Raw genomic sequence first — 56,687 nt, 5'->3', positions numbered from 1 at the left:
CATCGCCGAAGCTGCGCTCGACCGCGACATCGACCGCGCCTGCGATCTCGTGGAGCGCCATTTCGAGGCGACGGCGCGCTTTCTCGAGCCGGAGCTTCGCCAGCGCGACCTCGCCTGAGCGCGCCGGAGCGAAGTCAGGGCGAAGTCTGGGGCGCCGGCGTGAAGTCCGCGTCGATCTCGAAAGCGGGCGCGGCCCCTGCGAGCGCCGCGGCGATGTCGTCTCCCTTGAGACCCTCCGGCGCCGTCAGGCGAACGCGCAGCACGCCATGCCGGTCCGGATCGGCGAGGCGGGCGTCGAGCGCGTCGCGCAGGGCGGCCCGCGGGTCGCCCGGCGCGGCGTCGGCGAAGATCTGCGCGAGGATCGTCCGCAGGCCCTCGACATGGGCCGCGGGCTCCTCGCCGGCGGCGCGCGCCTGCGCGGCGATCATCGCGCCAAAGAAGCCCGCGTCGTCGAATGTGAACTCCAGCGCCTGCATCGAGGCTTCGAGCGGGTCGGACGGGCCGTCGCTCTCGGGCAGATCGGCCGTCATCGACAGGGCGAGCCGCATCTTGCCCGGCACGTCCACGCTCGCGCGCACAAGCCGCCCGCGCGCGCCTCCCTCCGCCGTTGCGAGCGCCGCGCTCATCGAGATGGTCTCGACGCCGTCGAGGCGCGGCAGGCCTGGCCCGCCGTCGCGGGAGGCGACCCGGACCAGCGCGGCGTAGTCGACGCCCTCGAGGCTGATCGCGAAACTGGCCGGGCCGGCGTCGGTGGACAGCCCGGCGAGATCGACGTCCGAGACGACGATCCGTTCGATGGCGAGCAGCCCGGCGCCCTGGTCCACGTCCGCCAGCCCCGGGTCGGCCAGCCGGACGCCCGACAGGATGAAGCCGGTCGGGCCCGTCTCCTCGATGCCCTCGAAGGCGAGCGCGTCGCCAAGATCGCTCTCGGTCATCAGGATTTCGAGCGCCTCGGCGGCGCTGGCGACATCCCGCCCCGCGAAGACGTTCGGCGCGGCGGCGGGCGCGATCTCGCCGGGGTCGAACGCGACGGCGAGCGTCGCCGGGGCGGGAGCGTCGCTCCACAGGCCGACCCAGACGCGCCATTCGCCCGCCGCCGCGGGCGCCGCGACGATGCGCGGGTTCACGCCGTCCGCATCGTCGTTGCAGAGCGTCGCGCCGTCGGGGCCGACGACGAGCAGCGTCGCGTCGCCTCCGCTCTCGACCGCGAAGGCGAGCGCCGGCGCGTCGGCGTCCAGCGCGATCACGACCTGGGGCCGCGCGGCGTCGATGGCGCCCGAGCAGGACGGATCGACGGAGGAGGCCGGCGCGTCGCCGCCGGCCGTGACGGCGACGCGCAGCGTTCCCTCCAGCGGCGGCGTGAAGCGGCCCGCGGCCGGCGGCGCGTCGAGGCCGAGCGCCAGCGGCGCCTCGGGCGCGGGCGGCTCGCGCGACACAGTGACGACGGCCGGCGCCCGCGCGTCTCCCCACGCGCCCGCCCAGATGCGCCAAGGCCCGGCCGGCGCCGGTGCGGCGACCACGGCGGGGTCGACGCCGTCCGCGTCGTCGTTGCAGAGCGCCTCGCCGTCGGGCGTCACGACCAGCAGCGTCGCTTCGACCGACGAGGACGCGGCGATCCGCAGGAAGTCCGCCGGCGCGGCGAGGTCGACCACCAGCTGCGGCTGCGCCGCGTCGATGGCGCCCGAACAGAAGCCGTCGAATCGTGCGGCCGGGACGTCGCCGCCCGCCGTCGTCGCGACAACGAGCGCGCCTTCCGTCGGCAGGTCGTGGCGGCCGCTGAGCGGCGGCGCGTCGAGCGGCAGCGCACCCACCCCGAGCGCGTCGGCGATGGCGGGCCCCGACAGGGCGAAATCCAACTCGGAGATCTGGACCGTCGCCGTCACGGCGTCCTCCCGCGACGCGGCCGCGAGCCAGAGCAGATGCTCGCCGTCCGACGGTCGGTCGAGGCGCGTGACGGCCTCGCCGTCGTCCGACGCCGCCGCGCAGCGGTGCAGGCCGCCGGGTTCGGCGATGACGAGCGCGGCGAGCCCCTCTCCGCTGGCGCGCAGCCGCAGCGGGTAGAGAGCGCCGGAGATCGTGACCGCGCCGTCGGGGGCCTCGCCGAGATAGCCCGGGCAGCCGCGGACCAGCGTATCGGCCGCGACGCCTCCGGCGCCCGGCGCCTCGGCGGCCAGCGGCAGCGACTGGGGATCGGGGGAGAAGCCGCCGGGCAGCGCGAGGGTCTGCGCGGGGGCGGCTGATGCGCCGAGCGCGCCGCAGACCGCGGCGGAGAGGGCATGTTTCAGCGAGGGCATGGCGGCGACTCCGCGACCGCCGGAGCGGCGGCGCCTCAACCGTGACACGGGGGCCCCGTCGCGCGCGAGGCGCATGAAGTCGCGGCGGTGCGGGACCCTGCGTCAGCGCCCGGTCCCGCGTCGGCCCGCCAGCCAGGCCTCGATCAACGCGCGCAGCCTGTCGCCCGAGAAGCTGGGGAAGTGCCCGCCATGGACCACCCGCACGCGATACCCGAGCAGCCGCTCCATCGATCGGCGATAGTCCGCGGCGTCCGAATGATACATGTCCTCGATCAGCGGGCCGTCATAGACGATGTCGCCGGAGAACAGGATCTCCGTCGCCTTCTCGTAAAGCGCGATTCCGCCCGGCGAGTGGCCCGGCGTGTGGATAACCTCGAAGACGCGCCCGCCGGCGGCGATCTCGTCGCCGTCCTCCAGCAGTCGCGTCGCAGGGGCGGGCGTCACGGCGTAGCGCGCGCTGTCGTAGGGCTCCGGCGGCAGGTCTTCGAAGATGTCGTCGGTCACATAGGGGTCGGCGAGGGTCTCGCGACGGCCCGGTGCGGCGAGCAGCGCCGCTTCGGCGCGGTGGACGGCGCGGCGCTCAAACTCGTGGTGGCAGCCGATATGGTCGAAATGGGTGTGGCTCGCGACGGCGGCGATCGGCCGCTCGGTCGTCAGCGCCACCCAGTCGCGCAGCGGCACGACACCCATGCCGCTGTCGATCAGCAGATTCTCGCCTGCGCCGCGGACATGCCAGCAGTTGCAGCGGTAGAATTCGCGGACATGGGGCTCGTCGATCAGCGTGACGTCGTCGCCGACGCGCCTGACGCGCCACCAGTCCTCCGGCTTCACGCGCATCGGGGATCCTCCTTCAGCAGTGTTACGGCGCACGGGTCGAGCGCAAGCTCCAGCACGTCGCCGGGAGCGGCGTCCATCCCCGCCGGCAGCAGGGCGAGCAGGTCGAGCGCCGGCGCCGAAGGCGGCCGCGCGCGCACCCGCCGATGGACGCCCTGAAACACGGTCTCGACCACCTGCGCCGCGCCGATCGGCAGGCCGCTGCCGGGCCCGACATGCTCTGGCCGGGCGCAGAGGACGACGCGGGCGCCCTCCGGCGCGGCGCAGGGCAGGACGAGGGGGCCGAGCGCCGTCTCGAAGGCCCCGCCGCGCCGCGTAGCCTCGATGAAGTTCATCTCGCCGAGAAAGCCTGCGGCGAAGCGGCTGCGCGGCTGGCGGTGGACCCGCTCCGGCGGCCCCTCGTCCTCGATGCGGCCAGCGTTCATCACCACGACGCGGTCGGCGACGGCCATCGCCTACTCCTGGTCGTGGGTGACGTGGACGAAGGTGGCGCCGACGCGGCGCAGGATCGCCTTCAGCTCCGCCTGCATCTGGCGGCGCAGGTTGAGGTCGAGCGCGCCGAGCGGTTCGTCGAGCAGCAGCACGTCCGGCGCCACCGCCAGCGCCCTGGCGAGCGCGACGCGCTGGCGGCGCCCCCCCGAGAGGCCGGCCGGCGCGCGCCCGCGTCGGACAGACCCACCAGCGCCAGCATCGCACCCATCCGCATCCACCGCGCGCAGGCGAGATAGGCCGGCGTCAAGCAGAGCGTAAGCGCCATCGACAGCGCCGCGGCCATCGGCAGGTCGGCGCGGCGGCCGATCTGGAGCATGACGAGCTGCGGCAGAACCAGCTCGTTGCCGCCGCCGAGGATCTCGGGCGTGACATAGTCCCCCAGACAGAGCGCAAAGGTCAGGAACGCGCCAACGGCGACGCCGGGCAGCGTCAGCGGCGGCACGACATGGCGGAAGGTCGCGAACGGCCCGGCGCCGAGGTCGGCCGCAGCGCGGCGCAGGTTGGGCGGCGACTTCGACAGGCTGGCGAAGATCGTAAGGGTCAGCAGCATCACGAAGAAGTGGGTGAAGCCGATCACCACCGCCGCGCGCGAATTGGCGAGGTCGAGCAGCGGCAGCCCGACCCCCCCAGCCAATCGTTCAGCACGCCCTTGCGCGCCAGCACCACCGACCACCCATAGGAGCGTACGACATAGGACGCCCAGAACGGGATCACCGCCAGCGCCAGCGCCAGCCTGCGCAAGCGCGACGGAACCTGCTCGGCGATGATCCACGCCAGCGGATAGGCCAGCAGCGTCGAGAGCGCGGTGACGACGAGGGCGATCTCCAGCGAGTTCAGCAGCGCCTCGGCGAAACCCGGCCGCTCCCAGAAGGCGCGGTAGTTGTCGAGCGTCCAGCCCTGCGCCGCCGCGCCCGCCGGCTAGCGGAAGGAGAGCGCGAGCATCGCGGCGAAGGGAAGGATGAAGAAGGCGAGCGTCCAGAGCGCTGCAGGCCCGACGAGGCATAGTGCGCGGCGGCGTTCGCGCGCCTCGATGCTCATCCCGGCCCGCCCGACGCCGGCGCCGCCGCTCGGGGCCTGGCTGGGCGCGGCCCGCTCACCGCGCGAGGAACTCCGTCCAGACGTCCTGCATCGCCGCATCGAGCTCGGCGTCCGGGGCCGGACAGAGCCGGGCGCGCCGGAGATGGTCGGGCTGCTGGTCCCGGCGCAGGGCGCGCTTCTGCGCATCTTCGAGAACATCGCCGGCGGCGCTGTTGGCCGGCATCGCCCAGCAGCACGACGATGTGGCGAGCGCCGCCTGGCCCTCGGGGCTGAGGACGTGCTTGACGAACGCCACGGCGAGCTCCTTGCGTTAGCTGTCGGCGAAGACGCCGATGGACTGCGACCAGCGCACCGCGCCCTGTTCGGGAGTCGTCCAGTCCAGCTCCGGCAGCTCGCCGGTCAGCCCCGCAGTCACCCATTCGCCGCCGCCGAAGAGCACGTCCGCCTCGCCGGTGGCGATGGCGGTCTGCGAGGCGACGACGCCGCCCACGCTTTCCGAGGCGTCCTTCAGGCCGAAGAGCGCCTCGCGGATCGCCGGCAGGTCGTCGGCGGCGAGCTCCGCGGTCGGCGCGCCCAGACCTGCCGCCACAAGCCCCATCGCCGGCAAGCAGTGGTCGTGGACCGCCATCGGCGCGCTCGCCCCGCCGGTCCAGAAGCCGCGCATGTCCGCCAGCGCCTCCGCGGAGACGGCGGAGGAATTGAACGAGACGGTATTGTAGCCGAGCTTCTCCGAGATGGCGCAGGTCTCGCCGTCGACGACGTGGTTCGCCGCCATCACCGGCTCTGGAAACAGGGCGCCATGGGGCGGTTCGTCCACCGGCAGGGGCGCGAGAATTCCCACCGCCACCGCCCGGGGCGCGTCCACACCGTCGATCACCAGAACGTCCCAGTCGCCGGGCCGCGACTGCTCGATGATCGAGAGCGCGGCGCCGGCGCCTTCGTATTCCTTGAGATTGACGGTGACGCCATGCGCCTCCTCGAAGGGGCGGATCGGCGCGTCGTCGGTGTGGTCGCGCCAGACGAGCGCGTTAAGCTCCTGCGTCGAGACCCGCGCTGCTGGGCGGCGCGGCCATGACGGCGGCGCACGGCGCAAGGCGGGCGCCGAGCTTGGTCGTGGTCGGTCTCCCTGTCCTGTTGCGGGGCCTGTCAGTCGTCGCGGGTGAGCGGCATGGTCATGCAGTGCGCGCCGCCGCCGCCGCTGGCGAACAGGCGCAGATCGGGTTCGAGCACGCCGAGGCCCTCCCTCCGCGCGCAGTGCCTCGTTGACGCGCGCGCAGTGGCGCGGCGACAGCACGCGGCCCGCCCCGAGCGCCAGCACGTTGCAGGCCATGTCGCCCATCGCCTCAAGATAGCCCGCATCGATCGTGCGTATCCGGCGCTCGCGAAGCCAGCTCAGGAAGCTCTCCGGCAGCGCATCCGGGCAGACCAGCGCGAGGCCATCGGCGGCCATGGAGAAAATCACGTCAAGATGGAGGAAGTCGTCGTCGAACGGGACCAGCGCGACCTCCCAGCCCTCCGCCCTCCAGCGAACTGCTCGGCGCCGGGGAGCGCGTGCGCCCGCCGGAATGGCCGATGGCCGCCAGAACGGGGCGGATGAGGTGGATGTCGCCGCCCTCGACGCTGCCGGCGGTGGCGCAGCGCCAGAACCCTGCGCCGTGGAACGCCATGACGGCCGCGTATTCGCCGCGCCGCTGGGGCATGGCGAGCAGCGTCATCGCCGGGCCGCCGGGCGCCGTCTGGCTGCTGTCGCGGGTGTAGACCTGGCAGGGCGGCGCGGGGTCTGGAGCGAGGTGATGGCGCGCGATGCCCGCCTCATCGAGCGCCGCCTCGAACTCGGCGTATTCGGCCAGCAGCTGTGCGCGGTCGAGCGGGGTCGATGCCGCCAGCGTCGCGCGCGCGATCGCGTTGCTGGGAATCCGGGCATAATGGTCCGGCCGGCAAAGCAGCATGTCGGTCAGCCGGCCGGGCTCGGTACTCAGCCGCCAGCGCGGCGCCATGGGGTCATGCGTCATGCCGGCGATCGTGGCGCGGGTTTCGCATCGATAAAGATCAAAGCAACCACAGTTCACTTTGAGGTCTGTCAAACCGAATGGCCGCGCCCGCCCTCGATGCGGTGGACCTGCGTCTGCTGCGCGTCTTTCTCGCGGTTGTCGAGGCCGGCGGCTTCGCGCCCGCCGCCGCGCGTCTCGACCTGTCGCTCTCCACCGTGTCGAGCCATGTCAAGGCGCTGGAGGACCGGCTCGGCTTCCGCCTGTGCCGTCGGGGCCGCTCCGGCTTCGGCCTGACGGAACCCGGCGAGAGCGTCGACGCGGAGGCGCGGCGGCTGCTGGCGGCGGTGGACGGCTTCTCCTCGCGCGTCGCCGCCCTCAGGAACCGCCTCGCCGGGCCTGCGGCGGTGGGGATGCTCGACGCGACGCTCGGCGACCCGCGCGCGCGGATGCCGGCGGCGCCGCGCCGGAGGCCGGGATCCGCCTCGCCTGCAAGCCGCCCGACGCGCTGCTGCGCGACGTCTCGGCCGCCGCGCTCGACGTCGCCGTGGGCAGCTTCCCGCGGGTCGCGCTGGGGCTGGAGTATCGCCATCTCTACGAGGAGCGGCAGCTCTTCTACCGCGGCGCCGGCCATCCGCTGTTCACCGCGTGCGACGACGCGATCGACTTCGACGAGCTGCGCAGCCGGCGCATCGTCGGGCGCCGCTACTGGGGCGCCCGCGACGTCAAGGGCTTCGCCAGCCACCGCGTGGGCGCGGAGGTGAGCGACATGGAGAGCGCGGCTGCGCTGATACTCTCCGGCGCCTTCCTCGGCTGCCTGCCGAAACATTGCGCGCGGCCCTGGGTCAAGGCCGGGGCGCTGCGCGCCATCGCGCCGGCGAGGCTCGGCTATCGCGCGCCTTTCCAGATGGTCTGGCGACGCGACCGGGCCGAACTGCCGCGGGTGCGCATGATGATCGACGCCATCGCCCGGAGCCACGGCGCCGCCGCGCCGAAGCCATGAGCTCGGCGCGCGCTCTGCGCCGCCTTGCGGGGCCGCCCTGCGCGAAGCACCATCGTTCCGGCATCGCCTGAGAGGGAGCGCGCCATGACGCCACGGCCCGAAATCGATACTGTGCGCGCAGGCCGCTCCGCGGCGGCGGGCGCTTGAGCTGCGAGGCGGGCGGCTTCTGCGCCGACGAGCACCGCCGCCGCGTCGCGGCGCTCCAACGCGGCATGACGGCGGACGGGATCGACGCGCTTCTGCTGACGACGCCGCCGGACGTCTTCTACGTCTGCGGCTTTCTCACGCGGTTCTGGGAGAGCCCGGCGCGGCCCTGGTTCCTCCTCGTTCCCGCGACGGGCGACCCCGTCGCCGTGATCCCCGCCATCGGCGCGCCGCTGATGCGGCGAGGCTGGATCGCGGATGTCAGGACATGGGATGCGCCCGACCCGCGCGACGACGGCGTAGGGCTGCTCGCAGCGGCGCTGCGCGAGATGCTGCCCCCGCGCGGCAGGCTCGGCGCGCCGATGGGGGCGGAGACGCATCTGCGGATGCCGCAGGCCGACCTCGCGCGCCTGCTCGCCCTGATCGCGCCAGCGACGCTGGTCGATGCGACCGGCGCCCTGCGCGGCGCGCGCGAGATCAAGTCGGAGGCCGAGATCGCCCGCATCCGCGCCGCCTGCCGCGTCGCCGACGCCGCCTTCGCCGGCGTGGGGGACTTCGCCGGATCGGGGCGACGGCTCGACGACGTGTTCCGCGACTTCCAGATCGCCCTGCTGCGGGAGGGCGCGGACTGGGTCGGCTACCTCGCCGGCGGCGCCGGGCCGGACGGCTGCGAGGACGTGATCTCTCCGGCGGACGGCCGGGAACTGCGGCGCGGCGACGTCCTGATGCTCGACGCGGGCGCAGTGAAGGCGGGATATTTCTGCGACTTCGACCGCAACTTCGCCATCGGCGGCCCGAGCGACGCCGCGCGCCGCGCCCACGCGGCGCTGCATGCGGCCACCGACGCGGCGCTCTCGGCGGCGCGGCCGGGGATGCGGGCCTGCGACCTGCACGGCGTGATGGCGCGCGCGCTTCAGGCGCAGGGCGCCGCGCCGCTCGGCGGCCGCTTCGGCCATGGCCTCGGCGTCTCGTTGACGGAATGGCCGTCGCTGAGCCCGCTTGACGAGACGCCGCTGCGCGCCGGCATGGTCCTGACCCTGGAGCCGGGCGTCGAGGTCGCGCCGGGGCGGATCATGGTCCACGAGGAGAACGTCGCGCTGCGCAAGGACGGGCCGGAGCTGCTGAGCGCGCGGGCGCCGGCCGAGCTGCCGGCGCTGGACTGAGCCGTGGCGCGCTTTCCCTATGCTCTGACCGGCCCGATCGGCGCCCGCGCCACGTTGGGCCTGATCGTCCTGCGGGTGGACGAGACGATCGAGCATGATCTCCGCCGCCTCTTCGCCGCGCGCGACGTCGCCCTGCATGTCAGCCGCGTGCCGAGCGGCGACGACCTCACGCCAGACAGCATCGCCCGGATGGAGGCCGCGCCGCCGGCCGCCGCGGCGCTCTTGCCGCCTGCGGCGCGCTTCGACGCCATCGGCTACGGCTGCACCTCCGGCGCGACGCTGATCGGGTCGGCGCGGGTGGCGGCGCTGGTTTCCGGCGCCGCCGCGACGCGCCATGTCGTGGATCCGCTGGCCGCCGCGCTGGCGGCGTTCCGTGCGCTGGGCGTCGGCTCGGTCGCGGTGGTGTCGCCCTACATCGACGCCGTGGCCGAGCCGGTGCGCGCGGCGCTTCGGGACGCCGGCCTGCGCACCCCCGCCTGCCTGAGCTTCGGCGAGGAGGTCGAGGCCCGCGTCGCGCGTATCGATCCCGCTTCCATCCGCGCGGCGGCGCTGGCCGCCGGCGCCGCGCGCGACGTCGAGGCGGTGTTCGTCTCCTGCACCAACCTGCGCGCGCTCGACGTCATCGACGATCTGGAGGCCGAACTCGGCAAGCCCGTGGTGGCGAGCAATCAGGCCCTCGCCTGGGAGATGGCGCGCCGGTCCGGCGCCCTGCCGCTGTCGGAGACGCCGGGCAGGCTCTTGCGGCTGGCGCATTGACGCGGCCGCGCCGATGGGCGAGCGGATGCCTGGCGGTCGCTCCCGGCGCGCCGTCGATCCTGCGCCGCCCCTTGCTGGAGACGTGATCCCGTGCCGCACCCTTCCGAGCCGACCATCGACGCCATCGGCCTCAACACCACCGGCCTGCCGGACTGTCGGATCGACATGCTCGATGCGGTGCTGAGGGACTTCCGCGCCCACGGCTGCGACCATGTGGAGCTGGTCGCCCGCAGGCTCGACCTCGTGATCGGCGGACGGATTCACGCCGCGCGCGTGGACGCTGTCGCCGCCGCGCTGGGGCGTTCGGGGCTAGGGGCGACGCTGCACGCCCATCATGCGATCAACCTGATGGACCGGGTGGACCCGGCCACCCATCGCGCTGCGGCGGAAGCGAGCGTCTCGATCTGCGCGAAGCTGGGCGTGCAGTCCATGGTCATCCACTCCGGCGTCGCCCCGCGCGCCGCCTGGGAGGCCGACGCCGCCGGCCTGCTCGCCGATGAGCGCGACGCGTTCCGCCGGCTCGGCGACCTGGCCGGCGCGACGGGGGTGCGGCTCGCCGTGGAGAACATGATCGTCAAGCCCGAGGCGAGCGGCCTTGTCGCTTACGGCGCGCATCCCGGCGCGCTCGCCGGCCAACTCGCCGCGATCGACCACCCGGCGGTCGGCGCGACGCTCGACTTCGGCCACGCCTGGCTCTCGGCGCCAGTGCTCGGCTTCGACTACCTCGCAGAGCTGGAGGCGCTGTCGCCCTGGGTCTGGCACCTGCACCTGCACGACAATTTCGGGCGGGTGTCACGCGCTGGCGTGGGCGACGCCGGCGACGAGGTCGCGCTCGGCCTCGGCGACATGCACGCGCCGATGTTTCTCGGCTCGATTCCGTGGCTCGACGTCCTGCCCCGGATGCGGTTCCGGCCCGGCACGAAGGGGATGATCGAGCTCAACTGGCGCTTCATGGCCGACGCGCCGAAGGTCGTCGCCACGGCGCGCGCCTTCGCCGCCTTCCTCGACGGCGGCCCGGCCCCGCGCGACCCGTTCGCCGCGTCGACCTGACGCAGGGCCTCCCGCGGACGCAGGTCGGGCCGCGCCCGGGCCGGCGCGGCGCGCGGGCGACCCGTTGCCGAATGCCCGCGGCGCGCGCACGCTCGGGGCATGACGCTTCCAGGCGAAAGCGACGGCGACCAAGATGCGCCCCGGGCCGAGCGGGTGCGCGTTCCGCTCCGCCATGGGGGGCCTTCGGCGAGCCTCGGCGCGCTGCTCGAGCGGCCGGCCGGCGCGACCCCGCCGGTCGCGCTGGTTGCTCATGGGCGTGGCGGCGCGGCCGGCCAGCCGCAGATCGCCGCGATCCGCGCCGCCTACGCCCGCCGCGGCTGGGCGACGCTGACGCCGGACCTGCGCTTCTCCGCGGGGAACCAAAGCGGCGGCGCGCCGGAGGCGTTCACCATGGCCAACCATCTCGCCGACCTGCGCGCGGCGCTCGACTGGCTGTGCGAGAGCTTCGAGCCCGGCGGCGGGCCGGCGCGTCTCGGCTTCGCCGGGCACAGCATGGGCGCATGGGCCGCCGCGACGCTGGCGCGCGACTTCGGCGGCGCGGCGCATCTGCTCGCGGTGTCGCCCGTGCTGAGCGGCGAGGCGCTGCTCGCCGCGCGCCGCGCGCTCGGGCGGGATGCGGTGGCGGCGCTGCGGCGTGAGGTTCCGGGCGCGGAGGCCGAATGGCCAGGCCATGACGCGCGCCCGGCGCTGCGGGCGCTGACCGCGCCGACGGCGGTGCTGGTGGGCGGCGAGGACGGGCTGACGCCGCCGCAGGACGCGCGCGCCTTCTTCGCGGCGGCGGCGGCCCCGCGCTTCTTCGCCGCGCTGCCGGGCCTCCATCACTGCCCCGAGGGCCCGGACGTGGACCGCGCGCTCGACGTCGCGCTGGCGGCGCTCGGCGCATGAGCGGGCTCGGCGCATGGATCGCGTCGCGGCGGGCCGAGGCGGCGCAGGCGATGCGCGCGGCGATCTCGGCGACGCATCTCACGCATCGGCGCGAGGAGTTCGGACAGAGCGTGCGGCCTGTCCGCGGTTCGGTGCTCGCCTCCGTGCTGCCGTCGCGCTGGGACCCCGAGCCGGACTACTTCCACCACTGGCCCCGCGACGCCGCGGTGGTCATGCGCCGTCTGCCGGGATTGATCGCCGGCGCCAGCCCCGAAGCCGCGCGCGACTGGCGCGCGTGCTTCGCCGACGTCGTGCGCTTCAGCCTCGCGACCACCGATCCCGGCCGGCCGCCACTCGCCGCCAACCCTTTGCGTCCGACGACCCGGCCCGAAGCCCTGCTCCACCTGCGCCCCGACGCGGAACTCGCCGCCCTGAGCGGCGCGGCGCTGCTCGGCGAGCCGCGCTGCGCCGCCGATGGCGGGCCCGACCTCGAGAACTGGTCGCGCCCGCAGTTCGACGGTGCGGCCATGCGCGCCGCGGCCTGTCTGGCGGCGATAGAGGCCGATCCCTCGCTGGCGGGCGACGCGCTCGCCGCGCTCGTGGCCCGCGACCTCGCCTTCACCCTCGCGAACGCGGGCGCGCCCTGCATCGGGCCATGGGAGGAGGCGCCGGCGCGGCGCGACGTCTTCACGATGATCGCGCAGTGGGACGCGCTGACGCTGGGCGCCGCATGGCTGCGCGACGAGGGGGCCGCGCGGGCGGCTGAAGCGGCGGCGGCGCGCGTCGCCGCGCTGGTCGAGCAGGCGTGGGACGAGGCCGCGGGCTGCTGGCGCTCCCATCTCGGCGCCGGCCCCGACGATCTCGACGCAGCCGTGATCGTCGCGCTGGCCGAAGTCGACCGCGGCGACGGGCCTTTCGCGGCGACCGGCGCGCGGGCGGGCCGCGCCGCCGACGCGCTGGCGGCGCGCTTCGCCGCGCTCTACCCGGTCAATCGCGGCGCGGGAGCGGCGCTGATCGGCCGCTGGCCCGGCGACGCGTTCTTCGGCGGCAACCCGTGGCTGCCGACGACGCTGGCGCTGGCGGCGCTGCGCTACCGGCGCGGCGAGATCGCGGCGGGCGATGCGACCATGGCGCGGCTGCGCGAGCTCATGCCGGCGCAGGGCTTCCCCGAGCAGCTGCACCGCGAGACCGGCGCGCCGGTCTCCTGTCGCCAGCTCACATGGTCCGCCGCGGCCTTTCTCGCCGCCGTCGAGGCGCGCGACGCCGCTCAGGCGGTCAGGGCGTAGGGGCTTTCGAGACCCAGCGCCCTGAGGCCCGCCCGCACTTCGGGCCGCGCCATGAACAGCCGCCAAAGCAGGCCGGAGCGCCAGTTCTCCAGCGCGATCACGATCGGCCCCTGGTCGATGGCGAGGCGGCTCTCCGCGGTCCAGTCCTCGGCGACGCTGAACGCGTCCACGAAGCCCGCCTCGCCCCAGACGCGCTCGCCGAGCCCGTCATGGAGATGGCGCAGCACGCGCTGCGCGTGCTCGGGAACGAAGGGGAAGGAGCCGAGCGCGGCGGTCGGAGTTATGACGCCGGTATCTTCGAGGGGATGGTGCGCGACGTAGCCCGTCGGGTCGTCGCTGGCCGTCAGCCCCCAGCAGTCGGCGCCGTAGCCGGGGTGCCCGTGCGGATTGGCGAGGCAGTGGGCGCGGTTCACCAGGGCGTGGGCGCGCGCCTGCGCGCCGTAGTCGGCGTAGCGGTCGCGCAGGCCCCGCGGGTCAAGCCCGAGAAACGAGTACTGCGACATGAAGAGCGGCCCGCCCCAGTCCGGCCCGAGCGGCAGCGTCTCGCCGCGATAGGCGCGACCGTTGCGGAACGCCTCCGCCGTTGCCCAGAAGCGGTGATAGGCGTCCGGCGAGATCGAATGCCGCGCCGACCCCGCGGCCAGCACGAAGACGACCAGCGCCTCGTTCCAGCCCCGGATCGGCAGGCTCGTCGGCGCCCACGGCCGGTGCGGGCTCCGGTGCCACATCAGCGCGCCGTCCTCGCGCTGGTGCGCGGCCCAGTCGATCCCGGCGACGAGGGTCTCCAGCGCCTCCGTAAGCTCCGGCGCGTCGCCGGCGAAGAAGCTTGCGGCGCAAAGCAGGCCCATGGCGAGGAAGGCGGTCTCGACGAGGTCGCCGCCGTCGTCGCCGTCGAACACCGCGATCGCCCGGCCGGTCGCGCCGCTGAGGAAATGGGGCCAGACGCCGTTGAAGCGGTCGGCGCGGGCGAGGAAGCCGGCGATGCGCGCGATGCGGTCGGCGGCGTCGCGACGGCTGAGCCAGCCGCGTTCCGCCGCGACGATGAGCGCCATGACGCCAAAGCCGGTTCCGGCGGCGCACACCGTGTCGTCCACGTCGTAGCCCAGCGCGCCGCCGCTGCGCTCGCGCGCCATGCCGCTGGCGGGATGGGCGAAGTCGGTGAAGTAGAGCAGCGTCGCCTGCTGGACGCGGTCGCGCAGGGCGTCGTCGGGCAGGCCGCGGATCAGGCGCGCCATGCGATCTCCAGGGCCTGCGCGTCGCGGCTGTTGGGGCCGAGCCAGAGCGTGAAGGCGCCGGGATCCCACACCCGGCGCTCGTCCTCGGGGCCGTCCGCGAGCGGGTATCGGAGCATCTCGACGTCGATCTCGAACGTTGCGCGCCCAGTCTCGCCCGGCGCCAGCGACAGCCTGCGGAACGCCTTGAGCGCGCGGGCGGGGCGGGTGGAGCGGGCGACGGGGTCGGAGAGGTAGAGCTGCACGGTCTCCACGCCCGGCCGGTCGCCCGCGTTGGTCACGTCGATCCGGACCGCCAGGCGGTCTTCCTCGCCAAGGCCTTCGCGCCTGTCGGCTTGCGGCGCCCCGTGGCGGAAGGTCGTGTAGGCGAGCCCGAAGCCGAAGGGGTAGAGGCCGTCCGTCTGGCCGGGTCCGTCCGGCAGGTCGAGCCAGCCGGTCAGGAACTTCCGGAAGCGCCCCGGATTGGGCCGCCCGGTCGGCTCCGCGGCGTGGCTGAGCGGCGTCTGGCCGGGATGGGCGGGCAGGGCGGCGGCGAGACGCGCGGAGGGCTCCGCCGCGCCGGTCAGGATGTCGGCCAGCCCCGGCCCCGCCTCGACGCCGCCATGCCACGCCATCACCAGCGCGTCGGCGGCCTCGGCGACCTCGGCTAGCGCGAGCGGACGCCCGGCGCAGACCGCGACGACCAGCGGGCGGCCCGTTTTGGCAAGCGCCGCGATCAACCTGCGCTGCGGCGCAGGCAGATCGGGCGAGAGGCGGCTGGACGCCTCGCCCGCATGCTCCTTGGCCTCGCCGACGGCGGCGATCACGATGTCGGCTAGGCGCGCCGCGGCGACGGCCTCGGCGATCATCTCCGCCTCGGGCCGCGGGTCGGGCCGCACGGTCGGGCCGTGGCAGTTGAGGCGGTCGACCAGCCACGGCTCCTCGACGAGGTTCGCGCCCGGCGCGCAGATCAGCGTCAGCCCCTCGCGCCCCTCCAGCCCCTCGCGCAGGGTGCGCACCTGCGCGGCGTCGCCCGCGACGGACCATGTGCCGATGAGGTTGGCGCGGTCGTCCGCCAGCGGGCCGACCAGCGCGGCGGTCAGCGGGCCGGACCTGAGCGGCAGGACGCCGTCGTTCTTCAGCAGCACCGCCGAGGCGCCGGCGGCGCGGCGCGCCAGCGCGCGGCCGGTCGCGGAGGGCGCCCGCGGCGGCCCCTCGCCGCGCAGGGAGCGGAAGGGGTCCGCGAGCAGGCCGAGGCGTTGCTTGAAGCGCAGCACCCGCAGGCAGGCGCGGTCGATCAGCGCGACGATCTCGGCCGCGGTGAACCGCACGCCGCTCTCGGCGCAGTCGATCCCATCGCGCGCCAGAGCCGGCAGGGCGGCGAGGTAGTCCTCGCCCACCATGTCCATGTCCACCCCGGCGTGGAGCGCGCGCGCCACGGTCGCGGCGCGGTCGCCGAGCCCGTGGGCCTGCAGCTCGCGCACCCCAGTGTAGTCGGAGACGACGAGGCCCTCGAAGCCGAGCCGCCCCCTCAGCCAGCCCTCCACCAGCGGCGCATGGGCGTGCATCGGCGTCCGGTTCACCGCATTGAAGGCGACCATGGCGCTCGCCGCCCCTGCCTCGACGCCGGCCCGGAACGGCGGCGCGTGGACTTCGAAGAGCTCCGCCCAGCCAAGGCTGGCGTTGTCGTAGTCGCGCCCGCTCTGCGGCGCGCCATAGGCGATGAAGTGCTTGAGGCAGGCGGCCACGCGCCCCTCGGCGGCGACGTCCGCACCCTGCAGGCCGCGAACGCAGGCGGCGGCGTAGAGCGCGGCGAGCGTCGGGTCTTCGCCGGGGCTCTCGGCCACGCGGCCCCAGCGCGGGTCTCGCGAGACGTCGACCATCGGGGCGTAGACCTGATGCACGCCGTCCTCGGCGGCCTCGCGCGCGGCGTGGGCGGCGGTCTCCTCGATCAGCGCCATGTCCCAGGAGCAGGCGAGCGCGATCGGCAGGGGAAAGACCGTGCGATGGCCGTGGATGACGTCCTCGGCGAAGTAAAGCGGCGCGCCGTGGCGCGACCCGGCCAGCGCGCGCTCCTGCATGGCGCGCGCGCTCTCGCGCGACTTCACGCCGAAGACCGCGCCGACGAGCCCGGCGTCCAGCCGTTCGGCCAGCGGCGTCGCGTCCCCGGCGCCGGTGGCCATGCCCTCGCCGGCGGGCAGCAGGTTGAGCTGGCCGATCTTCTCCTCGACGGTCATCGCCGCGAGCAGGCCTTCAGGGTCGGCGGTCACGCAGGCTGCTCCAGACGTCAGGTTGCGGTCACTCCGCGGCGATGGCTTCCGCGCGGGAGGGGGCGATGCGCGTCATCCGCGCGGCGCCATGCTCCACCGCCAGCCTTACGCCATAGAACGGGGCGCCGTCATGGCCCCGCGGCGGCCTTTCGCCGTGATGCACGCTGAGCACGATGGCGCGCGGAATCGCCGCGAGCAGGGTCTCGTGGAAATGCGAGACCGCCGATGGGTCCATCGCCGAGGTGGCTTCGTCCAGCAGCAGCACGTCGGGCCTGTGCAGCAGGATGCGCGCGAGCACCAGCCGCTGCTTCTGCCCGCCGGAGAGCACCTCGCTCCAGCGCCGCCCCTGATGCAGCTCCGCCCCGAGCGCGCCGGCGAAGTGGCCGAGGCCCGCCTCCCCGAGCGCGGCGGCGACCCGCAGATCGCCGAACGCCGTCGCGGGCTCCGGGTAGGTCGCCAGCGCCTTCAGCGACAGCCGGTCCGGCAGGTCGGGCGTCTGGCCGGCGAAGAAGAGCCGCGCGCGCTCCGGCAGCGCGACGACGCCCTCGCCGTGCGGCCAGAGCCCCGCCACCGCCTTGAGCAGCGAGCTCTTGCCGCAGCCGTTGCGGCCCGCGATCAACGCCCAGTCGCCGGGCGACAGCGCCACGGCCTGCGCGCGCAGGAACGGCGTCGCGTCGTGGCCGCGGTGGTAGAGCCGCAGGCCCTCCAGCGACAGACGGTCGTCGCCGGGCCGCCGCTCGCGCCGAAGTTTCGCCACGCCGGTCTCGGCGTAGAAGGCGTCGCGCGCGCGCACCCGCTCCACGGCCTGCGCCAGCTCCGTAAGCCGGCCGGCGTTGGCCTTCAGCGTGGCGATGGCGGGCATGACCTGGATGAACCACGAGACGTCGTTGATCAGCTCCGCCGTCAGTTCCGAGCTGGCCGCGTAAGTCCGGAAGCTCATCGAGCCGCCCATGAAGGCCGGCAGCGCCGGCGCCCAGGACACGAGCCGACGCGAAAGGAAGCCATAGGCGTCGGTGAAGGCCATCATCGCGGCCTGGGTGAGGTTCTGCCGCGCCCAGGCCCGGTCGAGCCCCGCGTAGAGCCCCGCGTTGACCCGCGCCTGCACGCGCTCTCCCCGAGAGGCGGCGAGCTGGGAGACCCGGCCGAGCATCGCCCCGAGCTCGCCGCGCCAGGCCCCGTCGCGCCGCTGGCGCTCGACGGTCTGGCGCTCCAGCAGGCGCCCGATGAGCCAGGCGAGCCATGTCGAGGCGGGAACGTAGACGCAGACGACCAGCGCGATCAGCACCAGCGAGCCGTTGTCGCCGGGCGCCAGATCGACGGCGACGCCGGAATGCGCGCGCGTCCAGTCGGCGAAGGAATGCGCCCAGCGGTCGAGGAACGGCGCCGGCGCCGCGCGCTCGAGCAGCGCGACGGAGATGAAGTAGATCGAGGCCACCGCCCCCCACAGACCCATCGCCAGCCCGATCAGGCCGCCGTAGAGCCCCAGCGTGCATTCGTCGATGCGCTGGTCGATGGCGTCGGGCAGCCGCGCGGCGCCGCCCTCGGTGCGATCGCTCATCAGATCGAAGGCGATCCGCTCGTCGGCCAGAATGGCGGCGTCGAAGCGCCCCGCCAGCCAGGCCCGGGCGCGCCGGTGCAGGGTCGCGGCGAAGAAGTGGCGCGTCGCGATGAAGCCCGCCCGACCAAGATGGACGGCGGCGAAAAGCAGCGCCGCGCCGGCGAGCGTCTCGGTCGCGTCGAGACCCGGCCCCGGTTCATGGAAGCGTGCGATGGCGCTCAGGAAATCCGCGCTCGCGGTGGCGGCCCAGACGCTGGCCTTGCTCAGCAGCGTGGTGATGAGGAAGACGGCGACGGACAGGCTCCACGCCTCGCGCCACCGCTCGGACCGCCAGTAGGCGGAAGACACGCTCCAGAAGCTCGCCAGATCGCGCGTGTCGGCCGGCCGCCGCGCGTCAGGGCGCCGACGCGTCATCGGCGCCGCGTCCGGTCCTTCGGGGCGGCCCGGTACTCCGGGGCGCGGATGCTGGGAGCGTTTTCCACGATGCCCTATTTACACCATTATTGCCCAATTTTTGACAAATGTTAGGCGAGACGCAAGACCCGATCGTCAAAGTTGCTCCGCGCCACAATCCAGCCTCGCCTTCGCATTCAGCGCGCCGCATTGATTTTCTAAGCGGAACCAGTCTTCGCCTGGTTCGTTAACAAGCCTATAACTGCGCGCAAATCGGGCCCGAAACGGCAGCGAGTCGCAAGAAAGTTGACCATGGATCGCAGACGACTGCTTTTTGGCGCCCTCGCGCTCGCCGCGCCTTTCCCGAAAGGTCTCGCTGCGGCGGATCTCGGTCGTGCAACGCCGTTTTCGTTCGACGCGCTGATCGAGCAGGCCCGCTCGGCGTCGCGCGCCCCGTTTCAGCCGCCGGTCGCGCCGTCGCCCTCGGTGCTCGACAGGATCGACTACGATGCGCACTGGCGCATCAGGTTCCGCGACGCCGCGTCGGTCGGCCTGGCGCCGGGCGTGGACGCCCAGTTCTTCCACCTCGGCCGCTATGCGCGCGAGCCTGTCGCCGTCCATGTCGTGGAGGGCGGGTCGGCGCGGCGGCTTCGCTACGATCCGGCCATGTTCGACATGCCCGCCGACAGCCCGGCCCGAGAGATGGGCGCCGATGCGGGCTTCGCCGGCCTGCGGGTGATGCGGCCGGGGCTGGAGCCGGACTGGATCTCGTTTCTCGGCGCCTCCTACTTCCGGTGCGACGGGCCGCAGACGCAGTACGGCGTCTCGGCGCGCGGCCTCGCGGTCGACACGGGGCTTGCGCGGCCGGAGGAGTTTCCGCGCTTCAGCGCGTTCTGGCTGGCGGCCGGCGAGCGCGAGGGCGAAGACCTGACGATCTACGCGCTGCTGGACAGCCCCAGCGTGTCCGGCGCCTATCGCATCGGCGCGACGCGGGACGCCGGCTACGGTCAGCGCTGCGCGATCGACGCGCGCCTGTTCTTCAGGGAGGGCGTGGAGCGGCTCGGCGTGGCCCCGCTGACGTCGATGTACTGGTATTCCGAGACGAACCGATCCTCGTCGCCGGACTGGCGGCCGGAGGTCCATGACAGCGACGGCCTGGCGCTCTGGACCGGCTCGGGCGAGCGGCTCTGGCGGCCGCTGCGCAACCCCGCGCTCACCTCGACCGTCAGCTTCGTGGACGAGAACCCGCGCGGCTTCGGCCTGATCCAGCGCGACCGGCGCTTCGAGAGCTATCTCGACGACGGCGTGTTCTATCACCGCAGGCCGTCGGTCTGGACCGAGACGCGGGGGAACTGGGGCGGCGGGGCCGTGCAGCTGGTCGAAATCCCCACCGACGACGAGATCTTCGACAACATCGTCGCCTACTGGACGCCGTCACGCGCGCCGGCCGCCGGCGACGCGCTCTCCTTCGAGTACGATCTGCAATGGCGCGCGCGCGATCCCGCCCCCGAGGGTCTCGGGCGCGTCCGGGGCACCCATGTCGGCTGGGGCGGCGTGCCGGGACAGCCGAGGCCGCAGGGCGTGCGCAAGTATGTCGTCGAGTTCGAGGGCGGCGCGCTCGACGGCCTCGAGGACGGGGTGGAGCCGCATGTCGAGGCGCTGGGCGGCAGGGTGATCAACGCCTATGCGCACGCCGTCGTCGGCGCGACGGGGTGGCGGCTGATCTTCGACCTCGACGGCGCTTCGGAGCGTCCGGTCGAGCTGCGCGCCTATCTCGGCCGGGGCGGAGAGGCGCTCACCGAGACCTGGACGATGCTGGCCGACCACCGCGCGGTGCGCGAGGGATGAGGATTGCCGGGGAAGACCATGCCGGGCCCGGGCCTGCGTCGGGCCGCGCCCTGCGGCGGCGCGATTTTCTGGCCGCCGCCGCCGCCGCCGCCGCGGCGCCCGCCGCCATGGCGCAGGACAAGGCCGCGGAGAACCCGCCGGCCGACTACGAGGGCGTCGTAAACATGGCGCGGCGGCGGGCTGCGGCCGCCTTTCAGGAGCGGACCCAGACCCTGGCCGCGCCGTTTCGCGATCTCAGCTACGACGCCTACCGGGCCATACGCTTCCGGACCGAACGGGGCCTGTGGGTCGGCGAGCAGCGCGGCTTCACCGCCGACCTTCTGCCGCCGGGCTCGATCTACACCCAGCCGGTGAAGATCTTCGTGGTCGAGGACGGCGTCAGCCGCCCGCTCGATTTCGACGTCTCCGCGCTGAGCTTCGGCGAGGCCTATTTCGGCGCCGTCGCGCCAGACCCGCAGGCGATGGCGGGGCTGGCGTGGACCGGCTTCCGGCTGCGCTTTCCGCTCAACCGGCCCGAGTCGCAGGACGAGATCGCCGTCTTCCAGGGCGCCAGCTACTTCCGGGCGGTCGCGCGGGACCAGATCTACGGGCTCTCGGCGCGCGCGCTGGCGATCAGGACCGGCGCGCCCGGAGGCGAGGAATTCCCGGGCTTCACGCATTTCTGGCTGCACCGGCCCGAGCGCGACGCCTCGGCGCTCACGGTTCACGCGCTGCTCGACAGCCGCTCGGTCGCCGGGGCCTACGAATTCGTCGTGCGGCCGGGCGCCGAGACGACGATGGACGTGCGCTCGGCTCTGTTCCCGCGGGAGACGCTGGTGGAATACGGCCTCGCGCCGCTCACCTCGATGTACTTCTTCGGGCCGAAGGACAACCGCCGCGCGTCGGACTTCCGGGACGCCGTCCACGACAGCGAGGGGCTGCGGATGATCACCGGGTCGGGCGAGCGCGTCTGGCGGCCGCTCGCCAACCCGGCCGTGCTCCAGCTCTCCACCTTCGTGGACGAGAATCCGCGCGCTTTCGGCCTCGTCCAGCGGGAGCGCGGCTTCGCGCACTATCAGGACGCCGAGGCGCGCTACGACCTGCGCCCGAGCGCCTGGATCAAGCCGAGCGGCGAGTGGGGGCGCGGCGGCGTGCGGCTCGTGGAGATACCGACGCCAAACGAGTTCAACGACAACATCGTGGCCTTCTGGCGGCCTGACGCCCCGCTGGAGGCCGGCGGCGAGCAGCGCATCGACTATCGCCTCGTCTGGACCGGGCAGGTCGCCGATTCCGCGCCGCTGGCGCGGGTGGTGTCGACGCGCATCGGCGCCGCCGTCAACGCGCCGGACAAGCTGACGGTCGTGGTCGACTTCGATCTCGGCGAACGCGCGCTCGACGACCTGCGGCCCCGCGCGGAGGCGAGCCGCGGGCTGATCGAGAGCGTCACCCTGTCGCGACTGCCGACGGAGATGCGCGCCCGCGCGGCGATGATCGTCACGCCGCCCGACGACGGCGAGATCGAGTTCCGGCTGCAGCTTCTGGCGCCGGACGAGACCCCGGCCTCCGAGACCTGGCTCTATCGCTGGAGCGCGGCATGAGCCCCGCGGACGCAAGATCAGCCGACTTCGGCGGCCCCGACAGCCGCGGCGAGCTTGGGCCGACGCCGCCGGAGGCGCCGCTCGCGGCGCCCGAGCAGTCCCTGCGCAAGGCGCCTGCGGCGCGCTTCGGCGAGTCGCCGCGGCTGGTGCGCGCCGCGCGGGTGACGGCCTTCGGCGGCGCCGCGGTGCTGACGGGGATCGGCGCCTACCAGATGTGGCGGGTGTTCGACCCCGAGAGCGTCGGACTACCGCAGGCGGCGCTGCTCCTGCTGTTCGTGGCCACCTTCGGCTGGATCGCCTTCTCGGCGTGCTCCGCCTTTGCAGGGCTGCTGTTCGAGAGCCCTGCCCCGCGGCTGAAGCCTGCGCCCCTGACCAGCCGCACGGCGATCGTGATGCCGGTCTACAACGAGGATGCGGCGGCGAGCTTCGGGGCGCTGGCGGCCATGGCGCTCGGCGCGAGGCGCCTCGCGCCCGACGCGGATTTCGAGATATTCATCCTCTCCGACACGCGCGACGCCGACGCCTGGGTGCGCGAGACGACGGCCTTCGCCGCGCTGCGCGACCGCCTCGGCGGCGCTGCGCCCGTCTGGTGGCGGCGGCGCGAGCGCAATGTCGGGCGCAAGGCCGGCAACGTGCTCGACTTCGTGACGCGCTGGGGCGGGCGCTACGACTTCATGCTCGTGCTCGACGCCGACAGCGTCATGGCGCCCGAGACGGTCGTGGAGATGGCGCGGCGGATGCAGGCCGACCCCGGTCTCGGCCTGCTGCAGAGCGTGCCGCAGCTCGCCGGCGGCGCGACGCCCTTCGCCCGCCTCCAGCAGTTCGCCGGGGCGGTCTACGGGCCCGTGGTGGCGCGTGGCGTCTCGGCCTGGCAGGGCGAGGACGGCAACTACTGGGGCCACAACGCGATGATCCGCGTGCGCGCCTTCGCCGAAAGCGCGAGCCTGCCGGTGCTGGAGGGGCGCAGGCCCTTCGGCGGCCACATCCTCAGCCATGATTTCGTCGAGGCGGCGCTGATGCGGCGCGCGGGCTGGGCCGTGCGCATGGACGTCGATCTCGGCGGAAGCTGGGAGGGCGCGCCGCCCTCGCTGCTGGCCTCGGCGGTGCGCGACAGGCGGTGGGCGCAGGGCAACATGCAGCATCTCGCCGTGATCGGCGCGGCCGGCCTGCGCTGGCCCAACCGGGCGCACTTCGCCATCGGCGTCCTTTCCTACCTCATGTCGCCGATCTGGCTGGCGATGCTGGCCGTGGGCCTCGCGCTGACAGCGCAGGCGACGATGAGCGCGCCGGAGTACTTCCCGAGCGCCTTCCAGCTGTTTCCCGACTGGCCGCAGTTCGACGCCGAGCGGATGAAGCGGCTCTTTGTCGGCTCCATCGCCCTGCTGCTGCTGCCGAAGGCGCTGGGCCTGATCGAGGCGCTGGCCGACGGTCGGCGGCGGCGCGCGCTCGGCGGCGGACTGCGGGTGGTTGCGGGAGCCGCGGCGGAGATCGTGGTCTCCTCGCTCGCGGCGCCGGTGTCGATGCTGATGCAGTCGCGCCATGTCGTCGAGATCTTCGCAGGGCGCGACAGCGGCTGGGCGACGCAGGAGCGCGACGGCAAGGCGCTGCCGCTCGGCGCCGCGCTGGCCGCGCACGGGCTGCACTGCGCGGTCGGCGTCGCGCTGCTGGCGGCGGTGCTCTCGGCGCAGCCGGAGCTCGTGATCTGGCTTTCGCCGATCATCGCGGGCCTGATCGTCAGCCCCGCGCTGTCGCGGTTCAGCGGAGACCCGCGGCTCGACCGGCTTTTCGCCAGGGTCGGCCTGATGGACACGCCCGAGAGCCGGGAGCCGCCGGCGCTCTTCGGCGAGATCGAGCGGGAGACCGCCGCCCTGCGCGCGCGCGCCGCCGGTGGGCTCGCCGCCTTGCCGCGGGACGCGGCGCTGCTGCGCGCCCACGTCTCGGCGCTGCCGCAGCGGCGCAGGCCCGCCGATCAGGCCGAACGGATCGACGCGGCCACCGCGCGCGCGAAGCTCGCCGTCGCCGGGGCCGACAGCGCGGAGGCGTTCCTCGCCCTCCTGACGCCGCAGGAAAGGGCGGCGCTGGCGGGCGACCCCGCGCTGCTGGACGCCTTGGCGGACGCGTTCCCGAACCCGCGCGCAGACGCGTTCCCGTACGCCCACGACGACGGGCCAGAAACCCGTGCGGTGGCCTGAGCGAGGGTGGATCCTAGCGGCTTTCCCGAGCCGGCGCCGCAGCGCCTCCCGAATCGGCGAAGGTCGGGCGCGACGAGGCCAGCCCGGCGGCGCGGCGCCCGGGCGCTCAACGGCGGCCGACCACGCCGATGCAGCCCGACGTCACCCGCTCCAGTGCGGCCATGCTCGCGCCGCGCCCGATCCGGCCGGGCTTGGCGACGATGTCGAGACGGCCCTCGCCCGAGACGATCCCGGCGAGATGCGCGAGCGTCGGTTGCGTCGCCGGCGCTTCGCCGACGCCGCCGAACCGGCAAGACGGTCCGCCATCGCGGCGTCGTCCCCGCCGGGCCGGCGCCGCGGCCCTGCAAGAGGGTGCGACGGCTCGCCCGGCGTCAGACGGCGACGCCCATCGCCGCGAGGCGCGCGGCGGCGGGCGCGATCTCCGACGTGTCGCGCAGCTCCAGGTTCAGCCGCGGCTCGGCCCCGGTCTCGGCCAGCGCGGCGAAGATCGCGGCGAAGTTCACCGTACCCATGCCCGGCGCCCAGTGCCGGTCGGCGTAGCCGTCGGCGTCCTGCAGATGGACGTGGGCCAGCATGTCGCCGGCCGCGCGCACATAGTAGTCCACCGGCGGGGCGCCCGTCGCGACATGGGCGTAGTGCGCGTGGCCGGTGTCGATCGAGAGCTTCACGGCGGGGCTGCCGAAGGACTGCGCCAGCGACAGCCGGTCTCGCGGATCCTTGTCCTCGATGTTCTCGATGACGAAGACGACGCCGAGGGCCTCGGCGCGTTTCACGGCGGCGCCGATGCAGGCGTGGACCCGGTCGATCACCTGCGCGCGCGGCGCGCCGGCCATGTCGAGATTGTTGTGGTCCCATGTCGTGTAGGGGCTGTGGATGACGATCTGGTCGGCGCCGAGCGCGTCGGCGGCGTCCAGCGCCTGATCCATCCGCCGCGCGACAACGGCCCGCACGTCAGGATCCTGCGTCGCGATGGTGAAGCCCCAGAACGGCCCGTGGAGGCCGAGGCGGCCCTGCCACCCGCCGAGCAGCGCACGCGCCTCCGCGACGCGGCCGCGCCAGTCGCCGTTGAGCAGGTCGGCCTCGACGAAGTCCTGCAGTTCGAGGCTGCGTCCGCCCTCGGTCAGCCAGTCGAGATGCGCCGGCGCGTCGGCGAGCGGCATGCAGGCGCCCAGGGTCGGGCGGGGTCGGTTCGTGGTCATCGGCCTGATCCGGTGCGGGCGGGAGCGCCGCTCAGGGCGGCCGGGACAGACGCTAGCGCAGCTTCGTCACGGCGCCGTGACAGTCGCGGCGCCCGTCGCGCCCGGCCGGGCGCATGGCGGCGCAGCTCAGTCGGACCGCAGCGCGACCCGTCCGGCGACGACGGCGGCGGCGACCCTCGGCGCCTCCGGATCGTCGTCGTCGACCACGACGACGTCGGCCCGCATTCCGGGCGCGAGCGCGCCGCGGTCGGGCAGGCCGGCGGCCTGCGCCGCGTTGGCCGAGACCAGCGCCCAGGCGGACTCAAGCGGCAGGATCCCGTCCCGCGCGAGGCGGAACGCCGCCAGCAGGGGCGAGGGATAGTAGTAGTCGGACGCGAGCACGGTGCAGAGGCCTTCGGCCACGGCCGGACCGGCGTCGAGCATCCCGATATGGCTGCCGCCGCGCAGGACGTTCGGCGCGCCCAGCACCGTGTGCTCGCCCGCAGCCCGCGCCGCCGCGGCGGTCTCGCGGTTCATCGGAAACTCCGACGTCGCGGCGCCGAGGGCGCGGAAGCGCGCTCGCTCCTCGGGGCTGCGTTCGTCGTGGGCGAGCAGCACGGCGCCCGCCGACCGCGCGGCCGCCGCGACGCGGGCGACCGCGTCCGGCGTCTCCCCGCGCCGCGCCCAAACGCGTTCCAGCAAGGCGCGGTAGGCGGCTTCCGACACGCCGGCCCGCTCAGCGCTCTGGGGCAACTTCGCCTGGACATGGCCGCTCAGCATGGCGTTCGAGACGTGGTCGTTGAAGGCGAGGATCGGCGTCGGACGGCGGGCGAGCCATGTGAGCACCGTCTCGACCGCCTCGAGCGCGAAGACCTCCCAGCGGATGTGCAGGCGGGCGTCGCAAGCCAGCCGGCCGCGCAGCGCCTCCAGCCGCGCGGCGATCGCCGCAGCGCTTTCGAGGCTGCGCAGCCCCGGCTCCCACGAGACCGTGACGGCGTGAAAGGCGGTGGTGACGCCGTTCGCCAGCAGCTGCCGGTCGCTCTCCATCAGCGCGACGTCGAGCGGAAAGGAGGATTTCGGCCGCGGCGCGATCTGCCACTCGAAGGCGTCGCCGTGGATGTCGACGACGCCGGGCAGCACCAGCCGCCCGCAGGCGTCGAGGCGTGAGGCGCCCGCCGGCGCCCGACCCGTCCCGACGCCGACGACCCGATCTCCCGACAGCGCCAGATCGCCGGCGACGAAGCCGCCCGGCGTCAGCACGCGCCCGTCGGCGATCACCAGAGTGGTCTGCTCCAAGACGCCCTCCACCTCGGCGCCCGCGCGCCGCCCCGCTCTCAAGCGCGTCCTCGCTAGCGCGCCCGGACGAGGATGGCCATCGGCTGCGGCGTCGACCGCCGAGCCGCCCGCCCGCGAGGGCGCGGCCCGGCGGCCCGGTTGACGGGCGCGGCCGGGCGCCGCCTGATGGCGCCGCGGTGCGAGAAGGGGGCGGCATGGACGGGCGGATCGTCATAATCGGCGGCGGACAGGCCGGGCTGGAGATCGCCGCGACGCTGCGCGCCGAGGGGTTCGCCGGCGCGCTCGCGCTAGTCTGCGCCGAGCCAGCTCCGCCCTATCAGCGCCCTCCGCTCTCCAAGGCCTATCTGCTCGGCGAGATCGGGGCGGAGCGCCTGTGGCTCCGACCGCCGGCGTTCTACGCCGAGGCGGGGATCGACCTCATCCTCGGCGTCGCCGCCGTGGCGATCGACCGCGCCGGACGCAGGGTGCTGCTCGCCGACGGCCGCGCGCTGCCCTATGACCGGCTGGCCCTGGCCGGAGGCGCGGCGCCGCGCCGGCTGCCCGCGGCGATGGGCGGCGATCTCGCCGGCGTCCACACGGTGCGCGCGCTGGCCGACGTCGACGCCATGGCGCCGGCGATGGCGCCGGGCGCCCGCGCGCTCGTGGTGGGCGGGGGCTATATCGGGCTGGAGGCCGCGGCGGTCGCGCGCAAGCGGGGCATGGACGTGCGGCTCGTCGAGGCGGCGCCGCGCATCCTCGGCCGCGTCGCGCCCGGCGAGACCGCCGACTATTTCCGCGCGCTGCATCTCGGCCATGGCGTAGACCTGCGCGAGGGCGCGGCGCTGGGCGCGCTGGAGGGCGCGGGCGGGCGGCTGGTCGGCGCGCGCATGGCCGACGGCGAGACGTTCCCGGCCGACCTCGCCATCGTCGGCGTCGGCGTCGCGCCGGAGACGGCGCTCGCCGAAGCGGCCGGGCTCGCGGTGGAGAACGGCGTGGCGGCGGACGCCGCCTGCGCGACGTCCGACCCCGCCATCGTCGCCGCGGGCGACTGCGCCTCGTTCCCGTGGCGCGGACGGCGGGTGCGCCTTGAGTCGGTGCAGAACGCCATCGACATGGGCAAGGCCGCCGCCATGACGCTGCTCGGCCGCCCGGCGGTCTACGACCCGACGCCGTGGTTCTGGTCCGACCAGTACGACGTCAAGCTCCAGATCGCCGGGCTGTCGGACGGGCGCGACCGCGTCGTCGTCCGGCCCGGCGCGCGGCCCGGCGCGCAGTCGGTGTGGAGCTTCGCCGGCGACCGGCTGCTCTCGGTCGACGCGATGAACGACGCGCGCGCGTTCATGACCGCCAAGCGCTGGCTGGAGGCCGGCGTCTCGCCGGACGCCGCCCGCATCGCCGACCCCGCCTGCGACCTGAAGGACGCCGCATGACCGCCGCCGCATTCTCCCCCGCGCTGACAGCCACCGCAGAGCCGCCCGTGATGGCCGCGCGCGCCTGGATCGCGGGGCGCAGCTTTCCGCCCGAGACGCCGCTCATCAATCTCAGCCAGGCCGCGCCGGTCGATCCGCCGCCTCGGCCGCTGCGCGAGGCCATCGCCGAGGCGGCGCTGAACGACCCGCAGGCGCATCTCTACGGGCCGGTGCTGGGGCTGCCGGCGCTGCGCGAGGCGGTCGCCGAGCGGTGGTCGGCGCACTATCGCGCCGCCATCGCGCCAGAGGCCGTGGCGATCACGTCCGGCTGCAACCAGGCCTTCTGCGCCGCCGTGGCGACGCTGGCGGGCCCTGGCGACGAGGTGATCCTGCCCTCGCCCTGGTACTTCAACCATCGCATGTGGCTCGACATGGCGGGCGTGGTCACGCGGCCCCTGCCCTGCGACGAGGCCGGCCTGCCGAGCCCCGAGCGCGCCGCGGCGCTCATCGGCCCGCGCACCCGCGCCGTCGTGCTGGTCACGCCGAACAACCCCACCGGGGCTGAGTATACGGCGGGCCTGCTCGCGGCGTTCCGCGACCTCTGCGGCGAGCGTGGCCTCGCGCTGGTGCTGGACGAGACCTACCGCGACTTCCACTCCGGCGACGGCCCGCCGCACGACCTCTTCGCCGCGCCCGGATGGGGCGACACGGTGATCCAGCTCTACAGCTTCTCGAAGGTCTATCGCCTCACCGGCCACCGCGTCGGCGCGATGCTGGCCTCGCCGGCGCGGCTGGCGCAGGCGGAGAAGTTCCTCGACACGACGACCATCTGCCCCAACCAGCTCGGCCAGATCGCGGCGCTGGCCGGGATCAGGCGCATGGGCGACTGGGTCGCCGGCGAGCGGCTGGAGATCCTGCGCCGACGCGACGCGCTGCGGGACGGGTTCGCCGGGGAGCTTGGCGCAGGGCCGGGCGGCTGGCGGCTGCTCTCCTCGGGGGCCTACTTCGCCCATCTCGCGCACCCGTTCGACGCGCCGTCGGACGTCGTGGCGAAGGCGTTGGCGGACCGCGCCAACCTGCTCGTGCTGCCGGGGACGATGTTCAACCCGATGCGCGCGGAAGGCGGCGACGGGACCGCCGAGGCGACGCTGCGGCTCGCCTTCGCCAACGCCGACGCGGCGGGGCTGGCCGAGGTGCTGCGCCGGCTCGAGGCGTTCCGGCTCTGAGCCGCGCACGCCCGGCGCCGGGTCCGCCGCCCCCTGGTCCGCCGGCCCCCTCCCTTGCCGCGCAGGGCGGGCGCGCATAACGTCCGCGCCGCGCGAGATGGAGGGTTGGGCCGATGCTGGATTTGCTGCGCCGAGGCGTCAGGTCATGGGTGGCCAAGGTTCTGCTGGGGCTTCTGGTGGCGAGCTTCGCGGTGTGGGGCATCGGCGACATCGGCGGCGGCTTCTCCACGCGCGTCGCAACGGTGGGCGATCAGGCGATCGAGGCGAACCTCTACGCCCGCGTCATGCGCAACGAGCAGCAACGTTACGGGATCGACCCCGCCGATCTGCGCGCCTCCGGGCTGGACCGCTTCGTGCTGGCGCGGATGGTGCGCGAGGCGGCGCTGGCGGACGCAGCGTCGCGGCTCGGCGTCTCGGCCCCTGACGAGGCCATCGCGCGAGAGGCCCGCCAGCAACCCGCCTTCCAGGTCGCCGGCGCTTTCGACGCAGCGCAGTACCAGGCGACGGTGACGCGCGCCTATCCCTCCGTCGGGGCCTACGAGCAGACGGTGCGCGAGACCCTCGCCGCCGCGCAGATCATCGGCGCGGCGCAGGCGGGGGCGACGGCCCCGGCGCCGATGACCGACGCGATCCTGCGGCTGCGCGAGGAGAGCCGCCGCTTCGACGCGATCACGCTGCGCCGCGACGCGCTCGGCCTTGCGCCGCCCGAGCCCGACGACGCCGCGCTTCAGGCCCATCTCGACGCCAACGCCGAGGCGTTCGAGGCGCCGGAGCGGCGCGATGTCACATGGATCTCGATCGAGCCGGCGGCGCTGGCCGGCGATATCCCCGAAAGCGACCTGCGCGCGGCCTATGACGCCCAGCTGTCGCGGTTCTCAGAGCCGGCGACGCGCGCCATCGATCAGATCGTCTACGACACAAGCGCCGAGGCGGAGGCCGCCGCCGAGCGCGTGCGCTCGGGCGCGGCGGACTTCGACGCGCTGCTTGCGGAGAAGCGGCTGACGCGGGCGGACGCCGCCCTCGGCCCGGTCCGGCGCGACGACCTGTTCGACGCGCGCGGGGAGGCGGCGTTTGCGCTGGAGGCGCCCGGAGTCGCGGGTCCGGCGCAGACGGCGGGCGGCTTCGCCCTGCTCGACGTGACGCGGATCACGCCCGAGGACGTGACGCCGTTCGAGGCGGCGCGCAGTCTGCTCGCGGAGGAGATCGCGGCGGAGCGCGGCCGGCCGGAGGCCGACCGCATGGCGGAGGAGGTCGCCGACCTCGCCGCCGGCGGCGCGACGCTGGAGGAGATCTCCGCCGAACTCGGCCTGCCGCTCGGCGGCGACGCCTCGCTGCAGGCGGCCGGCGCGCCGGCAGACCTGCCCGGCGGACCCGAGGGCGCGCGCGCGCTGCGCGAGGAGGCGTTCGCCGCGTCGGTCGGCGAGGAGCGCGACCTCGTCCGCCTGCCCTCCGGCGGCTACGTCCTGGTGCGCGTGAACGCGGTGAAGCCCGCCGTCACGCCGCCGCTTGAGGCGATCCGCGACGCGGTCGCCGCGGACTGGCGACGCGCATGGGCCGTGGACGCCCTCGGCGAGGCCGCCGAGGCCGCCCGCGCCCGCATCGCCGGCGGCGAGACGCTGGAGGGCGTCGCCGACGACCTCGGCCTCGCCATCGAGCCGCTCGGCCCGATGCGCCGCGACGACCCCGACCCCCGGCTCGGCGAGGACGCCCGCGCCGCGCTCTTCGCCGCGCAGCCCGGCGCCGCGGCCGTCAGCGTCGCCGGCGCCTCGGCGACCGTCGCCGTGCTGCGCGAGATCATCCCGCCATCGGACCCTGCGGCGCGGGAGGCGCTGGCGCGCACGCTGGCCGCCTCGCTCGCCGCCGATCAGGTCGACTATCTCGGTCGCGCGCTCGAGGCGGAGGCCGGCGTCTCGATCAACCAGCAGGCGCTCGACGCGGCGCTGGCTCAGATCGGCGCCTGAGCCGTGGAGATCCGGCCCGGATTCGCGGATTTCGAGGTCGCCGCCGCGACCGGCGCCAACCAGGTGCTCTGGACGCGCATCGTCGCCGACCTCGATACCCCCGTTTCGCTGATGCTGAAGCTGGCCGAGGCGCGGGCCGACAGCTTTCTTCTGGAGAGCGTCACCGGCGGCGAGGTGCGCGGGCGCTACTCGATCATCGGCATGAAGCCCGACCTGATCTGGCGCTGCCGCGGCGAGACCGCCGAGATCAACCGCGCCGCGCGCTACGACCCCGACGCCTACGCGCCGGAGACGCTCGATCCGCTCGCCTCGCTGCGCGCGCTGCTGGCGGAAAGCCGCATCGATCTGCCCGACGGCATGCCGCCGATGGCCGCGGGCCTGTTCGGCTATTTCGGCTATGACATGGTGCGGCTGGTCGAGCGGCTGCCGGCGCCGAACCCCGACCCGCTGAACCTGCCCGACGCGGTGCTGATGCGACCCACGGTCGTCGCGGTGCTCGACACGGTGAAGGACGAGGTGACGCTCGTCGCGCCGGTGTGGGCGGCGAACGGCGAGCCCGCCCGCGCCGCCTACGCCCGCGCCGCGGAGCGCCTGTCCGACGCGCTCGACGCGCTCGACCGCGCGCCGGCGGCCGAGCGCGGCGCCGAGACGCCGCTCGCCGAGCCGCTGGAGCCGGTCTCCAACACCTCCGAGGACGCCTATCGCGCCATGGTGGTCAAGGCGAAGGAGTACATCGCCGCCGGCGACATCTTCCAGGTGGTGCCGTCGCAGCGCTGGACGACGCCCTTCGCGCCACCGCCCTTCGCGCTCTACCGCGCGCTGAGGCGCACCAACCCTTCGCCCTACATGTTCTTCTTCAACCTCGGCGACTTCCAGATCGTCGGCGCCAGCCCCGAGACGCTGGTGCGGGTGCGCGGCGACGTCGTCACCATCCGCCCCATCGCCGGCACGCGGCCCCGCGGCGCGACGCCGGAAGAGGATGCGCGGCTGGAGGCGGAGCTGCTCGCCGACCCCAAGGAGCGCGCCGAGCACCTCATGTTGCTCGACCTCGGCCGCAACGACGTCGGCCGGGTGGCTCAGGTCGGCACGGTGGACCCCAACGCCCAGTTCACCATCGAACGCTACAGCCATGTGATGCACATCGTCTCCAACGTCGACGGGCGGCTGCGGCCCGAGCATGACGCGCTCTCGGCGCTGCTGGCGGGGCTGCCCGCCGGCACCGTCTCGGGCGCGCCGAAGGTGCGGGCGATGGAGATCATCGACGAACTGGAGAGCGAGAAGCGCGGCGTCTACGCCGGGGGCGTGGGCTATTTCGGCGCCGGGGGAGACATGGACGTGTGCATCGCGCTGCGCACCGCCGTGCTCAAGGACGGGCGGATGCATGTGCAGGCCGGCGGCGGCGTGGTGCATGACAGCGACCCGGAGGCCGAACGCATGGAGACCGTCCACAAGGCCCGCGCCCTGATGCGCGCCGCCGAGGAGGCCGGCCGCTTCGCCGCGCGCGGGAACCGCTGAGCGTCTGTCACCGGTCCGTCTCGCTCGCGTGGCCGCAGCGTCGCACAACGGCGTTAACCAACTCCCGATTGCGCGCCGCGCCGGCGCGCACAACCCTGTCGGGAGTTCCGCCATGCGCGTCTTCGTTCTCGCCGCCGTCGCCGCCATCGCGGCGGGCTCCGCCGCCGCCGCGCCGCTCTCGCTGCGCCTGATCGGCACGCAGGAAATCGCGACGGGCTTTCTGTTCGAGGGCGTCGAGTTCGGCGGCGTCTCGGGGCTAGACCGTCTGGCGGACGGCCGCTTCATCGCGCTTTCCGACGATCGCGGCGGCGAGCGCGGCGCACCCCGCTTCTACACGATGAACCTCGACATCGACGCGAGCGGCTTTCACGCCGCGACGATCGAGAGCCAGACCTTCCTGCGCCGGCCCGACGGGACGCAGTTCCCCTCCGACCAGCGCACGGTCGACCCTGAGGGTGTCCGCGTGGCGCCGAACGGCAACCTCTACGTCTCGAGCGAGGGCAATTTCAGCGCGAACCCGGACGCGCTGTTCCAGCCCTTCGTGCGCGAGATGACGCTCGATGGCGGCTTCGTGCGGGAGTTCGACACGCCCGCGCAGTTCGACTACGTCGACAACGCCACCACTGGAGGCCGCTCCAACAAGCTGTTCGAGGCCCTCGCCGTCACGCCGGACGGGCATGTGTTCACCGCCAACGAGGACGCGCTGATCCAGGACGGCCCGATCACCAGCATCACGAACGGCAGCGTCGTTCGCGTCACCAAGCTGGACCCGGTCTCCGGCGGCGCCGTCGCGCAATACGCCTACGCGCTGCCGCCGATCCCGGTGGACGCGGCGCCCGGCGCCCCCTTCGGCCCCGACAACGGCCTGCCGGAGTTGCTCGCGCTCGACGACGACAGCTTCATCGCCGTCGAGCGCGCCTTCGCCTTCGGCGTCGGCAACACCATCCGGCTGACGCTGACGGAGTTCGACGCCGCGACGACCGACATCCTCGGCGTCGACAGCCTGATCGACGCCGCCTACACGCCGATGTCGCGCGAGCTGCTGCTGGAGATGGCGCTCGTCTTCGAAGGCGTGACGCTCGACAACATCGAGGCCGCGGCCTGGGGGCCGATGCTCGACAACGGCTCCAAGACGCTGGTGCTCGCCGCCGACAACAATTTCAGCGCCGCCCAGCGCACGCTGTTCATGGCGTTCGAGGTGGCGCCGGCGCCGATCCCGCTGCCCGCGGCGGTCTGGCTGATGCTGGCGGGCCTCGGCGCGCTCGGCGCGGCGGCGCGACGCGGGCGCTGAGCCGCCCGACGGCGGCGGCCCTCACCCGCGGGTGAAGGCCGCCGCGAGTTCGACATGGGGCGACCAGCGGAACTGATCCACCGGCTGCACCCATTCCAGCCGCCAGCCGCCGTCGACGAGCGTGCGGGCGTCGCGTGCGAAGGTGGCGGGGTTGCAGCTTGCGGCGGCGATGCGCGTGGGTCCGCCGCGTCCGCGCGGCAGCGCCAGTTGCGCCGCCTGCGCCGCGGCCCCGGCGCGGGGCGGGTCGAACACGACGGCGTCGTAGCCGCCAAGTTCGGCGGGGCGCAGGGGGCGGCGGTCGAGGTCGCGCGCCTCGGTGCTGACCGTGCGCAGGCCCTTCGCCAGCCGCCAACCGGCGTCGAGCGCGGCCAGCGCCGCCGCGCTCTCCTCCACCGCGTGGGTCGTGGCCCGGGCCGCGAGCGGGAGCGTGAAAGTTCCGGAGCCCGCATAGAGGTCGGCGACGCGCGGCGCGTCTCCCACCGCCTCCAGAACCGCGGCGACGAGCGCCGCCTCCCCCTCGGCGGTCGCCTGCAGGAAGCCGTCCGGCGGCGGCGTGACGAGCGCCGCCCCGAAGCGCTGGAAGGGCGGGCGGCGGTCGGCCACCGGCTCGCCGTTGTAGGTGAGGCGCGCGAAGTCCGCCGCCTCGGCCATGGCGGCGAGCGTCGCGCGCAGGGCCGCATCGAGCGGCTTCTGGCCCGAGAGCGCGACGTCGAGCCCCGCCTCGGCGTCCGTGGCCGCGACGCGCGCCTCGCCGGAGCGCGACGCGACATGGCCCACCATCTCGCGCAGCGCCGGCAGCGCGGCGACGATCGCGCCGCGCGCCACGGGGCACTCGGAGACGGGCGTCACCGCGGCGTCGGCGCGGCCATGAAAGCCGAGCAGCGTGGTCTTCTTCGTCCGCCGCCCGCTCAGCGCGACGCGCCGGCGCGAGCCCGGGGGCGAGACCGCGATGGGGCGGATGGGCGCTTCGAGCCCCTGGGAGGCGAGCGCCGCCGCCGCCATCGCGGTCTTCCACCGGGCGAGCAGGTCGTCGCCGGCGTGCTGGGTCGCGCAGCCGCCGCAGGCGCCGAAGTGCCGGCAGGCCGGAACGACGCGCTCCGGCGCGGCGACGAGGATCGCGACATCCTCCAGCCGCTCGCCCTCGCGCCGCCCGCGAACCATCTCTCCGGGCAGGGCGCCGGCGACGTAGAGCGGGCCGGAGGGCGTGTCCGCGACGCCGTCGCCGAGGTGGCCGAGGCGGTCGATGGCGACGTCGATGGGGGCGATCTCGATGGGGTCCGGGTCGGTCATGGGGCTGCGTTAGCGCCGCGCAGGCCCTCCGTCGAGGGGCGTCAGCGGCGCCGCGCCGCGACGAGGAACTCCACGTTGCCGTCGCCGCCGGCGATGGGGCTCTCGGTCAGCCCGATGGGCGGCCAGCCCGAGGCGGCGAGGAAGGCCGAGACGCGCGCGCAGGCAGCCTCCCGCGCAGCCGGGTCGCGCACGACGCCCCCGCGGCCGACTGCGGCGCGGCCGGCCTCGAACTGCGGCTTCACCAGCGCCACCAGCGTCGCGCCGGGCGTGACGCCCCGCGCCAGCGCCCGCGGCAGCGCCAGCGTCAGCGAGATGAAGGAGACGTCGGCGACGATCCAGCTCACCACCGGCACGAGATCCTCCGGCATGTCGCGCGCGTTCACGCCTTCGATGGAGGTTACGCGCGGATCCTGCGCCAGCGCCGGCGCAAGCTGGCCGTGGCCGACGTCAAGCGCCCAGACATGGGCGGCGCCGCGCGCCAGCAGCGCCTGGGTGAAGCCGCCGGTGGAGGCGCCGACGTCCAGCGCGCGCGCTCCTGTCGGGTCGAGCCCGAAGACGTCGAGCCCGTGCAGCAGCTTCAGCGCGCCCCGCCCGACCCACGGCGAGGCCGGGCCGCTCAGCGCGACTTCGGCGCCGTCGCCGGTGGCCTGGGAGGCGCGTCGGGCCGGCGCGCCGTCTACGCTCACGAGGCCCTCGGCGATCAGCGCCTGCGCCCTGGCGCGCGAGCCCGCCAGCCCCAGCGCGACGAGGCGCTGGTCGAGCCGCAAGCCGCTATTCCGCCGCCTGCGAAGCGGTCTCGGCGGGCGGCGCGCCGGCGTCGAGCGCGGACAGGAACTTCTCCGCCTCCAGCGCCGCCATGCAGCCCATGCCGGCCGAGGTCACCGCCTGCCGGAACACGTGGTCGGTCACGTCGCCGGCCGCGAAGACGCCGGGAATGGCGGTGGCGGTCGAGAAGCCCTGCGTCTTCACATAGCCGCCATGGTGCAGTTCGAGCTGGTCGGCGACGAGGCCGGAGGCCGGCGCGTGGCCGATGGCGATGAAGACGCCGTCCACCGAGATCTCGCGCGTCTCGCCGCCACGGGCGTCGCGCAGGCGCAGGCCGGTGACGCCGGCGGGGTCGCCGCCGCCCAGCACCTCGTCAACCGCGTGGTTCCAGATCACCTCGATCTTCGGGTGCCTGAACAGCCGGTCCTGCAGGATCTTCTCCGCGCGCAGGCTGTCGCGCCGGTGCACCAGCGTCACCTTGCTGGCGTGGTTGGTGAGATAGAGCGCCTCCTCCACGGCGGTGTTGCCGCCGCCGATCACCGCGACCTGCTTGCCGCGATAGAAAAAGCCGTCGCAGGTGGCGCAGGCCGAGACGCCGAAGCCCTTGAACTTCTCCTCCGACGGCAGGCCGAGCCAGCGCGCCTGCGCCCCGGTCGCGAGGATGACCGCGTCGGCCAGATAGACCGCCCCGCCATCACCGACCGCGCGGAACGGCCGCTGCGAGAGGTCGAGCGACGTGACGATGTCGGTGACGATCTCGGTTCCGACCGCCTGCGCATGGGCCTCCATGCGCTGCATCAGGTCCGGCCCCATCACCATCGCGTCGCCGGGCCAGTTCTCGACCTCGGTGGTGATGGTGAGCTGGCCGCCGGGCTGGATGCCCTGCACGAGCACCGGCGACAGCATCGCGCGCGCCGCATAGACCGCCGCCGTGTAGCCCGCCGGCCCGGAGCCGATGATGAGCACCCGCGCGCGCTTTTCCCCAGCCATGCCGCTCTCCCGATCCTGGGCGTCCGCAGCCGGACGCCACCTTTCCGGCCGTCGCGCCTATTTAGGCGGGCGCGAGCAGCGCCGCCACCCTCTCCGCCGCCCGGTCGGCCTCGCGCAGCGGCGCATAGCGCCAGCGCGCGAACTCGCCGGTGAAGGGCCGCGACGCGCCAGCCGCCCGCAGCGCCGCGTGGAAGCGCGAAAGCTTCGGCGCCACGCGATCCACCGGGCTGATGAACAGCGGCTTGCCCACGGTCGCCGCCTCGGAGGCCATGTTGACCGAATCCTCGGTCGCAACGACGGCGTCGGCGAGCGCGAGGATCGCCGGATAGGGGTTGTCGCCGACGCCGGGCCAGATCCAGCCGCCGAGCCCGCCCACGGCGTCCGCAAGCCTGTCCACCACGGCGCGCGGCGTGCGGCGCGACGGCGTGATCATCAGGCCGGCGCCGTCCACGGCCAGCCGGGCGAGCCCGTCGCCAAGCCGCTCCAGCGCCTGCGCGCCGAAGGCCGCCGAGCGGCTCGGCCCGCCGACCAGCACGGCTATGCGGGGTCTAGGCAGATGGCCGAGCCGCCGCTCCCATGCCGCTGCCTCGCGTTGCAGCGCGGCGGCGTCGAGGTCGTTCAGGGCGCCGAGCGTCTCCAGCACGTTGGCGCCCCTGAGCCCGTCATGCGCCGGCGCCACAACGGCGTCGAACGCCGCCAGCCGCATCTGCGGGTTGAGCACCTGCGCCGTGCGCACCGCCGCGCCGCTCGCGCGGCCGAGCGCGCCGAGCGCCGCCACGATCGGCGCCGAACGACGCCCCGCGCCGACCGCCAGCGCCGGCCAGGGCGGCTTGAAAGGCGCGGCGTCCTCAAGCGCGGAGAACGGCCACCCGCCGGGCCGCGCGCCGCCGAGCGGCCACAGAAACGCCGGAAGGCGGTCGTACGGTCGACGAGGCGTTGTCAGCAGCTCGCAGACCTCGCCGCCCGTGCGTCGCGCCACGGCCAGCGCCAGCGCCCGGGCCTGACGCGCGTTGCCGGCTGACCCATCGCTGAGCGACCAGATCGCGGGACGCCCGCCTTTTGCGCAGTCGGTTTCCATTTGTTTCTCGTATGAGCAACATTATTGCACCAACGCCGCCGCCCCGGTAATAGGGTCACGTCCCGTCGCGGCGTGCATCGGCGCACGCCCACATTAACCTTGGAACGAGCATGAGCGTCGGCAAACTCGACCCGATCGACCGAAAAATTCTCGCCGAGTTGCAGGCGGACGGGCGAATGACCAACGTGGAGCTCTCGCGCCGCGTGGGCATCTCGGCGCCGCCCTGCCTTAGACGGGTGCGCGCTCTCGAGGAAGGGGGCCTGATCAGAGGCTATCACGCGCGGGTCGATTCGCGGATGCTGGGCTTCGAGGTGATGGTGTTCGCGATGGTCGGCCTTCAGAAGCAGGCGGAGGCCGACCTCGTCGCCTTCGAGGGGCTTTGCCGGAGCTGGCCGCTGGTGCGCGAGTGCCACATGCTCAACGGCGAGATCGATTTCCTGCTGAAGTGCGTCGCGCCGGACCTCTCAGCCTTCCAGTCCTTTCTGACCGGAAGCCTGACTTCGGCGCCCAACGTGGCGAGCGTGAAGACCTCGCTGGTGATTCGGCCGTCCAAGCAGGAGCCGGGCGTGCCGTTCGACGTGCTGGAGGCCCGCGCCGCCGCCGAGTCCTGAGACGCCGGCGGCCGCGCGGGGAGGAGGGCCTGCGCGGTCAGCGCGTGACGAGGGCCGCCCGCATCACCGCGGTCAGATCGACGCCGCCCTGATCGTAGGCGTCGCGAGCGCCTGCGATGGGCAGCACGCCGGTGACGATGGCGGCGCTCGCCTGGGCGCTCTTCGGCGCCGGGGCCTCGACGGCGAGGCGCTGCGGCGCGGCGATCACCGCGTAGGCCTCGGCGGCGCCGCCGATGGGCGAGTTGCCGGTGAGCGCGGCGGGACCGGCAAGGGCGGCGCCGGCGGCGGCGATTGCGAGAACGGCGGCGCTCAAGGTCTGTGAAATGCGGATCATCGTCTCAGTCTCCTGTTCGGTGGCAGCGCCGCAGAGCCGGTCGCCACATGAGCTTCTGGACCGAGTATATGCGGCGCAGCGCTGTATTATCAGTACTTTGAACACCATAATTTTGCGACGCAGCATTCGCGCATCATCACCCTGCGGGTGATCTCGGCATCACCCGTGCGGCGCCCTGTCGCGCCACCCGTTCGCAAATCCGCGGGGGGCGCCTTGCGGTGATTCTCGGCGACCCTGCCCCGAAACGGGGCGTTTCGAAGGTGGCGCCGCCATGCGGCGCATCGCTCGCGGCGGCGGGCTTGCTCCCAGCCCCGTCGCGAATCATCGCCGTCGCGAGTGGGGACGGGCGCCGCCCCGCGCGACGGCTGCGCCACGGACCGGGAGCGCGACCGAGGCTGCTTCGTGGCCGGCGACCCTCGAGGAGCCCCTGCGCGACGCACCGCGGAACGGTGCGCGAGCAGCCCGAAATGTTCGTGGTTCGTGCCTTTTCGGGCGTGTCGGATTCCGGGACTCGCGGATTCGCGTCGCCTCTCGATGAAGGGGGCGGTGGCCCCGTGGCGCAGATCGCGAAGTCGCCGCCGCTCTGCCCCTGCGGCGCTCGGCGCGCAGAGGGCCGATGGCGCGGCAAGCGCCCATCCTTTGCGGCGACTTGCCGGTTCCCGCGGGCCGCCGGGCCCTCTTTCGGGTGAGCCGACCATCCTCCGTAAGGTGTCGCAATGTTCTTCCAGTTGATCCTTCGAGGGTGATTGATTGTTGCGCGTCAGTCGGCTACCCCCTTGTCATTGCGCATGGCTGCGGCATCTCGTCGCGAACGTTCGCTCAGAAACGATGGGAGGAAGTGCATGACCAAGATGATTTCGCGCCGCATGGCCCTTGGCGGCGTCGCCGCCGCCGCGACCGCCGCGAGCTTCGGGCTGCGTCCGGCCATGGCCGCGGACTGGCGTCCGGTGAAGCCGATCGAGATGGTGATCATGGGTGGCCAGGGCGGCGGCGCCGACCGTCTCGCGCGACTCTTCCAGTCGATCATCCAGAAGAACGACCTTTCGCCCATGCCGATCCTGCCGGTGAACAAGGGCGGCGGCTCCGGCGCCGAGGCGCTGCGCTACCTGAAGGACAAGCAGGGCGATCCGCATGTCATCATGGCCACGCTCAACAGCTACTACACGACGCCGCTGCGCACCGACATCGGCGTGGACATCGCGGAGTTCACCCCGATCGCCCGCATGGCGCAGGACACCTTCGCGCTCTGGGTCCGCACCGATTCCGGGATCACGTCGCTGGAGCAGTATGTCGAGGCGGTCAGGGCCGCCGGCGGCTCCTGGAAGATGGGCGGCACCGGCACCGGGCAGGAGGACAGCCTGCTGACCGCCATGCTCGAGCAGGAATTCGGCCTGAAATACGTCTATGTGCCGTTCAACGGCGGCGGCGACGTCGCCAAGGCGCTCGTCGGCGGCCACATCGACAGCACGGTGAACAACCCGTCCGAGGCGCTGTCCTTCGCGCAGGCCGACCGCGTGACCCCGCTGGGGGCCTTCACGGCCGAGCGCATCCCCGCCATGCCGGACGTGCCGACCATGCGCGAACTCGGGCACGATCTCACCTACGAGATGCAGCGCAGCTTCGTCGCGCCGGGCGGCCTCTCGTCCGAGCAGACCGCCTTCTACCAGACCATGATGGGCAAGCTCGCCGAGATCCCCGAGTGGAAGGAGTACGCCGCGAAGAACGCCCTCGTCACCGATCTCCTGATGGGCGAGGAGCTTCAGGCGTACTTCCTCGGAGAGCGCGAAAAGCACGCCAAGCTGCTGGCGTCGCTCGGGGCCTGAGCCGCCGCTCCGACCCTGCGCCGGCGTGGGCCCAGCCGCCCCGCCGGCGCCACAGTGAGTCATAGTCTGGAGACGTGCGATGCGTATCGCCGAACTGGCGACCGCTCTGGTCCTGATGGGCCTGTCGGTGTGGTTCATGGTCCTCGCAACGGCGCTGCCGATCGGATGGGTTCCCGAGGCGGGGCCCGGCGGCGGCGCGTTCCCGTTCTGGCTCTCGGCCGGGATGTTCGTCTGCGCCGCGCTGATCCTGTGGCGCGAGACCCGCGTCGCGCCGCGCTTCAAGCGCGTGGCGATCTTCATCCACCCGGCGGCGAGCGGTCAGATGGCTGTCGCGGCTGGCGGACTGGTCGCAATGGTGGCGCTGCTGCCGTTGGTCGGCGCATACATCGCCATTCCCGCCTTCATGATCGGCTACCTGAAGGTGATCGGAAAGACGGGATGGGTCACGCCGATTCTGCTTTCCGTGGGGACCGTGCTGTTCATGTTCTTCTTCTTCGAGGTGTCGCTGAAGATATTGCTGCCGAAGGGCTGGACTGAACCGTGGTTCTACCCGCTCTACGCAATGTTCTTCTGAGGGGGGCGCCGCCATGGACATGCTTTCATACCTGGCCGACGGATTCGCGGTCTCGCTCTCGCCTCTGAACCTGGCGGTGGTTCTGGTCGGCGTCACGGCGGGGCTCTTCATCGGCGCCATGCCGGGGCTCGGCTCGGTGAACGGCGTCGCGATCCTGCTGCCGATGACGTTCATCGTGCCGCCGGAGTCGGCGATCATCTTCCTCGCGGCGGTCTATTACGGCGCGATGTATGGCGGCGCGATCAGTTCGATCCTGCTCGGCATCCCCGGCGCCTCGACCGCGGTCGCCACGACGTTCGACGGGCGGCCGATGGCGCAGAAGGGCGAGGCGGGGCTGGCCCTCATCGCCGCCGCCGTCGCCTCCTTCGTCGGCGGGACGATCTCGGTGGTGCTGTTCACGATCCTGGCCGCGCCGCTGGCCGAGTTCGCGCTCGCCTTCGGCCCGCCTGAGGAATTCGCCCTGGTGCTGCTGGCCTTCACCACCTTCGTCGGCCTCGGCGGCGACGACGTGGTGAAGACCATGATGATGATCCTGTTCGGTCTCGCGCTCAGCACCGTCGGGCTGGACATGATCTCGGGCAACCCGCGGCTGGTCTTCTTCGATCTGCCGGGCTTCTACAGCGGGATCAGCTTCCTGATCCTCGCGATCGGCGTCTACGGCGTCGGCGAGGTGCTCTGGACGATCGAGGAGACGCGGGGATCGCCAAAGGTGATGAACGCCCGCATCGGCTTCCGCGACCTCGTGGACGGCGTGAAGAAGCTGGGGCGCACGGTCAGGACGATGACCATGGGCTCCGTGCTGGGCTTCTTCGTCGGCGTGCTGCCGGCGGCGGGCGCGACGCCGGCGGCGCTCATGGCCTACGGCCTCGCCCGCTCCGGCTCGAAGAACCCCGAGAATTTCGGCAAGGGCGAGGTCGAGGGCGTGGTCGCGCCGGAGGCGGCCAACAACGCGGCGTCGACCGGCTCGCTGCTGCCGATGCTCACGCTGGGGATCCCGGGCTCGCCGACGACGGCGCTGCTGCTCGGCGGCATGGTGATGTGGGGACTTACGCCCGGCCCGATGCTTTTCATCGAGCAGCCGGGCTTCGTATGGGGGCTGATCTCCAGCCTCTACACGGCGAACGTCTTTGCGGTGATCGTCAACATCGCGCTGATCCCGCTGTTCGTCTGGGCGCTGCGCATGCCGTTCCCTGTGCTGACCGCCGTGGTGCTGACGCTCTGCGTCGTCGGCGGCTACGCCCCTAATGCGCGGATGCACGACGTCTGGATGATCGTGCTGTTCGGCTTCGGCGCCTTCGTGCTGCGCAAGACCAACTATCCGATGGCCCCGCTGGTGCTCGCGCTGGTGCTTGGGCCGCTGATGGAGCAGTCTCTGCGGCAGTCGCTGATCTCGTCGCAGGGCGACATGACCACCTTCTTCACCCGCCCCATCTCGGGCACGCTGATGGCGATCTCGGTGATCCTGTTCGCCCTGCCGATCATCAAGCGCCTCCGTTCGGCCGGCGCGCTCAAGCCGGCGCAGTAGACGCCTGTGCGCGATCCGGGCCGCGGCGCGTCGGGGGGCGCGCCGCGGCCCGCGACTTTCTCAACACCCGAGGGGACTTCTCAATGACTGCCGATGTGATCGACGGAAAGGCCTTCGCCGCGGGCATTCGCGCCCGCGTCGCCGAAGGGGTGGCGGCGTTCAAGGCGTCGCAGGGCTTCACCCCCGGCCTCGCCGTGGTGCTGGTCGGCGAAGACCCCGCGAGCCAGGTCTATGTCCGCAACAAGCACCGTCAGACGCTTGAGGCGGGCATGGAGAGCTTCGAGCACCGTCTGCCCGCCGACACGCCGCAGGCCGACATCCTGGCGCTGGTGGAGAAGCTGAACGCCGACCCGGCGGTGAACGGCATCCTCGTCCAGCTGCCCCTGCCCGACCATGTCGACGCCGACCTCGTGATCAACTCGGTCTCCGCCGACAAGGACGTCGACGGCTTCCACATCTCCAATGTCGGCCGGCTCGGCGCCGGGCTCAAGGCCATGGTCCCCTGCACGCCGCTGGGCTCGCTGATGCTGCTGCGCGACCGCCACGGCTCGCTCAGCGGGATGAACGCGGTGGTGCTGGGCCGCTCCAACATCGTCGGCAAGCCGATGGCGCAGCTTCTGCTCAAGGACAGCTGCACCGTCACCATCGCGCACTCGCGCACGAAGGACATCGAGGCGGTGTGCCGGGGCGCCGATATCCTCGTCGCCGCCGTGGGCCGGCCCGAGATGGTCCGCGGGAGCTGGATCAGGCCCGGCGCCACGGTGATCGACGTCGGCATCAACCGCATCGAGACGCCCGAGGGCAAGACGCGCCTCGTCGGCGACGTGCACTTCGCCGAGGCGATGGAGGTCGCGGGCGCGGTGACGCCGGTGCCCGGCGGGGTCGGGCCGATGACCATCGCCTGCCTGCTCGCCAACACGCTCACTTCCGCCCATCGCAGCGTGGGCCTGCCCGACCCGGAGGGGCTGACGGCCTGAGCTTTCGTTCAGCCGTCGATCAGCGCGAAGCGGTCGACGTCCACGAGGCCCCTGTCGGTGATCTTGAGGTGCGGGATCACCGGCAGGGCGAGGAAGGCCAGTTGCAGGAACGGCTCCGCGAGCGTCACGCCCAGGCTGCGCGCCGCGGCGCGCAGGTCGATGAGCGTCTCGCGCACCTCCTCGAAGCTGGCGAGGCTCATCAGCCCCGCCATCGGCAACGGCAGTTCTGCAAGCACCACGCCCCCCGCGACGACGACGAAGCCGCCCTCGATCTCGCCAAGCCGGTTCGCCGCCAGCGCCATGTCGGCGTAGTCGGCGCCGACGACGGCGATGTTGTGGTGGTCGTGGCAGAGCGTCGAGCCGATGGCGCCGCCCCGCAGGTCGAAGCCGCGCACCAGCCCGCAGGCCATGCCGCCGTTGCGCCCGTGGCGCTCGATGACGGCGATGCGGGCGAGGCCGGCCTCGGGGTCGGGGCGGCGGTCGCCGTCCGTCACGGCGACGGTCTCGGTCAGGTGCTCTGTGATGATCTTGCCGGGTATGACGCCGATGACGGGCGCGGGACTGGCGCCGGGCCAGCGGAAATCCTCCGCCGCCACGGGCCGCGCCTTCACCGAGGCCCGGCCCACCGGCGGGATCGTCTCGCGCGCCGCGAAGGCCGCGTCGTCGGCGACGCGCCCGCCGCACATCACGAGGCGCGCGCGGCAATCCTCCAGCGTGTCGAGCACGGCGATGTCGGCCCGCCTGCCCGGCGCGATCAGCCCGCGATCCTTCAGGCCGAACGCCTCCGCCGCCGACAGGCTCGCCGCGCGATAGGCCGCCAGCGGCGACCGGCCCAGCGCGATCAGCGTGCGGATCATGTGGTCGAGATGGCCTTCCTCGCCGATGTCGAGCGGATTGCGGTCATCGGTGCAGAGGCAGAGATAGGGCGCGGTGCGCTCGTCCAGCACCTCCGCCAGCGCGTGCAGATCCTTGGAGACGGACCCCTCGCGGATCAGCACGCGCATTCCCTTGCGCAGCTTCTCGCGCGCCTCCGCCGCCGTCGTCGCCTCGTGCTCGGTCCGCACCCCGGCGGCGATGTAGGCGTTGAGATCGCGCCCCGAGAGCAGCGGCGCATGGCCGTCGATGTGGCGGCCGCGAAACGCTTCCAGCTTCTCGAGGCAGCCGGGGTCGCGGTGGATCACGCCGGGGTAGTTCATGAACTCCGCCAGACCCAGCGCGCGCGGATGGTCCATCAGCGCCGCGAGCGCCTCGGCGCCGAGTTCCGCGCCGCTGGTCTCCATCGTCGTGGAGGGCACGCAGGAGGACAGCATAACGCGGATGTCCATGACGGTGCGGGCGCTCGCGTCGAGGAAGTAGCGCAGCCCCTCCAGCCCCAGCACGTTGGCGATCTCGTGGGGGTCGCAGATCGCGGTCGTCACGCCGCGCGGCGCCACGCAGCGGTCGAATTCGAAGGGCGTGACGAGGCTGCTCTCGATATGCAGATGCGCGTCGATGAAGCCGGGGACGAGGACGGCCCCCTGCACGTCGATCACCCGGTCGCTCTCGTAGTCCTCGCCGACGCCGACGATGGTCTCGCGGCAGATGGCGACGTCGCCGGCGATCATCTCGCCGGTCACGAGGTCGAGCGTCGCGCCGCCGCGCAGGACGAGGTCGGCGGGCGCGTCGCCGCGGCCCTGCGCGATGCGGCGCGCGATGTCGCCGGAAGCGCTCATGCCGGGCGCGCTCATGCGGGGCGCGCCCAGACGGCGACATCGTGGAACGCCGCGCCGCCGAAGGGGGCCACCGGGTCGGCCCCGACGAGCGTGTTGATCCCGCGCCCGCCCTTATGGGCGGCGTTGGGCCAGACGCCCTCGGCGATCAGGACGCCGCGCCTCACGCCGTCGAAGAGCTTCGCCGCAAGCAGCACCGACCCGCGGGCGTTGCCGAGTTCGACCTGCCCGCCCTCCTCCAGCCCCAGCGCCGCCGCGTCCTCGGGGTGGATCATCACCGAGGGCGCGCCCTCGCGGCCCAGCGAGCCGGGCGTCTCGGTGAAGGTGGAGTTGAGGAAGTTGCGCGCGGGGCTGGTGGCGAGGCGGAAGGGGCGGGCGGCGTCGGCCAGTTCGATCGCGTCCCACTGGTCGGGCAGCGTCGGCATCGCCCCGATCGGCCCCATAGGTCCGGCGTGGGCGTAGGGCGTGGCGGGCCAGTCGGCGCGGAAGCGGAACCTGCCGCCGGGCCAGGCGAAGCCGTCGCGGTAATGCGCGGTCTCGGGCGGCGGCTGCACGTCGAGCCAGCTGCGCGCCTCCAGATCGGCCAGCGTCCCGTGGCCGGAGGCGCGCAGGGTGGCGTCGGCGATCTCGCGCGGGGTCATCGCGAAGCCGGGATGCTCGGCGCCCAGCCGCGCCGCCAGCGCGGAGATGACTTCATGGTTCGAGCGGCATTCGCCGGGCGCGTCCACCAGCCTGCCGCCCCACATCACATGGCTGTGCCCGCCGCCCTGATAGAGGTCGTCGTGTTCGAGGAACATCGTGGCGGGCAGCACGATGTCGGCCATCGCGGCGGTCTCGGTCATGAACTGCTCGTGCACGGCGGTGAACAGGTCCTCGCGCGCGAAACCGGCCTTCACCAGCGCCTGCTCCGGCGCCACCGAGACCGGATTGGTGTTCTGGATGAAGAGCGCCGTCACCGGCGGGCCGCCGCACAGCGCCTCGGCGTCGCCGGTCAGCACGCGGCCGATCCGGCTCTGGTCGAGGATGCGCACGGCGGGGTCGCGCAGGTCGTGGCCCTCGATCAGCGCCTTGTCCCAGTGGTAGATCGCGCCGTTGTTGTGGAACGCCCCGCCGCCCTCATGCGCCCAGGCGCCGGTGACGGCGGGGATGCAGAGCGCGGCGTGCATCGCCGCGGCGCCGTTGCGCTGGCGCGTGAAGCCGTAACCGAGCCGGAAGTAACTGCGCTTGCGCGCGCCCACGAGATGCGCGAAGGCCTCGATCTCCTCGACCGATAGCCCGGTGATCGCCGCCGCCCATTGCGGCGTGCGGGTGGCCAGATGCGCCTCCAGCGCCTCGGGCGCGTCGGCGTGCGCGGCCATCCACGCGCGATCCGCCAGCCCGTCGCGGAACAGGACATGCATCACGGCGCAGGCCAGCGCGGCGTCCGTGCCCGGCTTCAGGATCAGCGCCAGATCCGCCTGCTCGACGGTGGCGTTGCGGTAGATGTCGACTGCGACGATCTTTGCGCCGCGCTCGCGCCGGGCCTTCGTCGCATGGCGCATCACGTTGACCTGGGTGGCCACGGCGTTGGTGCCCCAGATCACCACGCAGTCCGACAGAGCCATCTCGCGCGGATCGACGCCCGCCAGACGCCCTGTCCCCGCCATGAAGCCGGTCCAGGCCATGTTGGTGCAGATGCTGGCGTACATGCCGGAATAGCGCTTCGCATGGCGCAGCCGGTTGATCCCGTCGCGCATCACCAGCCCCATGGTGCCGGCGTAGTAGTAGGGCCAGACCGTCTCGGGCCCGAGCCGCGCCTCCGCCGCCAGCAGCCGCGCCGCGATCTCGTCGAGCGCCTCGTCCCAGGAGACCGGCTCGAAGCGGCCCGAGCCCTTCGGCCCCGAGCGGCGCAGCGGCCGCGTCAGCCTGTCGGGGTGGTGGATGCGCTCGGCGTAGCGTGCGACCTTCGCGCAGATCACGCCGTCGGTGTAGCTCTGGTCCGCCGCGCCGCGCACCCGGCCGATCGTCGCGCCGTCGATCACCTCGACGTCGAGCGCGCAGGCGGACGGGCAGTCATGCGGGCAGACCGACGGGCGGCGGACGATCTTGGGCGGGGCGTTCATCTTGCGCAGGGCCTCCGGGGCGCATTCCGTCTGAAGACACTGTAGGAGCGCGGGCCGCCCGATGGCCAGCGAACAGGCGCATTCGACGCAAACCCGCGGCGGACGCCGCTTGGTTTGGCGCCCCGCATGACGATATGAGAAACACAGCGCCGCACCGTGCGCGAGGAGATCGCCATGCAGCCCGCCTTCGCGCTCGACCCCGCCAGCATCGCCCTCGCGGTCGGCGTGATCCTGCTGATCCTGCTGGTTCTGGCTGGCGTGCGGATCGTGCCGCAGAGCGAGGAATACGTCGTCACGCGGCTGGGAGCCTATCGCAAGACCCTCGGCGCGGGCGTCAACCTCATCATTCCGGTCATCGACAAGGTGCACGCGCGGGTCTCCATCGCCGATCAGGTGCTGAACGACATCCGGCTCGACGTGGTCTCGAAGGACAACGTCGTGTTCTCCATCGAGTTGCTGGTGGTCTATCGCGTGAAGGTGCCGGAACTGGCGACGTTCCGCGTCAACGACATCCGCGATCTCGTGGTCGGGCTGGTCAAGAGCCTCGTGCGCGCGGAGATCGGCAAGGTCGAGCTCGACATGGTCCAGCAGGACCGCGAGAGCCTCAACCTCGCCATCAGGGCCGCGCTGGCCGCCGCGGGGGACGACTACGGCATCGTCATATCGCGCGCCGAGATCACCGACGTGCAGCTGACCGACAGCATCCAGCGCGCCATGGCGGAGGTGCTGGAGGCCGAGCGCGCCCGTCGCGCCACCATCACCCGCGCCGAGGGCGAGCGCCGCGCGGTGGAGCTGTCGGCGGACGCGGCGCTCTACGAACGGCAGCGCGAGGCCGAGGCCGTGCGCGTCACCGCCGACGCCACCGCCTACGCCAACGGCGTGATCGGGCGGGCCATCGCCGAGCACGGGGCGGAGCCGGCGAGCTTCCAGATCGCCGAGCGCCAGATCGCCGCCGTGCTGGCCCTGGCGTCCAGCCCGAACGCGAAGCTGGTGATGATCCCCGGCGACGTCGCCGACGGCTTCACGCGCGCCGCCGCGCTGCTGGCCGACGGCGGGTTGCCCGCCGGGCCGCGCCCGACGCCGCCGCCGCCGGGCCGAGGCGCTTCGATGGCGCCGTCGCCCCAGTCCTCCTTCGCGACGCCGCCCGCCGCAGGCTCCTCCTCCGGCGGCGCGTCGTCGTCGGGGGGGCTCGGCGCGGCTTCCGGGCCGTGGAGCGGGGGCGGCGCGTGACCGCGCTGCTGCTCGACCCGTGGATCTGGCTGGCCGCCGCGTGCGCGCTCGCGGCGCTGGAGATCCTGGCGCCGGGCTACATCCTGCTCGGCTTCGGACTGTCGGCCGCGGCGATGGCGGGCGTGGCTGCGCTGGCGGGCGGGGCGCTGGCGGAGACGCCTCGGCTCGCGCTGTGGCTGCTCGCGGTCTGGGCGGCGCTGGCGCTCGCAGCCTGGTGGGGTCTGACGCGCGCCTTCGGCCGGCCTTCGCGGGGGCGCTCGGCGGGCGAGCGCGACATCAACGACTTCGACAACAGTCTCTGACGGCGCCCACGCTTTAGGCCGCCACGCTTCAGGCCGCCGCGCGTCAGGCCGACAGGTCGATCAGGTGGCGGATCGCGAGGCCCTCCGCCAGCAGGTCGAAGCCCTCGTTGACGGCGTCGAGGCCGCAGCGCCCGGTCATCAGCCTCTCCACCGGCAGCCGGCCCTGCGCCTGCAGCGCCATGTATCGGGGAATGTCGCGGCCCGGCACGCCGCCGCCGAGATAGCTGCCCCTTACGGTGCGCTCCTCCGCCACAAGCCGCACCTGCGGAAAGCCCACGGTCACGGCGGGGTTGGCGAGGCTGGCCGTGACCGTGCGCCCGCCCCGCCGCGTGACCTCCCAGGCCAGCGTGAACGCCGCCGCGACGCCGGCCGTCTCGATCGCGGCGTGGACGCCGCCGCCGGTCGCGTCGCGCAGCGCCTCGGCGCAGTCGGGGTCGCCCGCGTCGAAGGCGCAGGCGGCGCCCAGGGCTAAGGCGGCCTCGCGCTTGGCTGGATTGACGTCGAGCGCGGCCACGGTCGCGGCGCCCGCCGCAAGCGCGCCCAGCACCGCCGACAGCCCGACGCCGCCGAGGCCGATCACCGCGACGCTCTCGCCGGGCCGGACCTCGGCGGTGTTGACCGCCGCGCCGACGCCCGTCAGCACGCCGCAGCCAAACAGCGCGGCGAGATCCATCGGCGTCTCGCGGGGGATCGGCACGAGCGAGCGGCGCGAGACCACCGCGGCCTCGGCGAAGGCGGAGACGCCGACATGGTGGTGCACCGGCGCGCCGCCCACGGAGATGCGCCGCGCGCCCGAGAGCAGCGTGCCCGCGCCATTGGCCGCCGCGCCGGGCTCGCAGAGCGCAGGCCGGCCCTCCGCGCAGGGGGCGCAGCAGCCGCAGGAGGGCACGAACACCAGCGCCACGGGGTCGCCCGGCTTCAGGTCGTCGACGCCCGGCCCACAGCGCTCGACGAAGCCCGACGCTTCGTGGCCAAGCGCCATCGGCATCGGGCGGGGCCGGTCGCCGTTGATCACGGAGAGGTCGGAGTGGCAGAGCCCGGCGAAGGCGATGCGCACCAGCACCTCGCCGGGGCCCGGGTCGGCGAGCGTCACCGTCTCGACAGAGAGCGGTCGCGAGGCCGCATAGGGCCGCCCGGCGGGAAAGGCGCGAAGGATGGCGGCGCGGACCTGCATGGGACGGCTCCGGATGGGCGGGACGCTCGGCCCGGCATCATCCCGCCGCGGGCGCCGCGCGGCAAGGGCGAGCGGGGCGCCATGCTCGGGAAAGGCGCGCGAGGCGCGCCCAGGCTCGGGAAAGGCGCGCCGGGCGCGCCCAGGCTCGGGAAGGGCGCCTGCGGCCGCTCAGCGGAAGACCAGCGCCGAGACGAGGCTGCCGCGGATCACCTCCGACGTGGTGCTGCCGAGCACGAGGCTGCGCAGCTGGGAGTGGCCGTAGGCCCCCATCACCAGAAGATCGATCCCGTCGCGCGCGACGATCTCGGGGATGGTCCGCTCGGGCTGGCCCTGCTCGAACCGCGCGGTGACGCGCAGGCCGCCGCCCTTGAGTCGCGCGCTCGCGTCGTCCAGCCGCCGGCGGCCCTCGGCGGTCTCGGCCCCGATCGTGACGAGATCGCACTGCGCGTCGCCGAGCAGGCGGGCCTCGGCGATGGCGGCGATCATCTCCTGCGCCTTGGAGCGGCCGTCGAAGGCGATCAGCGCGCGCTTCGGCTCGCGGAAGGCGCGCGCGGCGATCAGCACCGGGCGGCGGCTGGAGCGGACGATGCGTTCGAGGTTGGAGCCCAGATGCAGCTTCGCGAAGTCCGCCGCCTCGCCGCGCTTGCCGACCACGACGATCTCGGCCGTCTCCTCGCGCTCGGCCATGGTCTCGATCAGGTCGCCGGTGCGCAGGGTGACGGCGATCTCGCAGACGCCGAGCGCCTCGATGCGCTGGCGGGCCGCCTCCAGCACCAGCCTTGCGTTGGCCTGAAGGAGCTTGAAGCGCTCGGCGTCCATCTCGGCGAGCTGCTCCAGCAGCCGCTGCTGGCCGTCGACGAAGACGCGCCCCGAGCGGTCGCCGGAGGCGCTGTCGCGCCGTCCCAGCACCTGCAGCAGCTCCACCGACGCGCCGAGGCGGCGGGCCGCCCAGGCCGCATGCTCGGCGACGCTGCCGGAGTAGATCGATCCGTCGAGGCAGGCCAGAACCGTGCTCATCCCGCGCATCCCCCTCAGTGGCCCATCAGCTTTTCCAGCGCGCCGGGCCTGTCGGCCTCGCCCAGCCGGTCGACGATGGTCGCGCTGGCCTCGTTCATCCCGACGAGGCGCACCTCCGCGCCCTCGCGACGGAACTTCAGCACGGCCATGTCCACCGCGGCGACGCTGGACACGTCCCAGATATGGGCGCGGCTCATGTCGATGGTGACGCGCTCAAGCGCCTCGCGGAAGTCGAACGACTTCAGGAACGCCTCGCTGGAGGCGTAGAAGAGCTGCCCCTCCACCGTATAGGTGCGCGACCGCCCGTCGGCGCCGGCCTGCGACGTGACGCGGAACACCTGCGCGATCTTCGCGGCGAAGAAAACGCCCGAAAGCAGCACGCCGATCCCGACCCCGATCGCGAGATTGTGGGTCGCGACGACGCCGACGACGGTGGCCAGCATCACCACGCTGGAGCTGAGCGGGTGCTCGCGCAGCGCCGCCAGCGAGCGCCAGCTGAACGTGCCGATGGAGACCATGATCATCACCGCCACCAGCGCCGCCATCGGGATGATCGCGATCAGGTCGCCGAGGACCACGATGAAGAACAGCAGCAGCACGCCTGCGGCGAAGCAGGAGAGCCGCCCGCGCCCGCCCGACTGCACGTTGATCACCGACTGGCCGATCATCGCGCAGCCCGCCATGCCGCCGATGAAGCCCGACGCGATGTTGCCGAGGCCCTGGCCGACGCATTCACGGTTCTTGTCCGACGTCGTGTCGGTCAGGTCGTCGACGATCTGCGCCGTCATCAGGCTCTCCAGCAGGCCAACCACGGCCACCGCCAGCGAATAGGGCAGGATGATCAGCAGCGTCTCCAGCGTGAGCGGGATGTCGGGGATCAGGAACGCCGGCAGGGTCGAGGGCAGCTCGCCCATGTCCCCCACCGTGCGGACCTCCCATCCGAAGGCGACCGCCGCCGCGGTCAGCGCGACGATGCAGACCAGCGGCGCCGGGACCGCCCTGGTCAGCATCGGCAGCAGGTAGAGGATGGCGAGGCCGGCCGCGACCATCGGATAGGTAAGCGTCGGCACGCCGATCAGCTCTGGAACCTGCGCCATGAAGATGAGGATCGCCAGCGCGTTGACGAAGCCGGTCATCACCGATTTCGAGACGAAGCGCATGACGCGGCCGAGCTTCAGCATCCCCGCGCCGATCTGCAGCACGCCGGCCAGCACCGAGGCGGCGAGCAGGTACTGCAGGCCGTGGTCCTTCACCAGCGTCACGAACAGAACCGCCGTCGCCGCGGTCGCCGCCGAGATCATCCCCGGCCGCCCGCCGGCGATGGCGGTGACGACGGCGATGGCGAAGGAGGCGAAAAGGCCGACCTTCGGATCGACGCCGGCGATGATCGAGAAGGCGATCGCCTCGGGGATCAGCGCCAGCGCGACGACGAGGCCCGCCACGAGGTCGGCCCGCGGCTGACCGATCCAGTCGCTCCGAAGCCGCCCCCAGTCGATCCCCGTCCGTGCAGCCGGCGCCATGCGACCTCCCCGTGCTTCCCGCGCGCCGGCGCGAACCCGTGCGCGGCGCATCGGGCGGGACTAACGGTCGCAGGCCGATGTTGCAACCGCGAAGGGATTTGCGCGCGCGGAGGCGCTGGGCGGGGGGCGCTGGGCGGGGGGGGGCGCCGCTCAGTCCGGCGCGTCGAGCGTCTCGATGACGAGATCGAGGGCCGGGCGGTCGCGCGGGCCCGCCCGCTCGCGCACGGCTTCGGCGACCCTGCGGTAGTGCGCCCGCACCTCGCTGTCGCCGCGGGAATGCCAGGCGAGGGGAACGAGGGCGCGGTCCGCGAGCAGCGCCATCTCCAGCGGGCGCAGCACGAGGCGCAGCGCGCCGTCGCCGTCGGCCCGCGCGTTCGGCGCGGGGTCTCCCGTCGCGAGCCGCGCCGCCGCGTCCATCAGGCGGTTGATGCAGGCGATGGCCGTGCCGGGGTCGTTCACGCCCGGCGAGAGCGCCCGGATGCCGCCTTCGGCGAGCGCGCGGGCCTCGTAGAGCGCGCCGGTGCCGGTCTCTGTCCGGTTGCTCAGCCCCATGGCCCGGGCGACGGCCAGCGCCTCGTCGTCGGCGGCGTCAAGCGGCGCGGGGCCGGCACCGACAAGCCGCGCCAACGGCTCGTCGGCGAGCAGGAACGCGCCGGGGGCGGCGGCAAGGGCCAGCACGCCGCCGCGCCGCTTCGCGATGGCCACGAGCGCCGCCTCGTCGATCAGGCCGACATAGCCGGAGAAGGGGCTGAGGAGCAGGCGGTCGGCGGGGTCCGCCGGCGGCGCCGCCGCGCGGCTGCGGCGGGCGCCGGGCTTCAGCTCCGCCGCGAGCGCGCCGCGCAGGGCGTCGCCGCGCCGCGCCACCATCTCGTCGGGCCGCATCACCTCGGTCATCCGATGGGCGAAGGCGACCACGACGCCCAGCGTCAGCGTCGCGAGCGTCAGGGCGACCGGCGTCGCGAGCCCGAGCCGCCACGTCTCGCCGCCGCCGAAGCTCAGCGAGGCGGCGCAGAACAGGAAGGTCGCCAGCGTCGCGCCGGTCAGCACCTGCACGATGGTCTCGCGCAGCACGAAATCCAGCATCCGCGGGCTGAGCTGCTGCGCCGTGAGCGACAGCGCCACGAAGGTGAGCGAGAGCACGATGGAGAAGACCGAGATCACCGCGCCCGCGACGGCCGAGAGCGCGGCGCGGGCGCCGTCCTCGTCGAGCGGGCCGAGCAGTCCGCCGAGCCAGCGCGCCTGCTCCGGCACGACGTTGAGGCCGAAGGCGGCGCCGAGGCCCATGGCGCCGAGCAGGATCGGCGTCATCCAGAAGCCCGAGAAAATCCGCCGCAGCGGCGCCGGCGTGACGCGGCGCACTGCGCGCCCGATCAGGGTGGAGTTCATTGCTTCGCCATCAGCCAGTCGAGCGCGGCGCGCGGCGCCAGCCGCTTGAGCGCCGCCACCGCATAGGTCGGCGTCGTCACGTAGTAGCGCGCCTTCGGCCGCGGGCTCTCGACGGCGTGGACGAGCTTCCGCGTGACTGCGGCCGGCGGCAGGGAGAAGGCGTTTTCCTTCGCATTCTCGCCGTAGCGGGCGTCGATGGCGGCGTAGTCGGCGCGCCGGGCCGAGGCGTCGCGGTCGATCCAGCGGGCGAACTGGGCGCGCGCGTTCTCGTTGAACCTTGTCGCGACGGGGCCGGGCTCGATCAGGCTGACGCGCAGCGGCTCGCCGCGCAGCTCCAGGCGCAGCACGTCGGCGTAGCCCTCCAGCGCGTGCTTCGTGGCGACATAGGCGCCGCGCCAGCGCACCGGCGCGAAGCCCAGCACCGAGGAGCAGAACACGAGCCGGCCGCCCCCCCCGGCGGCGGCGTGGGCGCGCATGGCCGGCAGCAGCGCCCGCGTCAGGACGTGCCAGCCGATGAAGTTCGCCTCGAAGATCGCGCGCAGCGCGTCGGTAGGCAGATCCTCGATGAAGCCGGGAATGGCGTAGGCCCCGTTGTGGAACGTCGCGTCGAGGCGGCCGTCCGTGCGCTCCAGCGCCGTCGCGGCGGCGGCGAGAACGCCGCCCTCGTCGGCGTAGTCGAGCGCAAAGCTCTCCAGCCCCTCGCCGCGCAGGCGCTCGCAGTCAGCCTCGGCGCGGCATGTCGCGAGCACGCGCCAGCCGCGCGCGCGCAGGGCGCGGGCCGCGTCTAGCCCGATGCCTGATGAGCAGCCGGTGATCAGGATGCTGCGCGTCATCGCCCTTGCGCCTCCACATTCTCGTCGCGCGGGTATAACCCTCTGGCTCGTCGCGCGGGTATAACCCCCTGGCGCGCGCAAACGCCATGGAGCCTTCGCCATGCCGCGACAGACCACGCTGGAGACGCAGGCCGACGAAACGGCCGCCCCGCAGCCGGATCGCCCCCGGCGTCGCATGACGCTGCGCGACCTGTTCTACGGGCTCGGCTTCGTCGTGCTGCTGATCGCCGCGCTGACGCTGGGGCGGCCCTACCTCACGCCGATCGCCGTGGCGGTGCTGATCTGGTTTCTCATCAACGCGCTGGCGGACGCGCTGAGTTTTCGCGCCCCGGCGCTGCCCCGCGCCGTCTGCACCGCCGCGGCGATGGGCGTGCTGCTGGTCGGCGTGCTGGCGGTGATCCAGATCGTCGCGCGCAACGTCGGCGCGCTGACCGAGGGGCTCGCCGGCGTGGACGAGCGGCTTCTCGCGGCGGCCAATCAGGCGATGGCCGCGGTCGGGCTGGCCGGCCCGATCGATCTGGAGGCGATTCTCTCCGGCTACGACCTCGAGGGCGTTCTGACGCGCGTGCTGTCGGCGGCGCGGGAGCTCGTCGGCGGGGTCGCGCTGGTGTTTCTCTACGTCATGTTCCTGCTGGTCGATCAGCGCTACTACGAGGCCAAGCTGCGCGCGCTGGCGCCCGACCCCGAGCGCCGCGCGTGGCTGCGCGCGACGCTCAAGCACATCGCCGACGAGACGCGCGCCTATCTGTGGCTGATGACGCTGATCTCGCTGGGGGTCGGCGTCGCGACGGGGCTGACGCTGTGGGTCTTCGGCGTGGCAGGGGCGGCCTTCTGGGGATTTCTCGCCTTCGGGCTGAACTTCATTCCGACCATCGGCTCGATCCTCGGCGTGGCGATCCCCTGCGTCTATGCGCTGCTGCAGTTCGAGGATCCGTCGCGGCTGCTGGTCCTCATCCCGGTTCTGGCGGCGATCCAGTTCACCGCCGGAGAGGTGGTGCTGCCGAGGGTGATGGGAGACCGGCTGAACCTCTCGGGCTTCGTCATCCTGCTGCTGCTGGTGGTGTGGGGCGCGATGTGGGGGCCTGCCGGGATGTTCCTCGCCATCCCCATCACGGTGATCCTGATGATCGTGTTCAGCCAGTTCCCGCGCACGCGGCCCATCGCGCTGGCGCTGTCGAGATCGGGGCGGCTGGCGGAGCCGCTGGACCCGGTCGAGGACCGGCGCTAAGCTACATCTATGACCGATACGCCCGACCTCCCCGACATATTGCATGAACCGCTGAGCCGGGCGCTGGGCGAGCGCTACCTGCAATACGCGCTCTCGACGATCATGCACCGCGCGCTGCCCGATGCGCGCGACGGTCTGAAGCCGGTGCATCGCCGGGTTCTGTTTGCGATGCGACAGTTGAGGCTCGATCCGGGCAGCGGGTTCAAGAAATCGGCGCGCGTCGTTGGCGATGTCATCGGCAAGTTTCATCCACATGGCGAGTTGAGCGTGTACGATGCGCTGGTTCGTGCGGCGCAGGACTTCAGTCTTCGGTATCCGCTGATCGACGGACAGGGCAATTTCGGCAACATCGACGGCGACAACGCAGCCGCCCAGCGCTACACCGAGGCGCGGCTGACGGCGG

At 73.4% G+C, this 56,687-nt stretch carries 49 protein-coding genes and 3 pseudogenes (2 of these 52 cut by a window edge); 25 read left to right on the top strand and 27 right to left on the bottom strand.

All coding sequences use genetic code 11. The features are described 5' to 3' along the window. Positions 1-118: the end of a GntR family transcriptional regulator gene (locus BLW43_RS13175; RefSeq protein ID WP_093254125.1), read on the top strand. Its footprint begins 623 nt before the window's first position; 118 of the gene's 741 nt are visible here — the last part of the coding sequence; its start codon lies beyond the left edge, outside the window; it ends in the stop codon at positions 116-118. A 16-nt stretch (positions 119-134) separates the two neighbouring features. Here the strand turns inward: BLW43_RS13175 and BLW43_RS13170 are convergent, their stop codons facing one another. From BLW43_RS13170 to BLW43_RS23955, 10 genes and pseudogenes are all read right to left on the bottom strand, one after another. Then, on the bottom strand, positions 135-2,294 hold the full coding sequence (locus tag BLW43_RS13170) for a hypothetical protein (RefSeq protein WP_093254123.1): 2,160 nt from the start codon (positions 2,292-2,294) through the stop codon (positions 135-137). A 102-nt stretch (positions 2,295-2,396) separates the two neighbouring features. Next, positions 2,397-3,131, bottom strand: a complete 735-nt coding sequence (locus BLW43_RS13165; protein WP_093254122.1) for an MBL fold metallo-hydrolase — start codon at positions 3,129-3,131, stop codon at positions 2,397-2,399. Continuing rightward, positions 3,122-3,580 carry a TOBE domain-containing protein gene (locus BLW43_RS24365; protein WP_093254121.1) on the bottom strand — a complete coding sequence of 153 codons (459 nt, stop codon included), beginning with the start codon at positions 3,578-3,580 and terminating at the stop codon, positions 3,122-3,124. The genes BLW43_RS13165 and BLW43_RS24365 overlap by 10 nt, the downstream gene beginning before the upstream one ends. A gap of 3 nt (positions 3,581-3,583) precedes the next feature. Then, positions 3,584-3,712: a hypothetical protein gene (locus BLW43_RS24595; protein WP_281243525.1), complete on the bottom strand. Its 129-nt coding sequence runs from the start codon at positions 3,710-3,712 to the stop codon at positions 3,584-3,586. Between the two features lie 21 nt (positions 3,713-3,733). After that, positions 3,734-3,838: pseudogene (locus BLW43_RS24360) on the bottom strand (hypothetical protein); the annotation flags it as partial. A 68-nt stretch (positions 3,839-3,906) separates the two neighbouring features. Next, positions 3,907-4,170, bottom strand: a pseudogene (locus BLW43_RS24355) (ABC transporter permease subunit); the annotation flags it as partial. A gap of 23 nt (positions 4,171-4,193) precedes the next feature. Then, positions 4,194-4,361 carry a hypothetical protein gene (locus tag BLW43_RS23965; RefSeq protein WP_217632175.1) on the bottom strand — a complete coding sequence of 56 codons (168 nt, stop codon included), beginning with the start codon at positions 4,359-4,361 and terminating at the stop codon, positions 4,194-4,196. 352 nt (positions 4,362-4,713) lie between these two features. Continuing rightward, entirely contained in the window at positions 4,714-4,953 is a 240-nt protein-coding gene (locus BLW43_RS23960) for a type 2 periplasmic-binding domain-containing protein (RefSeq protein WP_217632174.1), read from the bottom strand. 15 nt (positions 4,954-4,968) lie between these two features. Continuing rightward, positions 4,969-5,751, bottom strand: coding sequence for an extracellular solute-binding protein (locus BLW43_RS24350; protein WP_245731044.1), 783 nt, complete (start codon positions 5,749-5,751; stop codon positions 4,969-4,971). Between the two features lie 370 nt (positions 5,752-6,121). Further along, complete coding sequence (locus BLW43_RS23955; protein WP_217632173.1) at positions 6,122-6,670, bottom strand: hypothetical protein; 549 nt, start codon at positions 6,668-6,670, stop codon at positions 6,122-6,124. Between the two features lie 77 nt (positions 6,671-6,747). On the opposite strand from BLW43_RS23955, the pseudogene BLW43_RS24740 reads away from it, so the two are divergent. From BLW43_RS24740 to BLW43_RS13115, 7 genes and pseudogenes are all read left to right on the top strand, one after another. Further along, a pseudogene (locus BLW43_RS24740) lies at positions 6,748-6,897 on the top strand (helix-turn-helix domain-containing protein); the annotation flags it as partial. Between the two features lie 14 nt (positions 6,898-6,911). Beyond that, the gene (locus BLW43_RS13140) at positions 6,912-7,649 is read left to right on the top strand and encodes a substrate-binding domain-containing protein (RefSeq protein ID WP_175478887.1); all 738 of its coding nucleotides are present in this window, start codon (positions 6,912-6,914) and stop codon (positions 7,647-7,649) included. Between the two features lie 143 nt (positions 7,650-7,792). Next, positions 7,793-8,956, top strand: a complete 1,164-nt coding sequence (locus BLW43_RS13135) for a M24 family metallopeptidase (protein ID WP_281243524.1) — start codon at positions 7,793-7,795, stop codon at positions 8,954-8,956. 3 nt (positions 8,957-8,959) lie between these two features. Then, positions 8,960-9,712 carry a maleate cis-trans isomerase family protein gene (locus BLW43_RS13130; RefSeq protein WP_093254118.1) on the top strand — a complete coding sequence of 251 codons (753 nt, stop codon included), beginning with the start codon at positions 8,960-8,962 and terminating at the stop codon, positions 9,710-9,712. Positions 9,713-9,802: 90 nt separating this feature from the next. Next, entirely contained in the window at positions 9,803-10,762 is a 960-nt protein-coding gene (locus BLW43_RS13125) for a sugar phosphate isomerase/epimerase family protein (RefSeq protein ID WP_093254117.1), read from the top strand. Between the two features lie 99 nt (positions 10,763-10,861). Then, complete coding sequence (locus tag BLW43_RS13120; protein WP_093254115.1) at positions 10,862-11,647, top strand: alpha/beta hydrolase family protein; 786 nt, start codon at positions 10,862-10,864, stop codon at positions 11,645-11,647. Beyond that, a complete protein-coding gene (locus tag BLW43_RS13115; protein ID WP_093254114.1) occupies positions 11,644-12,912 on the top strand; it encodes a glycoside hydrolase family 15 protein in 1,269 nt (422 codons plus the stop codon). The genes BLW43_RS13120 and BLW43_RS13115 overlap by 4 nt, the downstream gene beginning before the upstream one ends. On the opposite strand, the gene BLW43_RS13110 is transcribed toward BLW43_RS13115, so the two are convergent. Genes BLW43_RS13110 through BLW43_RS24590 form a run of 3 tightly spaced genes read right to left on the bottom strand, consistent with a single transcriptional unit; the run spans position 12,894 to position 18,365 of the window. Then, entirely contained in the window at positions 12,894-14,147 is a 1,254-nt protein-coding gene (locus BLW43_RS13110; RefSeq protein ID WP_093254112.1) for a glucoamylase family protein, read from the bottom strand. The genes BLW43_RS13115 and BLW43_RS13110 overlap by 19 nt on opposite strands. After that, positions 14,135-16,393: a glycoside hydrolase family 3 N-terminal domain-containing protein gene (locus BLW43_RS13105; RefSeq protein WP_093254111.1), complete on the bottom strand. Its 2,259-nt coding sequence runs from the start codon at positions 16,391-16,393 to the stop codon at positions 14,135-14,137. Before BLW43_RS13105 ends, BLW43_RS13110 begins: the two co-directional genes overlap by 13 nt. A 28-nt stretch (positions 16,394-16,421) precedes the next feature. Then, on the bottom strand, positions 16,422-18,365 hold the full coding sequence (locus BLW43_RS24590; protein ID WP_093254109.1) for an ATP-binding cassette domain-containing protein: 1,944 nt from the start codon (positions 18,363-18,365) through the stop codon (positions 16,422-16,424). 291 nt (positions 18,366-18,656) lie between these two features. On the opposite strand from BLW43_RS24590, the gene BLW43_RS13095 reads away from it, so the two are divergent. From BLW43_RS13095 to mdoH, 3 genes are read left to right on the top strand one after another with little or no spacing between them, the layout of a single operon-like run. Then, positions 18,657-20,192, top strand: coding sequence for an OpgD/OpgG family glucan biosynthesis protein (locus tag BLW43_RS13095; RefSeq protein ID WP_093254108.1), 1,536 nt, complete (start codon positions 18,657-18,659; stop codon positions 20,190-20,192). Further along, positions 20,189-21,769, top strand: a complete 1,581-nt coding sequence (locus BLW43_RS13090) for an OpgD/OpgG family glucan biosynthesis protein (RefSeq protein WP_245731043.1) — start codon at positions 20,189-20,191, stop codon at positions 21,767-21,769. The genes BLW43_RS13095 and BLW43_RS13090 overlap by 4 nt, the downstream gene beginning before the upstream one ends. Then, positions 21,766-23,961 (top strand): glucans biosynthesis glucosyltransferase MdoH, encoded by a 2,196-nt coding sequence (gene mdoH, locus BLW43_RS13085; protein ID WP_093254106.1) that lies wholly within the window; start codon positions 21,766-21,768, stop codon positions 23,959-23,961. Before BLW43_RS13090 ends, mdoH begins: the two co-directional genes overlap by 4 nt. Before the next feature lie 371 nt (positions 23,962-24,332). Here mdoH and BLW43_RS13080 read toward each other — a convergent pair whose 3' ends face one another. Beyond that, complete coding sequence (locus tag BLW43_RS13080) at positions 24,333-25,160, bottom strand: sugar phosphate isomerase/epimerase family protein (RefSeq protein WP_093254104.1); 828 nt, start codon at positions 25,158-25,160, stop codon at positions 24,333-24,335. A gap of 126 nt (positions 25,161-25,286) precedes the next feature. After that, the gene (locus BLW43_RS13075; RefSeq protein ID WP_093254103.1) at positions 25,287-26,435 is read right to left on the bottom strand and encodes an alpha-D-ribose 1-methylphosphonate 5-triphosphate diphosphatase; all 1,149 of its coding nucleotides are present in this window, start codon (positions 26,433-26,435) and stop codon (positions 25,287-25,289) included. Between the two features lie 194 nt (positions 26,436-26,629). On the opposite strand from BLW43_RS13075, the gene BLW43_RS13070 reads away from it, so the two are divergent. From BLW43_RS13070 to BLW43_RS13050, 5 genes are all read left to right on the top strand, one after another. Beyond that, positions 26,630-27,844 (top strand): NAD(P)/FAD-dependent oxidoreductase, encoded by a 1,215-nt coding sequence (locus tag BLW43_RS13070; RefSeq protein ID WP_093254102.1) that lies wholly within the window; start codon positions 26,630-26,632, stop codon positions 27,842-27,844. Next, positions 27,841-29,049, top strand: coding sequence for an aminotransferase (locus BLW43_RS13065; RefSeq protein ID WP_093254100.1), 1,209 nt, complete (start codon positions 27,841-27,843; stop codon positions 29,047-29,049). The genes BLW43_RS13070 and BLW43_RS13065 overlap by 4 nt, the downstream gene beginning before the upstream one ends. A 113-nt stretch (positions 29,050-29,162) precedes the next feature. Further along, positions 29,163-31,010, top strand: coding sequence for a peptidylprolyl isomerase (locus BLW43_RS13060; protein ID WP_093254099.1), 1,848 nt, complete (start codon positions 29,163-29,165; stop codon positions 31,008-31,010). A 3-nt stretch (positions 31,011-31,013) separates the two neighbouring features. After that, positions 31,014-32,525, top strand: coding sequence for an anthranilate synthase component I (gene trpE, locus BLW43_RS13055; protein WP_093254097.1), 1,512 nt, complete (start codon positions 31,014-31,016; stop codon positions 32,523-32,525). A 112-nt stretch (positions 32,526-32,637) separates the two neighbouring features. Beyond that, entirely contained in the window at positions 32,638-33,816 is a 1,179-nt protein-coding gene (locus BLW43_RS13050) for an esterase-like activity of phytase family protein (RefSeq protein ID WP_093254095.1), read from the top strand. Between the two features lie 21 nt (positions 33,817-33,837). On the opposite strand, the gene BLW43_RS13045 is transcribed toward BLW43_RS13050, so the two are convergent. The 4 genes from BLW43_RS13045 to BLW43_RS13030 all read right to left on the bottom strand — a co-directional run bounded on the left by BLW43_RS13045 (position 33,838) and on the right by BLW43_RS13030 (position 37,939). Further along, positions 33,838-35,106, bottom strand: a complete 1,269-nt coding sequence (locus BLW43_RS13045; protein WP_245731042.1) for a class I SAM-dependent RNA methyltransferase — start codon at positions 35,104-35,106, stop codon at positions 33,838-33,840. A gap of 41 nt (positions 35,107-35,147) precedes the next feature. Then, a complete protein-coding gene (locus BLW43_RS13040) occupies positions 35,148-35,873 on the bottom strand; it encodes a TlyA family RNA methyltransferase (RefSeq protein WP_093254094.1) in 726 nt (241 codons plus the stop codon). A 4-nt stretch (positions 35,874-35,877) separates the two neighbouring features. Next, positions 35,878-36,861, bottom strand: a complete 984-nt coding sequence (gene trxB / locus BLW43_RS13035) for a thioredoxin-disulfide reductase (protein WP_093254093.1) — start codon at positions 36,859-36,861, stop codon at positions 35,878-35,880. 61 nt (positions 36,862-36,922) lie between these two features. Next, positions 36,923-37,939 (bottom strand): mitochondrial fission ELM1 family protein, encoded by a 1,017-nt coding sequence (locus BLW43_RS13030; RefSeq protein ID WP_093254091.1) that lies wholly within the window; start codon positions 37,937-37,939, stop codon positions 36,923-36,925. A gap of 110 nt (positions 37,940-38,049) precedes the next feature. On the opposite strand from BLW43_RS13030, the gene BLW43_RS13025 reads away from it, so the two are divergent. Continuing rightward, positions 38,050-38,550, top strand: a complete 501-nt coding sequence (locus BLW43_RS13025; RefSeq protein WP_093254090.1) for an Lrp/AsnC family transcriptional regulator — start codon at positions 38,050-38,052, stop codon at positions 38,548-38,550. Between the two features lie 37 nt (positions 38,551-38,587). On the opposite strand, the gene BLW43_RS13020 is transcribed toward BLW43_RS13025, so the two are convergent. Continuing rightward, positions 38,588-38,884, bottom strand: coding sequence for a hypothetical protein (locus BLW43_RS13020; protein WP_093254088.1), 297 nt, complete (start codon positions 38,882-38,884; stop codon positions 38,588-38,590). Positions 38,885-39,726: 842 nt separating this feature from the next. Here BLW43_RS13020 and BLW43_RS13015 point away from each other — a divergent pair. From BLW43_RS13015 to folD, 4 genes are all read left to right on the top strand, one after another. After that, positions 39,727-40,707 carry a Bug family tripartite tricarboxylate transporter substrate binding protein gene (locus tag BLW43_RS13015; protein ID WP_093254086.1) on the top strand — a complete coding sequence of 327 codons (981 nt, stop codon included), beginning with the start codon at positions 39,727-39,729 and terminating at the stop codon, positions 40,705-40,707. Positions 40,708-40,786: 79 nt separating this feature from the next. After that, positions 40,787-41,281 (top strand): tripartite tricarboxylate transporter TctB family protein, encoded by a 495-nt coding sequence (locus BLW43_RS13010; RefSeq protein WP_093254084.1) that lies wholly within the window; start codon positions 40,787-40,789, stop codon positions 41,279-41,281. 13 nt (positions 41,282-41,294) lie between these two features. Then, positions 41,295-42,806, top strand: coding sequence for a tripartite tricarboxylate transporter permease (locus tag BLW43_RS13005; protein ID WP_093254082.1), 1,512 nt, complete (start codon positions 41,295-41,297; stop codon positions 42,804-42,806). Between the two features lie 83 nt (positions 42,807-42,889). Further along, entirely contained in the window at positions 42,890-43,783 is an 894-nt protein-coding gene (gene folD, locus BLW43_RS13000; protein WP_093254080.1) for a bifunctional methylenetetrahydrofolate dehydrogenase/methenyltetrahydrofolate cyclohydrolase FolD, read from the top strand. Positions 43,784-43,791: 8 nt separating this feature from the next. On the opposite strand, the gene ade is transcribed toward folD, so the two are convergent. Together ade and BLW43_RS12990 are read right to left on the bottom strand one after the other, a co-directional pair. Continuing rightward, complete coding sequence (gene ade / locus BLW43_RS12995; RefSeq protein WP_093254147.1) at positions 43,792-45,495, bottom strand: adenine deaminase; 1,704 nt, start codon at positions 45,493-45,495, stop codon at positions 43,792-43,794. 11 nt (positions 45,496-45,506) lie between these two features. Further along, on the bottom strand, positions 45,507-47,594 hold the full coding sequence (locus BLW43_RS12990; protein ID WP_093254078.1) for a molybdopterin-containing oxidoreductase family protein: 2,088 nt from the start codon (positions 47,592-47,594) through the stop codon (positions 45,507-45,509). A 174-nt stretch (positions 47,595-47,768) separates the two neighbouring features. On the opposite strand from BLW43_RS12990, the gene BLW43_RS12985 reads away from it, so the two are divergent. Together BLW43_RS12985 and BLW43_RS12980 are read left to right on the top strand one after the other, a co-directional pair. Continuing rightward, on the top strand, positions 47,769-48,824 hold the full coding sequence (locus BLW43_RS12985) for an SPFH domain-containing protein (protein ID WP_139284052.1): 1,056 nt from the start codon (positions 47,769-47,771) through the stop codon (positions 48,822-48,824). Continuing rightward, positions 48,821-49,126, top strand: coding sequence for a hypothetical protein (locus tag BLW43_RS12980; protein WP_139284051.1), 306 nt, complete (start codon positions 48,821-48,823; stop codon positions 49,124-49,126). The genes BLW43_RS12985 and BLW43_RS12980 overlap by 4 nt, the downstream gene beginning before the upstream one ends. Before the next feature lie 43 nt (positions 49,127-49,169). Here the strand turns inward: BLW43_RS12980 and BLW43_RS12975 are convergent, their stop codons facing one another. From BLW43_RS12975 to BLW43_RS12955, 5 genes are all read right to left on the bottom strand, one after another. Next, positions 49,170-50,300 (bottom strand): alcohol dehydrogenase catalytic domain-containing protein, encoded by a 1,131-nt coding sequence (locus tag BLW43_RS12975; protein ID WP_093254073.1) that lies wholly within the window; start codon positions 50,298-50,300, stop codon positions 49,170-49,172. A gap of 168 nt (positions 50,301-50,468) precedes the next feature. Further along, entirely contained in the window at positions 50,469-51,317 is an 849-nt protein-coding gene (locus BLW43_RS12970) for a universal stress protein (RefSeq protein WP_093254145.1), read from the bottom strand. Positions 51,318-51,331: 14 nt separating this feature from the next. After that, on the bottom strand, positions 51,332-52,837 hold the full coding sequence (locus tag BLW43_RS12965; protein WP_093254072.1) for a SulP family inorganic anion transporter: 1,506 nt from the start codon (positions 52,835-52,837) through the stop codon (positions 51,332-51,334). A 150-nt stretch (positions 52,838-52,987) separates the two neighbouring features. Beyond that, positions 52,988-54,223, bottom strand: a complete 1,236-nt coding sequence (locus tag BLW43_RS12960) for a DUF2254 family protein (RefSeq protein WP_093254070.1) — start codon at positions 54,221-54,223, stop codon at positions 52,988-52,990. After that, complete coding sequence (locus BLW43_RS12955; protein ID WP_093254068.1) at positions 54,220-55,056, bottom strand: SDR family NAD(P)-dependent oxidoreductase; 837 nt, start codon at positions 55,054-55,056, stop codon at positions 54,220-54,222. The genes BLW43_RS12960 and BLW43_RS12955 overlap by 4 nt, the downstream gene beginning before the upstream one ends. Positions 55,057-55,156: 100 nt before the next feature. Here BLW43_RS12955 and BLW43_RS12950 point away from each other — a divergent pair, with 100 nt between their 5' ends. Both BLW43_RS12950 and parC read left to right on the top strand, forming a co-directional pair. Continuing rightward, positions 55,157-56,284, top strand: coding sequence for an AI-2E family transporter (locus BLW43_RS12950; protein WP_093254066.1), 1,128 nt, complete (start codon positions 55,157-55,159; stop codon positions 56,282-56,284). A 9-nt stretch (positions 56,285-56,293) separates the two neighbouring features. Beyond that, positions 56,294-56,687, top strand: partial view of a DNA topoisomerase IV subunit A gene (parC, locus tag BLW43_RS12945; RefSeq protein WP_093254063.1) — the beginning only. 1,838 nt of this gene lie beyond the right edge of the window; only the first 394 of its 2,232 coding nucleotides appear in the window; the start codon lies at positions 56,294-56,296; the stop codon falls past the right edge of the window.

Origin of the sequence: Rubrimonas cliftonensis, assembly GCF_900107585.1 — a bacterium.
In the GTDB taxonomy this organism is placed as follows: Bacteria; Pseudomonadota; Alphaproteobacteria; order Rhodobacterales; family Rhodobacteraceae; genus Rubrimonas; species Rubrimonas cliftonensis.
The sequence above is the reverse complement of the archived record's forward strand: the minus strand, read 5'-3'. Positions and strand labels throughout refer to the sequence as shown.

Coding starts and splice junctions, on each gene's coding strand:
- BLW43_RS13170 (WP_093254123.1), bottom strand. CDS start 2,294: ATGCCCTCGCTGAAACATGCCCTCTCCGCCGCGGTCTGCGGCGCGCTC.
- BLW43_RS13165 (WP_093254122.1), bottom strand. CDS start 3,131: ATGCGCGTGAAGCCGGAGGACTGGTGGCGCGTCAGGCGCGTCGGCGAC.
- BLW43_RS24365 (WP_093254121.1), bottom strand. CDS start 3,580: ATGGCCGTCGCCGACCGCGTCGTGGTGATGAACGCTGGCCGCATCGAG.
- BLW43_RS23955 (WP_217632173.1), bottom strand. CDS start 6,670: ATGACGCATGACCCCATGGCGCCGCGCTGGCGGCTGAGTACCGAGCCC.
- BLW43_RS13120 (WP_093254115.1), top strand. CDS start 10,862: ATGACGCTTCCAGGCGAAAGCGACGGCGACCAAGATGCGCCCCGGGCC.
- BLW43_RS13115 (WP_093254114.1), top strand. CDS start 11,644: ATGAGCGGGCTCGGCGCATGGATCGCGTCGCGGCGGGCCGAGGCGGCG.
- BLW43_RS13110 (WP_093254112.1), bottom strand. CDS start 14,147: ATGGCGCGCCTGATCCGCGGCCTGCCCGACGACGCCCTGCGCGACCGC.
- BLW43_RS24590 (WP_093254109.1), bottom strand. CDS start 18,365: ATGACGCGTCGGCGCCCTGACGCGCGGCGGCCGGCCGACACGCGCGAT.
- BLW43_RS13095 (WP_093254108.1), top strand. CDS start 18,657: ATGGATCGCAGACGACTGCTTTTTGGCGCCCTCGCGCTCGCCGCGCCT.
- BLW43_RS13090 (WP_245731043.1), top strand. CDS start 20,189: ATGAGGATTGCCGGGGAAGACCATGCCGGGCCCGGGCCTGCGTCGGGC.
- mdoH (WP_093254106.1), top strand. CDS start 21,766: ATGAGCCCCGCGGACGCAAGATCAGCCGACTTCGGCGGCCCCGACAGC.
- BLW43_RS13080 (WP_093254104.1), bottom strand. CDS start 25,160: ATGACCACGAACCGACCCCGCCCGACCCTGGGCGCCTGCATGCCGCTC.
- BLW43_RS13070 (WP_093254102.1), top strand. CDS start 26,630: ATGGACGGGCGGATCGTCATAATCGGCGGCGGACAGGCCGGGCTGGAG.
- BLW43_RS13065 (WP_093254100.1), top strand. CDS start 27,841: ATGACCGCCGCCGCATTCTCCCCCGCGCTGACAGCCACCGCAGAGCCG.
- BLW43_RS13060 (WP_093254099.1), top strand. CDS start 29,163: ATGCTGGATTTGCTGCGCCGAGGCGTCAGGTCATGGGTGGCCAAGGTT.
- BLW43_RS13050 (WP_093254095.1), top strand. CDS start 32,638: ATGCGCGTCTTCGTTCTCGCCGCCGTCGCCGCCATCGCGGCGGGCTCC.
- BLW43_RS13045 (WP_245731042.1), bottom strand. CDS start 35,106: ATGACCGACCCGGACCCCATCGAGATCGCCCCCATCGACGTCGCCATC.
- trxB (WP_093254093.1), bottom strand. CDS start 36,861: ATGGCTGGGGAAAAGCGCGCGCGGGTGCTCATCATCGGCTCCGGGCCG.
- BLW43_RS13030 (WP_093254091.1), bottom strand. CDS start 37,939: ATGGAAACCGACTGCGCAAAAGGCGGGCGTCCCGCGATCTGGTCGCTC.
- BLW43_RS13025 (WP_093254090.1), top strand. CDS start 38,050: ATGAGCGTCGGCAAACTCGACCCGATCGACCGAAAAATTCTCGCCGAG.
- BLW43_RS13020 (WP_093254088.1), bottom strand. CDS start 38,884: ATGATCCGCATTTCACAGACCTTGAGCGCCGCCGTTCTCGCAATCGCC.
- BLW43_RS13015 (WP_093254086.1), top strand. CDS start 39,727: ATGACCAAGATGATTTCGCGCCGCATGGCCCTTGGCGGCGTCGCCGCC.
- BLW43_RS13010 (WP_093254084.1), top strand. CDS start 40,787: ATGCGTATCGCCGAACTGGCGACCGCTCTGGTCCTGATGGGCCTGTCG.
- BLW43_RS13005 (WP_093254082.1), top strand. CDS start 41,295: ATGGACATGCTTTCATACCTGGCCGACGGATTCGCGGTCTCGCTCTCG.
- folD (WP_093254080.1), top strand. CDS start 42,890: ATGACTGCCGATGTGATCGACGGAAAGGCCTTCGCCGCGGGCATTCGC.
- ade (WP_093254147.1), bottom strand. CDS start 45,495: ATGAGCGCTTCCGGCGACATCGCGCGCCGCATCGCGCAGGGCCGCGGC.
- BLW43_RS12990 (WP_093254078.1), bottom strand. CDS start 47,594: ATGAACGCCCCGCCCAAGATCGTCCGCCGCCCGTCGGTCTGCCCGCAT.
- BLW43_RS12985 (WP_139284052.1), top strand. CDS start 47,769: ATGCAGCCCGCCTTCGCGCTCGACCCCGCCAGCATCGCCCTCGCGGTC.
- BLW43_RS12975 (WP_093254073.1), bottom strand. CDS start 50,300: ATGCAGGTCCGCGCCGCCATCCTTCGCGCCTTTCCCGCCGGGCGGCCC.
- BLW43_RS12970 (WP_093254145.1), bottom strand. CDS start 51,317: ATGAGCACGGTTCTGGCCTGCCTCGACGGATCGATCTACTCCGGCAGC.
- BLW43_RS12965 (WP_093254072.1), bottom strand. CDS start 52,837: ATGGCGCCGGCTGCACGGACGGGGATCGACTGGGGGCGGCTTCGGAGC.
- BLW43_RS12960 (WP_093254070.1), bottom strand. CDS start 54,223: ATGAACTCCACCCTGATCGGGCGCGCAGTGCGCCGCGTCACGCCGGCG.
- BLW43_RS12955 (WP_093254068.1), bottom strand. CDS start 55,056: ATGACGCGCAGCATCCTGATCACCGGCTGCTCATCAGGCATCGGGCTA.
- BLW43_RS12950 (WP_093254066.1), top strand. CDS start 55,157: ATGCCGCGACAGACCACGCTGGAGACGCAGGCCGACGAAACGGCCGCC.